The 57,671-nt window shown below is 69.3% G+C and carries 36 protein-coding genes and 2 pseudogenes (2 of these 38 running past the window's edge); 26 read left to right on the top strand and 12 right to left on the bottom strand.

Features of this window, described 5'->3' with window-relative positions:
• Both ABFJ78_RS16575 and ABFJ78_RS16580 read right to left on the bottom strand, forming a co-directional pair.
• Positions 1–132 (bottom strand): annotated as a pseudogene (locus ABFJ78_RS16575) (MFS transporter) (it extends 1,088 nt beyond the left edge of the window).
• Positions 133–136: 4 nt separating this feature from the next.
• Positions 137–1,459: an FAD-dependent oxidoreductase gene (locus ABFJ78_RS16580; protein ID WP_436387230.1), complete on the bottom strand. Its 1,323-nt coding sequence runs from the start codon at positions 1,457–1,459 to the stop codon at positions 137–139.
• 99 nt (positions 1,460–1,558) lie between these two features.
• Here ABFJ78_RS16580 and ABFJ78_RS16585 point away from each other — a divergent pair, with 99 nt between their 5' ends.
• Positions 1,559–2,401 (top strand): helix-turn-helix domain-containing GNAT family N-acetyltransferase, encoded by an 843-nt coding sequence (locus tag ABFJ78_RS16585; protein WP_436387231.1) that lies wholly within the window; start codon positions 1,559–1,561, stop codon positions 2,399–2,401.
• A gap of 39 nt (positions 2,402–2,440) precedes the next feature.
• Here ABFJ78_RS16585 and ABFJ78_RS16590 read toward each other — a convergent pair whose 3' ends face one another.
• Entirely contained in the window at positions 2,441–4,444 is a 2,004-nt protein-coding gene (locus ABFJ78_RS16590; protein ID WP_436387232.1) for an APC family permease, read from the bottom strand.
• 180 nt (positions 4,445–4,624) lie between these two features.
• On the opposite strand from ABFJ78_RS16590, the gene ABFJ78_RS16595 reads away from it, so the two are divergent.
• Positions 4,625–4,930: a hypothetical protein gene (locus ABFJ78_RS16595; protein WP_436387233.1), complete on the top strand. Its 306-nt coding sequence runs from the start codon at positions 4,625–4,627 to the stop codon at positions 4,928–4,930.
• Between the two features lie 5 nt (positions 4,931–4,935).
• On the opposite strand, the gene ABFJ78_RS16600 is transcribed toward ABFJ78_RS16595, so the two are convergent.
• Positions 4,936–5,160: a hypothetical protein gene (locus tag ABFJ78_RS16600; protein ID WP_436387234.1), complete on the bottom strand. Its 225-nt coding sequence runs from the start codon at positions 5,158–5,160 to the stop codon at positions 4,936–4,938.
• Between the two features lie 416 nt (positions 5,161–5,576).
• Here ABFJ78_RS16600 and kdpF point away from each other — a divergent pair, with 416 nt between their 5' ends.
• From kdpF to ABFJ78_RS16620, 4 genes and pseudogenes are all read left to right on the top strand, one after another.
• Entirely contained in the window at positions 5,577–5,678 is a 102-nt protein-coding gene (gene kdpF / locus ABFJ78_RS16605) for a K(+)-transporting ATPase subunit F (protein ID WP_284740395.1), read from the top strand.
• A pseudogene (locus ABFJ78_RS16610) lies at positions 5,678–6,067 on the top strand (potassium-transporting ATPase subunit KdpA); the annotation flags it as partial. The gene kdpF and the pseudogene ABFJ78_RS16610, both read left to right, overlap by 1 nt.
• 494 nt (positions 6,068–6,561) lie before the next feature.
• Positions 6,562–6,930 (top strand): hypothetical protein, encoded by a 369-nt coding sequence (locus ABFJ78_RS16615; protein WP_436387235.1) that lies wholly within the window; start codon positions 6,562–6,564, stop codon positions 6,928–6,930.
• A gap of 15 nt (positions 6,931–6,945) precedes the next feature.
• A complete protein-coding gene (locus ABFJ78_RS16620) occupies positions 6,946–7,281 on the top strand; it encodes a hypothetical protein (RefSeq protein WP_436387236.1) in 336 nt (111 codons plus the stop codon).
• Between the two features lie 4 nt (positions 7,282–7,285).
• Here ABFJ78_RS16620 and ABFJ78_RS16625 read toward each other — a convergent pair whose 3' ends face one another.
• The gene (locus ABFJ78_RS16625; protein ID WP_436387237.1) at positions 7,286–8,047 is read right to left on the bottom strand and encodes an ABC transporter permease; all 762 of its coding nucleotides are present in this window, start codon (positions 8,045–8,047) and stop codon (positions 7,286–7,288) included.
• Entirely contained in the window at positions 8,044–8,808 is a 765-nt protein-coding gene (locus tag ABFJ78_RS16630) for an ABC transporter ATP-binding protein (RefSeq protein ID WP_436387238.1), read from the bottom strand. The genes ABFJ78_RS16625 and ABFJ78_RS16630 overlap by 4 nt, the downstream gene beginning before the upstream one ends.
• A 92-nt stretch (positions 8,809–8,900) precedes the next feature.
• Here ABFJ78_RS16630 and ABFJ78_RS16635 point away from each other — a divergent pair, with 92 nt between their 5' ends.
• The 3 genes from ABFJ78_RS16635 to ABFJ78_RS16645 are packed head-to-tail and all read left to right on the top strand — an operon-like array spanning position 8,901 to position 9,899.
• Positions 8,901–9,227 (top strand): PadR family transcriptional regulator, encoded by a 327-nt coding sequence (locus ABFJ78_RS16635; RefSeq protein WP_436387239.1) that lies wholly within the window; start codon positions 8,901–8,903, stop codon positions 9,225–9,227.
• A complete protein-coding gene (locus tag ABFJ78_RS16640) occupies positions 9,224–9,580 on the top strand; it encodes a DUF1048 domain-containing protein (RefSeq protein WP_436387240.1) in 357 nt (118 codons plus the stop codon). The genes ABFJ78_RS16635 and ABFJ78_RS16640 overlap by 4 nt, the downstream gene beginning before the upstream one ends.
• A 1-nt stretch (position 9,581) precedes the next feature.
• Entirely contained in the window at positions 9,582–9,899 is a 318-nt protein-coding gene (locus ABFJ78_RS16645) for a DUF1048 domain-containing protein (RefSeq protein WP_436387241.1), read from the top strand.
• Positions 9,900–10,054: 155 nt separating this feature from the next.
• On the opposite strand, the gene ABFJ78_RS16650 is transcribed toward ABFJ78_RS16645, so the two are convergent.
• On the bottom strand, positions 10,055–10,603 hold the full coding sequence (locus ABFJ78_RS16650; RefSeq protein WP_436387242.1) for a helix-turn-helix domain-containing protein: 549 nt from the start codon (positions 10,601–10,603) through the stop codon (positions 10,055–10,057).
• 55 nt (positions 10,604–10,658) lie between these two features.
• Between ABFJ78_RS16650 and ABFJ78_RS16655 the strand changes: the two genes are divergently transcribed.
• The 9 genes from ABFJ78_RS16655 to ABFJ78_RS16695 all read left to right on the top strand — a co-directional run bounded on the left by ABFJ78_RS16655 (position 10,659) and on the right by ABFJ78_RS16695 (position 22,729).
• Positions 10,659–11,837: an alpha/beta hydrolase family protein gene (locus tag ABFJ78_RS16655; RefSeq protein ID WP_436387243.1), complete on the top strand. Its 1,179-nt coding sequence runs from the start codon at positions 10,659–10,661 to the stop codon at positions 11,835–11,837.
• A 57-nt stretch (positions 11,838–11,894) separates the two neighbouring features.
• Entirely contained in the window at positions 11,895–13,451 is a 1,557-nt protein-coding gene (locus ABFJ78_RS16660) for a Na+/H+ antiporter (protein ID WP_436387244.1), read from the top strand.
• A gap of 369 nt (positions 13,452–13,820) precedes the next feature.
• Entirely contained in the window at positions 13,821–15,755 is a 1,935-nt protein-coding gene (locus tag ABFJ78_RS16665) for a potassium transporter Kup (RefSeq protein ID WP_436387245.1), read from the top strand.
• 463 nt (positions 15,756–16,218) lie between these two features.
• The gene (locus ABFJ78_RS16670) at positions 16,219–16,755 is read left to right on the top strand and encodes a hypothetical protein (RefSeq protein WP_436387246.1); all 537 of its coding nucleotides are present in this window, start codon (positions 16,219–16,221) and stop codon (positions 16,753–16,755) included.
• Positions 16,756–16,827: 72 nt separating this feature from the next.
• Positions 16,828–17,676 (top strand): DUF4097 family beta strand repeat-containing protein, encoded by an 849-nt coding sequence (locus tag ABFJ78_RS16675; RefSeq protein ID WP_436387247.1) that lies wholly within the window; start codon positions 16,828–16,830, stop codon positions 17,674–17,676.
• A gap of 657 nt (positions 17,677–18,333) precedes the next feature.
• A complete protein-coding gene (locus ABFJ78_RS16680) occupies positions 18,334–19,053 on the top strand; it encodes an LmbU family transcriptional regulator (protein ID WP_436387248.1) in 720 nt (239 codons plus the stop codon).
• 342 nt (positions 19,054–19,395) lie between these two features.
• A complete protein-coding gene (locus ABFJ78_RS16685; RefSeq protein ID WP_436387249.1) occupies positions 19,396–20,955 on the top strand; it encodes a tryptophan halogenase family protein in 1,560 nt (519 codons plus the stop codon).
• Positions 20,952–22,217, top strand: coding sequence for a cation:proton antiporter (locus ABFJ78_RS16690; RefSeq protein WP_436387250.1), 1,266 nt, complete (start codon positions 20,952–20,954; stop codon positions 22,215–22,217). Before ABFJ78_RS16685 ends, ABFJ78_RS16690 begins: the two co-directional genes overlap by 4 nt.
• On the top strand, positions 22,214–22,729 hold the full coding sequence (locus ABFJ78_RS16695; RefSeq protein WP_436387251.1) for a flavin reductase family protein: 516 nt from the start codon (positions 22,214–22,216) through the stop codon (positions 22,727–22,729). The genes ABFJ78_RS16690 and ABFJ78_RS16695 overlap by 4 nt, the downstream gene beginning before the upstream one ends.
• 17 nt (positions 22,730–22,746) lie before the next feature.
• Here the strand turns inward: ABFJ78_RS16695 and ABFJ78_RS16700 are convergent, their stop codons facing one another.
• The 4 genes from ABFJ78_RS16700 to ABFJ78_RS16715 form a co-directional block, all read right to left on the bottom strand.
• Positions 22,747–23,514, bottom strand: coding sequence for an AfsR/SARP family transcriptional regulator (locus ABFJ78_RS16700; RefSeq protein WP_436387252.1), 768 nt, complete (start codon positions 23,512–23,514; stop codon positions 22,747–22,749).
• A gap of 53 nt (positions 23,515–23,567) precedes the next feature.
• Positions 23,568–24,587: a methyltransferase gene (locus ABFJ78_RS16705; protein ID WP_436387253.1), complete on the bottom strand. Its 1,020-nt coding sequence runs from the start codon at positions 24,585–24,587 to the stop codon at positions 23,568–23,570.
• 37 nt (positions 24,588–24,624) lie between these two features.
• Positions 24,625–25,824 carry a cytochrome P450 gene (locus ABFJ78_RS16710; RefSeq protein WP_436387254.1) on the bottom strand — a complete coding sequence of 400 codons (1,200 nt, stop codon included), beginning with the start codon at positions 25,822–25,824 and terminating at the stop codon, positions 24,625–24,627.
• A 210-nt stretch (positions 25,825–26,034) separates the two neighbouring features.
• Positions 26,035–26,739: an LmbU family transcriptional regulator gene (locus ABFJ78_RS16715; protein WP_436387255.1), complete on the bottom strand. Its 705-nt coding sequence runs from the start codon at positions 26,737–26,739 to the stop codon at positions 26,035–26,037.
• 518 nt (positions 26,740–27,257) lie between these two features.
• Between ABFJ78_RS16715 and ABFJ78_RS16720 the strand changes: the two genes are divergently transcribed.
• Both ABFJ78_RS16720 and ddaH read left to right on the top strand, forming a co-directional pair.
• Positions 27,258–29,246, top strand: a complete 1,989-nt coding sequence (locus ABFJ78_RS16720; RefSeq protein ID WP_436387256.1) for a KedN5 family methylcobalamin-dependent radical SAM C-methyltransferase — start codon at positions 27,258–27,260, stop codon at positions 29,244–29,246.
• Between the two features lie 34 nt (positions 29,247–29,280).
• Positions 29,281–30,099, top strand: a complete 819-nt coding sequence (gene ddaH / locus ABFJ78_RS16725; RefSeq protein WP_436387257.1) for a dimethylargininase — start codon at positions 29,281–29,283, stop codon at positions 30,097–30,099.
• A gap of 51 nt (positions 30,100–30,150) precedes the next feature.
• Here the strand turns inward: ddaH and ABFJ78_RS16730 are convergent, their stop codons facing one another.
• Positions 30,151–30,888, bottom strand: coding sequence for an FMN-binding negative transcriptional regulator (locus ABFJ78_RS16730; RefSeq protein ID WP_436387258.1), 738 nt, complete (start codon positions 30,886–30,888; stop codon positions 30,151–30,153).
• 242 nt (positions 30,889–31,130) lie between these two features.
• On the opposite strand from ABFJ78_RS16730, the gene ABFJ78_RS16735 reads away from it, so the two are divergent.
• The 6 genes in view from ABFJ78_RS16735 to ABFJ78_RS16760 are tightly spaced (at most 42 nt apart) and all read left to right on the top strand, a layout consistent with a single transcriptional unit that may run on beyond the window.
• Entirely contained in the window at positions 31,131–37,565 is a 6,435-nt protein-coding gene (locus tag ABFJ78_RS16735; protein ID WP_436387259.1) for an amino acid adenylation domain-containing protein, read from the top strand.
• Positions 37,562–54,829 carry an amino acid adenylation domain-containing protein gene (locus ABFJ78_RS16740; protein WP_436387260.1) on the top strand — a complete coding sequence of 5,756 codons (17,268 nt, stop codon included), beginning with the start codon at positions 37,562–37,564 and terminating at the stop codon, positions 54,827–54,829. Before ABFJ78_RS16735 ends, ABFJ78_RS16740 begins: the two co-directional genes overlap by 4 nt.
• A gap of 42 nt (positions 54,830–54,871) precedes the next feature.
• On the top strand, positions 54,872–56,161 hold the full coding sequence (locus ABFJ78_RS16745) for a lysine N(6)-hydroxylase/L-ornithine N(5)-oxygenase family protein (protein WP_436387261.1): 1,290 nt from the start codon (positions 54,872–54,874) through the stop codon (positions 56,159–56,161).
• Positions 56,158–56,391, top strand: a complete 234-nt coding sequence (locus ABFJ78_RS16750; protein WP_436387262.1) for an MbtH family protein — start codon at positions 56,158–56,160, stop codon at positions 56,389–56,391. The genes ABFJ78_RS16745 and ABFJ78_RS16750 overlap by 4 nt, the downstream gene beginning before the upstream one ends.
• Positions 56,392–56,410: 19 nt before the next feature.
• Complete coding sequence (locus ABFJ78_RS16755; RefSeq protein ID WP_436387263.1) at positions 56,411–57,604, top strand: cytochrome P450; 1,194 nt, start codon at positions 56,411–56,413, stop codon at positions 57,602–57,604.
• A gap of 5 nt (positions 57,605–57,609) precedes the next feature.
• Positions 57,610–57,671 carry the 5' end (the start) of a cytochrome P450 gene (locus ABFJ78_RS16760; RefSeq protein WP_436387264.1) on the top strand. 1,195 nt of this gene lie beyond the right edge of the window, so only the first 62 of its 1,257 coding nucleotides appear in the window; the start codon lies at positions 57,610–57,612; its stop codon lies off the right edge, out of view.

The raw sequence follows: 57,671 nt of genomic DNA on the forward strand, positions 1-57,671 counted from the left end.
CGGCGCGAGCACCGGAAACGCGTAGTAGAGGATCCCCCAGCTGGTGATCTGCGTGACGCACAAGATCGCGAGCACCCGGCGCGGCCCCGACTTGCTCCGGGACTGCGCCGCGGTGCCCGTGCCCGCCGACACCCGATCAGTTCGTCGCGGCCGACGGCGCTGACAGTGTCAGTTCCTCCGGTTTGGCCGGCCCGCAGCAGCCCGACGCGCCGCTGTCGGGCTCGTCGAACAGGCCGGCGCCGCCGCAGACCCCGGTCTCGGCCATGATCAGCTCGACGCGGGCGGCGGCCTCGTGGTCGCCGGCCAGGGCGGCGGCGATGCTGCGGACCTGCTCGTAGCCGGTCTGGGCGAGGAACGTCGGCGCGCGGCCGTAGCTCTTCATTCCGGCCAAGTAGAAGTTCTGCTCCGGGTGCGAGAGCTCCTTGGCGCCGTGGGGGTAGACGGTGCCGCAGGAGTGCACGTTCGGGTCCACCAGCGGGGCCAGCGCAACCGATGCCTGCAGCGTCGGGTCCAGCTCGAGCCGGATTTCCGACAGCCACGACAGCTCCGGCCGGAAGCCGGTCAGCGCGATCACCTCGTCGACCGCCTCGATCCGGGCGCCGTCCGCCGATACCAGCGCGAGGCGCCCGTCGTCGGAGCGCTCGATGGCCTCGGTGCGGAACCCGGTCACGGGCGTGACCAATCCGGCGTCTACCGCCTCCTTCGCCCGCAGGCCGAGCGCGCCGCGGGCGGGCAGCTGGTCGGATTCGCCGCCGCCGAAGGTGTTGCCGATCCCGCCGCGGCGCAGCACCCAGCTGATCCGCGTCTCACCACCGAGACCGGCGAGCGCGACCAGCGCGGTCAACGCCGAGTGCCCACTGCCCGCCACGACGACGTGCTTGCCCGCGTAGCGCGGCTTCTCGCCGGCCAGGATCGGGACGCGGTAGGAGATCCGGTCCGCGGCGGCGCGTTCGCCGATCGCGGGGAGGCCCTCACCGCCCAGCGGGTTCGGGGTCGACCAGGTGCCGGAGGCGTCGATGACCGCCTGGGCCAGGACCCGCTCCTCGGCGCCGTCGGCGGTGCGGATGTGCACGGAGAACGGCTCGCCGTCGCGGCCGCTGTCGACGATCCGGTCCCGGCCACGCCGCGCCACCCCGACGACCTCGGCGCCGAAGCGCACCTGGTCACCGAGTACGTCGGCCAGCGGCCGCAGGTAGCGCTCCGCCCACTTCGAGCCCGTCGGGTAGGCCTCGGGGTCCGGTCGCGTCCAGCCGGTGGGTTCCAGCAGCCGCGCGGCGGCCGGGTCGACCAGCTCCGCCCACGGCGAGAACAGGCGGACGTGGTTCCACTCCGCCACCGCGGCGCCGGCCTGCGCGCCGCGCTCCAGCACCAGCGGCTCCAGCCCGCGTTCCCGCAGCTGCGCGGCCGCGGCCAGCCCCACCGGCCCCGCGCCGACCACCACGACAGGCAACTCACTCATCCCCAGCACCCTTTCATCGACGACGCTCTATCAATGCCGAGCAATGTATAGACCGTCGTCGATTGACGCAACCATCGGCCGCGGTCAATACTGTCGTCCATGACGACGACGCTCCCGCTCACGGCACCGGTGCTCCCGGATGCCGAGGCCACGACCTACGCGGAGTGGTTCTCCTGCCTGGCCGAGCCGATGCGGGTGAAGATCCTGCACGCCGTCGCCACCGCGGGCCGCGAGCTGACCATCGGCGGGCTGACCGAGATCATGGGAATCAGCCAACCCACGGTGTCCCACCACGTCCGCAAGCTCGCCGACGTCGGCTTCCTGCACCTACGCAAGCGCGCCACCGCCACAGTCATCTCGGTCAACCCGGCCTGCTGCACCGGACTCCCGCACGCCGCTGACGCCGTCATGGGAATGCTGGCTCCTCGTCCGTGCTGCCCGGACAACCTGCCCGAGGACGTCACCGTCCGCGCGCTACGGCGCGGTGATTGGGGTGCGGTCCGCCGGATCTACGGCGAAGGCATGGCTACCGGCATCGCGACCTTCGAGACCGAGGTGCCCGGCCGCGAGGACCTGCACGCGAAGTGGCTGCCCGGGCACCGCTGGGTCGCCGAACTCGACGGCCAGGTGGTCGGCTGGGCCGCCGCCGCACCGGTGTCCAGCCGCGAGTGCTACGCCGGAGTGGCCGAGACCTCGATCTACGTCGCCGACGGCTATCGTGGCCGCGGCGTCGGCAAGGCGCTGATCCACAAGCAGGTCACCGAAGCCGATGCTGCCGGCCTGTGGACCCTGCAAACCTCGATTTTCAACGAGAACCGCGCGTCGATCGCACTGCACCGCACCGCCGGCTACCGCACTCTCGGCGTCCGCGAACGCATCGCCCAGCGCGACGGCGTTTGGCACGACACCGTCTTCTTGGAGCGCCGCAGTCCCGTTAGCTAGCCAGCGGTCCTGGCTCCCAGGCGCGGCCGGGAAACAGCGTCAGGAGCGCCGCTGCGTCGTGACGCCGCGCCGGATGTCGCCGGGTAGCGGGCGGACGCGCTGGAGGTCCCGGCGCTTGGTGGAGCGCAGCTGCCAGGGCACGCTGGTCACCATCACGCCGGGTTCGAACAGCAGCCGGCCCTTCAAGCGCAGGGAGCTCTGGTTGTGGAGGATGTTCTCCCACCAGTGTCCGACTACGTATTCGGGGATGTAGACGCAGACGACGTCGCGGGGGCTGGTGCGGCGGAGGTTCTTGACGTAGGCGACGACCGGGCGGGTGATTTCCCGGTAGGGCGATTCGAGGACCTTGAGCGGGATCTTCCGGTCGCGTTGCTCCCATTGCCGCTGGAGTTCGCGGGTGTCGTGGTCGTCGACGTTGACGGTGATCGCGGTGAGGGTGTCGGGCCGGGTGGCGCGGGCGAACGCGATCGCGCGCTGGCTCGGTTTGTGCAATGTGGACACCAGCACGATGGCGTGGACGCGGCTGGGGAGCAGTTCGCTCTCCTCGTCCGGCTGGAGTTCCTCCCGGACGTGGGTGTAGTGCCGGTGGACCCCTCGCATGAGGACGTACAGCACCGGGATGGCGATGACGACCAGGTAGGCGCCGTGGGTGAACTTGGTGATCAGCACGACGGCGAGGACGACGGCGGTGAGTACTGCGCCGACGGCGTTGATCAGCCGGGAGCGCTGGATCGACAGCCGGGTCCGGGTGTCGGTCGCGGTCGCCAGTTCGCGGTTCCAGTGCCGGACCATGCCGGCCTGGCACAGCGTGAAGGAGGTGAACACGCCGAGGATGTAGAGCTGGATCAGCCGGGTGGTGGAGCCGTCGAAGGCGAAGATCAGGGTCCCGGCGACGACGGCGAGGGCGACGATGCCGTTGGAGAAGGCGAGCCGGTCGCCGCGGGTGTGCAGCTGGCGTGGCAGGTAGCGGTCCTGGGCGAGGATCGAGGCCAGCAGCGGGAAGCCGTTGAACGCGGTGTTGGCGGCGAGGATGAGGATCAGCGCGGTGGCGGCCTGCAGGAAATAGAACATGACCGAGTGATCACCGCCGAAGACTGCGGCGGCGATCTGGCTGATCACGGTGCGCTGCGGGTCGGTGGTGCAGTCGCCGCGGAATCCGGCGAGGTCGCAGGTGTTTTCGGCGATCCGGACGTGGCTGATCATGGCCAGTGCCGTGATGCCGCCGAACATGACGACGGCGATCGCGCCCATGGCGGTCATGGTCTTCGCGGCGTTGGCGCTCTTGGGTTTGCGGAAGGCGGGCACGCCGTTGGAGATCGCTTCGACGCCGGTGAGCGCGGTGCAGCCGGAGGAGAACGACCGCAGCAGCAGGAAGACCAGCGCGAGGCCGGTCAGGCCGACCTGTTCGGGGCGGACGTCGTAGCCGGCGCTCTCGGCGACCGGAGGGTGACCGGCGAACGCCTGCCCGAGACCGAGCGCGATCATCAGCACCACCCCGCCGATGAACAGGTAGGTCGGGATGGCGAAGGTGCGGCCGGACTCGCGGATGCCGCGCAGGTTCATCGCCATCAGCACCAGGACGAAGCCCAGGTTCAGCGCGATGCGGTAGTCGTTGAGCTCCGGGACGGCGGAGATGATGTTGTCCACTCCGGACGCCACCGACACCGCGACGGTCATGATGTAGTCGACCATCAACGCCCCGGCCACGACCAGGCCGGCGGAGCTGCCCAGGTTGCGGGAGGCGACCTCGTAGGAGCCCCCGCCGCTCGGGTAGGCCTTCACGACCTGCCGGTAGGACAGCACCACCACGGTCAGCAGGACCGCGACGGCGAGCCCCATCCACGGCGCCAGGGTGAGGTAGGCCAGCCCGCCGATGCTGAGGATCAGCAGGATTTCCTGCGTCGCGTAGGCGACCGAGGACAACGGGTCGCTGGCGAAGATCGGCAGAGCGAGCCACTTGGGCAGCAGGGTCTCGCCGAGGGTGTCGCTGCGGAACGGCCGTCCGAGTACCAGCCGTTTGAGCCATGAGGTGGGTGCTGGCACGTACAGCAGCGTGCATCGCCGACAGAACGATCGACGTATGGAAACCGTCAAGATCCCGGCCTGCGCGTAGAGAAAACGTATACGTGGTGCGGCTGCTCGTCAGGGTCCCGTCAACGGTCCTTCCCGGTGGCACCCGGATGCCTAAGGTCTCGCGGCACCAAGACCTTTGCGGGAGGTGCCGTGGCCGACGACCGTCTCGCGCGCGTGATCAGCTGTCCCGCCGCGGCCGAGATCCTCGACGAGCTCGTGGTCGGCCCCCGACGGTTCCGTGAACTACGCGGACTGGTCCCGCTGAGCGTGATCCAGCGCGCATTGCGCGTGCTGGCCGCGGAAGGCGCTCTCCGGTGCGACACCGGCGGGAGCTGGGACGGGCGCCTGAACGGTGGTGCGGTCTTCGCGCTTACCGGTCCCGGGCGACAGATCGTTTCCGAATTGTCCGCTTTGGACGTATGGGTGGCGGTGTACGACCGGTACCTGAACGGTTAGCGCGGTCAGGAGCGCGCGGGCGGGTCGAACAGGGCCTGCGCCGAATGGATGAGGTCGAGGATGTCGCGCGCCAGCTGGGCGGCTGGACGCGTGGTGACGGTGTCGGCCAGCTGCAGGTCGCGCACCTGGCCGTCGAGTGTCACCACCACGGAGATCGCGCCGTCGTGACTGCTGTGGCTGACCTGGACCTTGGTGCGGGCGCGAGGACGGGTGTCGGGGTCGGCGGCCAAGGGAAACTCCCGGGGTGAGATCCGGTTCGGGGTACCGGAACCATTGATCGTTCAAGGGTGGCGCGGAATTCCCTCCGATGCGAGCCGTTCGCGTTGCCGAGGCCGAGTTGTGATTTGCTCCGAAAAGGACGGTCGAGTTCGGGGTGGACGCCTCGATCGGGTGGTGGATGTGTCGCTGCGTAGCCGCCGCTGTCACGAACGCGTCAATGGGGTGCTGAGGCGCGTCAAGACTCTGTCAGGTGACATCCGGTCAGGACATCCGGCAGGCACGCTTCCGCCTGGCGGGTCACCATTCGGTCGACCTCGGCTTGTCGTGCGTGAGAAGGGAGCAGTCGTATGGCCGATCTGGCCTATGTGCTGCTGGCGATCGTCCTGTTCGCCGTGCTGGCCTTGACCCTGCGTGGATTGGAGCGGCTGTGAGCGGCACCGGCGTGTTCGCCAACGTCGTGGGCGGCGTGCTGGCGCTGGCTCTGATCGTCTACCTGTTCATCGCGTTGATCAAACCGGAGAAGTTCTGATGTCCTCGACGTGGGCCGGCCTCGGGCAGGTCGGCCTCCTGCTGCTCGCGCTGGCGCTGGTTTACCGGCCACTGGGCGACTACATGCACCGGGTGTTCACGAGCACGAAGCACTGGCGGCTGGAGAAGGCCGTCTACAAGATCGTGCGCGCCGACCCGGAGACCGAACAGCACTGGAAGACCTACGCCTCCGGCGTGCTGGGCTTCTCGTTCGTCTCGGTGCTGTTCCTGTACCTGCTGCAGCGGGTCCAGCCGCTGCAGCCGCTGAACTTCGGCCGCACGGTTGACCCCGGCGTCGCCTTCAACACGGCGATCAGCTTCGTGACCAACACGAACTGGCAGTCCTACGTCCCCGAGGGCGTCATGGGTCACGCCGTGCAGATGGCCGGTGAGCAGGGCAGCGGGCAGCCCCTGCCGGGCGAGTTCGGCTTCGGCCGCGGCCTGTGCGTCGGCGCCGAAAGTCCAGACGACGATGATCGACAACAGGAACGGCAGCACGGTCAGCAACTGGGTCACGGCAACGACGACGATGGCGCGTGGTCTCGTCGGCGGTAGAAGCACAGCGCACCCCCTTTGCCAGATTCACTGATTCTGCCGGGTAGGGGAGCAGGCCTGCAGCAAACTGGTGGGGAATCAGGGAAAAATCAGGGTCCGCAGACGCCGGGCTTTTTGCTCGGGACAAATGGTAATGTGCACTGTGCGCGCCATCATGATCTGGTGCAGCCTGGCAGCGGCAGGCTCTCTGGCGGGAATGATCGACTCGTTCACCATGGGCGCGCCCGATCTCCCTGATGCCGTGTGGGTAATCCCTTTGGTCGGCTTCTTCCCCTGTCACGTTCGTCGCCGTGGCGAAGCTGCTGTTCCGGCATGACGGTGAGTCGCCTGTGCGCGGCCTGGCTGACGGCGTGAAGTCGTTGCCGCTGTGGGGGCGGTGTAGCGCGGCAACCCTGGCCCTGGCCGCGGTGATGGTCGCCGCGGTCGCTGCCGCGGGCCTGCGCAACGGCACGCCCGAGCTGACGGCCACCGGCTACCAGCTCTACACCCGGCTGGGCAGCACGCCGATCACCCACGCCGAGTACCTGCAGGAGCTTGCCGGCAGCGAGCGGCTGTTCGCCGCGCTCGGAGTCGGTCTCGTCGTCCTGCTCGCTGCTGGTGCCGCGGGCAGCCGGACGAAGTCGGTGACCCCTGCCCACCACGGCGTCGAATGCCGTGGTGGGCAGGCCGGGCGGTCAGCCGAGGCGGGCGCGACGTAGCCGAAGCCGAACTCGGTGTCGGGGCCGCCGAAGGCGATCGAACCGCCGGAGCCGGGGTGGCCGAACGAGCCCGGTCCGGCCATCGGCATCGGCGGGCAGGCCCGCCAGAAGCCGAGGGACATGGTGAAGGAGCGGCCGGCGGGGATGTCCAGGCCGGCCGGTACGCCGTACATCGTCGTCTTGTCGGTCCGGATTTCCGTCATGGTGGTGACGGTCGCGGGGGTGAGCAGGCGGACGCTGTCGACGTCGCTGACGGTGGCGGCGTACATCCGGGTCCGGCGAGTGCGCGTCGGAGACCATGTTCGCGGCCGGGAACTCCGCCGCGCGCCAAGCGCGCGTCCGCGGGGTTAGATGCTCAGGAGACCTTGCGGCGGTATGCCGCGGTGGCAAAGACGTAAGCGACGACGAGGATGCCGGCGCACCAGGCCAGGGCGGTCCAGATGTCGGCGCCGACCGGCTCCTGGGCGAACAGGCCGCGGATGGTGTTGACGATGGACGTCACCGGCTGGTGTTCGGCGAACCAGCGCACCGGGCCGGGCATCGTCGCGGTGGGGACGAAGGCCGAGCTGAGGAACGGCAGGAAGATCAGCGGGTAGGAGAACGCGCCGCCGCCTTCCGCCGTTTTCGCCGTGAGCCCGGCGACCACCGCGATCCACGTCAGCGCCAGGGTGAACAGGAGCAGGATGCCGGTGACCGCGAGCCAGTCCAGGACGCCGGCGCTCGAGCGGAAGCCCATGAGCAGGGCGACGCCCACGACCACGACGAGGGAGATCAGGTTCGCGACCAGCGAGGTCAGCACGTGCGCCCACAGCACGGCCGACCGGGTGATCGGCATCGAGTGGAAGCGCTCGAAGATTCCGCTCTTGAGGTCGGTGAAGAGCCGCAGTGCGGTGTAGGCGATGCCCGAGGCGATCGTGATGAGCAGGATTCCGGGCAGCATGTAGTCGATGTAAGCGCCTGATCCGGTGTCGATCGCGCCGCCGAAGACGTAGACGAACATCAGCATCATCGCGACCGGCGTGATGACGGTCGTGATGATCGTGTCCAGGCTGCGGGTGACGTGCCGCAGCGATCGTCCCAAGAGGACAGTGGTGTCGCCGAGTACGTGCGTGGTCATCGTTTCTCGCTTTCCGTGCGTGCGCCGACGACGGCGAAGAAGACGTCCTCGAGGGTCGGCTGCTTCTCGACGTATTCGACCTGGGCGGGCGGGAGCAGCTGCTTGAGTTCGGCGAGGGTGCCGTCGACGATGATGCGGCCCTGGTGCAGGATCGCGATCCGGTCGGCGAGCTGCTCGGCCTCGTCCAGGTACTGGGTGGTGAGCAGCACCGTCGTGCCGCGCTCGGCGAGCGCCTTCACCGCGTCCCACACCTCGACGCGGGCCTCGGGGTCGAGGCCGGTGGTCGGCTCGTCCAGGAAGATCACCGACGGGTCCCCGATGAGGCTCATGGCGATGTCGAGGCGGCGCCGCATGCCGCCGGAGTAGGTCGACGCCCGCCGTGCGCCGGCCTCGGTCAGCGAGAAGCGGTCCAGCAGGTCGTCGGCGATCCTTCCAGGGTGCTTCAGGCGCCGCAGCCGGGCGACGAGCACGAGGTTCTCCCGCCCGCTGAGGATTTCGTCGACGGCGGCGAACTGGCCGGTGAGGCTGATGACCGCTCGCACGTCGTCGGCTTGGGTGACGACGTCGAAGCCGTTGATCGCGGCGGTCCCCGCGTCCGGTTTGAGCAGTGTGGACAGGATCCGCACGGCGGTGGTCTTGCCGGCGCCGTTCGAGCCGAGCAGGGCGAAGATGCTGCCGCGGGCGACGTCGAAGTCCACTCCGCGCAGGACGTGCAGGTCCCGGTACGACTTCTCGAGGCCGCGAACGTGAATCGCTGTCATCGGGGGCTCTCCTTCGTCCGACTATTCAGTGCTGCTGAGTACTGGTATACAGTAGTACTGAGTAGTGACGCCAGGGCGAGTTCGGAGGAGTGATGGACGACCTGACGGAGATGCTGAAGGGCACCCTTGAAGGCTGCGTGCTGCAGATCGTCGGCAATGAGGAGACCTACGGGTACGCCATCACGCGCCGGCTGAACGACCTCGGTTTCGGCGACGTCGTCGAGGGGACGGTCTACACGATCTTGCTGCGGCTGGAGAAGAACAAGCTCGTGCAGGTGACGAAACGGCCGTCCGAGAAGGGACCGCCGCGCAAGTTCTACCGGCTCAACGACGCCGGCCGCGAAGAACTCGGCCGGTTCTGGGCGAAGTGGCAGTACGTCTCGTCGCGCATCGACAAACTGAAGGAGGGCGGGAAGTGAACTTCTGGGAGACCATCACCGGCAGCGACCTCACCCGGGAATACCAGGCGTTCGAAGCCAGAGCCGCGGCCTTGCCGGAGGACTACCGGGCGGCGTGGGAGCAGATCAAGGCGCACCTCTTCCCCTACGGGGACTTCACCGGACGCAACCTGATGCCGATCCTCGACGGCGCACTGGGGCTGCTGGAGGAAACCGCGGCGGAGGGACAGAGCGTCCACGACGTGCTGGGTGGGGACATCGAGGGCTTCTGTGCGGCGCTGGCCGGCGGGGAAGGGGCCCGGACCTTCCGCGACCGGTGGCGGAAACAGTTGAACCGGAATGTGGCGAAAAAGCTGGGCCGGCTGGGAGGCTGACGTGGGCATCCAGGACATCATCGAAGGCAAGAAGCAGTGGCGGGCGCACCTGGCCCGGGTCAAGGCGCTGCCGCCTGATTACCAGATCGTCTACAAGGAGATGCAGAAGTACCTGTTCAAGGTCGGGCCGGTCGACCTGATCGAGGGGAACCTGCTTCCGGGGATCGTCGATTTCTTCGAGGAGGGAGCGGCGACCGGAAGGGGAGTCCTGGAAGTGATCGGCGAGGACGTCGCTGCGTTCTGCGACGAGCTGATCAAGGATTCGCGCACGTACGCCGACCTCTACCAGGAGTCGATCAAGGAGCATCCGGGGAAGTAGCGACCGGATGGAAAAGCGCCCGACGGGCCAGGGTGAGCCGGCAGCCGGACGGTCGTCGGCGAGCAGGGCGAGCAGCCCGCCGGGGCGGGGCTGGTGAGTTCCCGGCCGGGTGCGCCACGGTGGCAGCAGGCCCCCTCGATCGTCATCGCCTCGCGCTAGCCGGGGCCCTGCGCGGTGGGTGGTTCGCTCGGGAACAGGACGGGGCTGAGCAGGTACCGCGTCCGGCCGGGACGCGGCGCGTTCGCCAGCCTCGGCGCGATCGCCGCGCGCAGGTCCCCGATCATGGCTTCCAACTCGGCGGGGTCGAGCCAGACCGCGTGCTGCCGGTAGCCGACGAGGTCGGCCACCGGGTCCGCGGTGTCGCGGTCGAGGTAGGCGTGGAACTCGGCGACCAGCGCGGCGACCGCGCTCGCGAACGCGCGGCGGTGGTCCTCGGGCGTCATCGCCCGGGCCGCTTCGAGGTCGATCACCGCGCGGTCCTGCCGTAGCCGGTAGTGCCGCTCGACCGCGCCGCGGACGCGCCGCTCCTCGGCGACTTCGAGCACGCCGGCCTCGGCGAGGAGGTCGACGTGCCGGTAGACGGTCGCTTTCGACACGTCGGGCAGCCGGGCCGCCAGTTCGGCCGTGGTCAGGATCCGGTCACCGCGCAGCGCGTTCACGATCCGCACCCGGACCGGGTGCGCGAGGAGCTTCAAGGTGTCCACGCCTAACGTTCTCATAGCCTGCTATCGTTCGCAACAATTGAGAAAGGTGGGGGCGATGAACCAGGATCCGGTGGCGACCGCGGCGAAGATCGCGAAGTCGCTGATCGAGGAGCGCTTCGACGAGGTGGCCGGCCGCTTCTCGCCGGACCTGCGTGCGGCGGTTCCGCCGGACGCGTTGCGGAGCGCGTGGGCCGCGGCAGCCGTGGCGCCGGTGGGCGTCACCGGCCCCACCGTGAGCGAGCCGGGGCAGGCCGGGCTCGTCCGCGTGCGCGTCCCGGTCGGCGGCTTCACCGTCGTGATGTCCGTCGACGACGAAGGCGTGCTGCACGGCCTGCGGTTCGCGCCCGCGTCCGATCCATCCTGGACACCACCGTCCTATGCGGACACACGGTCGTTCACCGAACGGGAGATCACGCTCGGATCGGGAACCGGCGCCACCGTCACATCCCCGATGGCCGCCGGGGGAGCGGGCGTGGTGCTGCTCGCCGGCGGCGGCCCGTTCGACCGCGACGAGAGCAGCGGTCCCAACAAGCCGCTCAAGGACCTCGCGTGGGGTCTGGCGAGCCGCGGCGTGACGGTCGTGCGCTTCGACAAGCCCACCGGCGCCAGGACGATGACCGACGAGTACGTGCCGCACGCCGTCGAGGCACTCGCCGTCCTGCGACGGGAACCCGGAGTCGGTCGGCTGTTCGTCGTCGGCCACAGCATGGGCGGCAAGGTCGCGCCGCGCGTCGCCGAAGCGGACCCGTCGGTGGCCGGGCTGGTGATCCTCGCCGGCGACGCCCAGCCGATGCACCACGCCGCCGTCCGCGTCGCGCGTCACCTCGCCCTCGGCGAGTCCACTGTGGAGGCCTTCGAACGGCAGGCCGAGCTGATCGACAGCTCCCGGCTGACCCCGGCGACGTCGTCGGCGGAGCTGCCCTTCGGCTGGCCCGCGTCCTACTGGCTCGACCTGCGCGGCTACGACCCCGTCGCGGCCACGGCGCGGCTGGCGGTGCCGGTGTTCCTCGGCCAGGGCGGCCGCGACTACCAGGTGACCGTCGCCGACGACCTCGCCCGCTGGCAGGCCGGCCTCGAGAACCGTTCCGGCGTCACCGTCAGAGTGTATGGCTCGGTTGATCACCTGTTCTTCCCCGGCGAAGGCCCGTCCACGCCGGCGGACTACGCGCGTCCGGGCCACGTCGATCACGACGTCATTTCGGATGTCGCCGGATGGGTGGCACGCGTAGGCTGAACGCGGCGCGCCGGGAAGTCTGGTCGGCATCCGGATCGGGATGTGGAGGGCCGGCTGATGCGTGGCGTCGAAACCGTGCTGTTCCTCGTGGTCGTGGCGACCGTGGTCGCCACCTTCGCGAAACGCCTGCGTGTCCCGGCGCCGTCGCTGCTGGTCGTCGTCGGCGTGGTCGTGGGCCCGCTGCCCGGTGTCCCGGCGGTGCAGGTGACTCCGGAGGTGATCAGCCTGGTCGTGCTCCCGCCGCTGTTGTTCGCCGCGGGGGAGGAGCTGCCGTGGCGGGACCTGCGCGCGGTCGGGCGGCCGGTCGCGGTGCTGTCGGTCGGGCTGGTGCTGCTGTCGGCCGCGGCGGTGATCGGGATCGCGGTCGCGGTGACGCCGTTGCCGGTCGGGATGGCGTTCGTGCTCGGTGCCGTGCTGGCGAGCACGGACCCGGTCGCGGTGACGGCGCTGGCCCGGCGGCTGGCGCTGCCGCCGCGGGTGCAGGCGCTGATCCAGGCCGAAAGCCTGTTCAACGACGCCACGAGCCTCTTGCTGTTCCGGGTGGCGCTGTTCCTGGCCGTCGCGGGCGGCGCGGCGTCCTGGGGACGGACGCTGGGGGAGTTCGGGCAGTTGGCCGGCGGTGGCGTGGCGGTCGGCGTGCTGACGGCGATCGGGGCGTTCGTCATCCGGCGGCGCACCGAGGACCCCGTGCTGGAGACGGTGATCTCCCTGGTCACGCCCTACGCGGGGTATGTCGTGGCCGAGTCGGTCGGCGGGGCGGGCGTGACGGCGGTCGTCGTGGCGAGCGTGGTCCTCGGAACCCAGGCCGAGCGGCTGACCACGGCGCGGATCCGGCTGCAGGTCGGCGCGGTGTACCAGACCGTCGTGTTCCTGCTGGAAAGCGTCGTGTTCGGCCTCATCGGGCTGCAACTGCCCGCTTTGGTGCGGCGACTGACCGGCGGCGGCGCGTGGTGGCTGCTGCAGGCCCTGGCCATCGCGGCCACACTGGTCCTGGCACGGCTACTCCTCGTGTTCGTGCTTTCGGCCGTCAGGCAACGACGCGAGAACGACCGCGTCTCCTGGCATGTCCCCGCGGTCGTCTCCTGGGCGGGAGCGCGCGGGGTGGTGCCGCTGGCGGCGGCGCTGTCCCTGCCGGTGGCCACGTTGGACGGTTCCGCCCTGCCAGGCCGGGACCTCGTCCTGCTGCTCACGACCGCGGTGATCGTGCTGACGCTCGTGGTCCAGGGCTTCACGCTGGCTCCGCTGGTCCGCCGCGCGGGGATCGCCCTCGATCCAGCCGACCTGCGCACCGAATACGGCACCGCGCGCCGGAAGCTCGCCGAAGCCGGTCTGTCCCATTTGGACCACTTGGCCGAGACCGAGTCCGCGCCGGCGTTCGTGGTCGACCAGCTGCGGGCGGGCTGGCAGGCCCGGCTCGACCGTATCCGCGGCGACACCGGCGAGGACGGGACGGACTGGGTGCGCGGAATCGACTACCGGGCGCTGCGGCGGGAGCTGATCGACGTGGAGGCGGCCGAGCTGACTCGCCTGTTCGAGGCGGGTGAGATCACCGATGGCACCCGACGGCGCATCCAGCGGCTGCTGGACCTGGAGCACGCGGGGCTCGAGGATTGAGTGGGCTCACCGGGCGTCGTCGTCGTGGGTCTCGAGCCACGTGCCGGTGAGCCGCAGGAGGAGGGCCACCAGAGCGAAGCTGCCTATCAGCAGCAACGCTCGCCACAGATCGGTCATGGTGACCAGGATGGACCTGGCGAATCAGCTTGGCGAGTTCCGCAACGGGACCTTGACGGCGGCATCGGTCGCGTTCACGCGCTCTTGGCGCGAATCCTTCACCCGATGCGGTTCGTCGGCGCAAAGAAACCGTAAGTACGCGTAAAGCTTCCCGCGTCCCGCAGCGTCCGACGTAGACCGGCCACAGTGGACCGGTAGTGTCCCGCCTCGATGTGCCAGGCGTACTGCATTGCCTGGCCGAAGGAGGAACGCGTGAGCCAGCAGACGACGACGGCGAGCACACCGTCGTCCACACGCGACGTGGCACGGCTGGGTCTCGTGGTCGGCGCGCTCGGCGTGGTGTTCGGCGACATCGGCACCAGCCCGCTCTACACGCTGCAGACGGTGTTCAACCCGGCCGACCCGCACCCGGTGCCGGTGAGCGCGGAGAACGTGTTCGGCGTGGTGTCGCTGATCTTCTGGTCGGTAATGATCATCGTGACCGTCACGTACGTGCTGCTGGCGATGCGCGCCGACAACGGCGGCGAGGGCGGCATCATGGCCCTGATCACCCTGCTGCGCCGCTGGAGCGGTCCGCGCGGCAAACGCGCCGCCGTCGTGCTGGCCGGGCTCGGCATCTTCGGTGCCGCCCTGTTCTTCGGCGACAGCATGATCACCCCGGCGATGTCGGTGCTGTCCGCCGTCGAGGGCCTCAAGGTCGTCGACGCATCGTTCGAGGGCTGGATCGTGCCGATCACGGCCGTGATCGCGCTGGTGCTGTTCCTCGTGCAGAAGCGCGGCACGGCGGCGGTCGGGCGCGTCTTCGGGCCGGTGATGATCGCCTGGTTCGCGGTGATCGGCATGCTCGGGATCACCGGCATCGCCGGGCATCCGGCGATCCTCAAAGCGCTCTCGCCCACGTACGCACTGAGCTTCATGTTCGGCCACTTCGACATCGCGTTCTTCGCGCTGGCCGCGGTCGTGCTCGCGGTCACCGGCGCCGAAGCCCTCTACGCGGACATGGGCCACTTCGGCCGCAAGGCGATTACGCGGGGCTGGCTCTTCCTGGTGCTGCCCGCCTGCGCACTCAGCTACTTCGGCCAAGGCGCGTTGATCCTCGCGGACCCGGCCAACATCAGCAGCCCATTCTTCCTGCTCGTCCCCGGCTGGGGCCGCCTGCTCATGGTGCTGCTGGCCACGGCCGCGACGGTGATCGCTTCCCAGGCGGTGATCACCGGGGCGTATTCGGTCGCGTCGCAGGCCGCCCAGCTCGGGTACCTGCCGCGGCTGCGGATCGCGCACACGTCGGAGACCGAGCGGGGCCAGATCTACGTGCCGTGGGTCAACTGGCTCCTGCTGGTCTCGGTGCTGACCCTGATCTTTGCGTTCCGCAGCTCGGCGGCGCTCGCGTTCGCGTTCGGGATGGCGGTGACCGGCACGATCACCATCACCACATTGCTGTTCTTCTACGTCGCCCGCGCCAAGTGGGGCACACCGCACTGGCTTGTCGGCGTCGGCGCGAGCGTGCTGCTGGTCGTCGACCTGCTGTTCGTCGGCGCCAACCTGACCAAGCTGGTGCACGGCGCGTGGCTGCCCCTGCTGATCGGCCTCACGGCGTTCACGGTGATGATCACCTGGCAGCGCGGACGGAAGGTCGTCACGGCCGAACGTGAGCGTCGCGAAGGCCCGCTGCGCGAGTTCATCGACGAACTGAGCGACCGCGAGACGCCGACGCAGCGGGTCCCCGGCACGGCCGTCTTCCTCAACCGGGGCGGGCTGACCGCGCCGTTGGCGCTGCGAGCCAACGCCGAGCACAACCACGTCCGCCACGAACAGGTCGTCATCATGTCCCTGGAGACCGAGCCGGTGCCGCGGGTGCCGGCCGAGCAGCGGGTGACCGTCGAAGATCTGGGCCATGCGGACGACGGGATCATCTTCGTCACCGCCCGCTACGGCTACATGGAAACCCCGGACGTGCCGGGTGCGCTGGCGCAGCTCGATCCAGCGGAAACCGAGGGACGCCTGAACCTGGACGAGGCGTCGTATTTCCTGTCCAAGATCGAGCTGCAGCGCGGCCCCGAGCCGACAATGGCGGGTTGGCGCAAGCGTCTCTTCATCGCCACGTCGTACATCACCGCGGACGCCGCCGAATACTTCGGGTTGCCACGCGACCGGACGGTGATCATGGGCTCTCACATCGACGTCTAGTGGCGCGTCGGCGGCCGTCGCAGCGCAGTGCTGTGCACACGCCAAGCCGGCGAAGCGCAAGCCCGGTCGCCGAGCCGGAGGCTGAGCGTGCACATGGCCGCGGCCGTGCCGGGCGTGGCCTACCAGCAGGTTGCGCCGATACGGCCGTCGAGCCGTGCTCGACGACCTCGCGGACTGAGTGCTGCTGGAACAGCAAGTCCGCGCAGAACAACCTCACCATCTCCGAGATTTCGCCGTTGCAACGGACTTGTTCTCGTAAGCGGCGCACCACAGGAACGGCTGCACACCGCCCCTACGCCTGGCCAGACTGGCCCCCGCGCCGCGAACGACGGACTGAATCTGCGTCAGGGTTTGGATTGCCGCACCAGATAACTGTCCTGTCGACGGGACGGACGCCTGCAAGTGGCGCCATTTCGGGCTGTTCCCGTTGTTGCGACCGGGATTTCTGCGCCATAGTGGCGTCATGGACCTGAGGCCGTACGTCGACAACCTCCGCAAGGAGCTGATGGTTGTCGCCGAGGCAGGCGGCGAGGAGTTTCGCGAGTTGGCAGAGCGCATCCTCTCGCCGCTCGATTCGGCCGCCCGTTTGGTCTTGCTGGACGCCTTGTCGGCCGCGGCGGACGAGATGACCCGCGATATCGCCCCGGTGTCGGTGGAAGTGCGTCTGCGTGGCACCGATCCTGGCTTTGTCGTGACGTCACTGTTGGCCGGCCGGTCGTTCGAGGAAGAGCCGTACGAGAACGGACCGGCGGACATCGCGAACGACTGGCCTTCCTCGACGACGAGGGTGTCGGCGGCGCCGAACAACGAGGGGACGACCGCGCGCATCAACTTCCGGCCGCCGGAGCAGCTCAAGGTCCGGATCGAGGAGGCCGCGGGCCAGGAAGGCCTGTCGGTCAACGCCTGGCTCGTCCGAGTGGTCGCGGCGACGCTCGACGGCCGCCGGTCCGAACGGCGAACTATCCGAAGCGAGCAGCAGTACGTCGGCTGGGTGCGGTGACGCCCGATGGCGCACAACCTCACCGTCCCGGTGGCGTCACCCCGATCCGGGACGCCTCAGGATGACACCCGCATGCTGACCTTCGACACTCCCGAACCGATCTGCGTAGCGATCGACCTTGCGGTCGGCGACGTATCGATCGTGGCGTCGGACCGGGCCGACACCAAGGTTGAGGTACGTCCGGGGAGGGCCGCGAAACGAGACGTCGACGTCGCGGAACTCGCCCGCGTCGAATATGCGGGCGGACGACTGCGGATCAAGGCGGTGGAGGAGCGGCATCCCTGGCCCGCAGTCTTCCGGCGGAGCGGTTCGATCGACGTCAAGATCGAACTGCCGGCAGGCTCGCATGTCCGGGCGAGCGCGACGATGGCGGACGTGCGCGGCGAGGGATGGCTCGGCGACTGCCTGATCAAGAACGTCGCCGGCGACATCCGGCTCGACCGGACCGCTTCGCTCCACATCACCACGTCCAGAGGAGACGTCGACGTGGGCCGCGCCGAAGGGACCATCCTCGTGACCGTGGGAAGCGGAGCGGTGCGCATCCAGGAGATCGACGGCACGGCTGTGATCAAGACGTCCAACGGGAACAGCTGGGTAGGCACGGCTGCTGGTGACCTGCGGTTGCGGGCCGCCAACGGCAGCGTGTCGGTCGGTCGTTCGCACGCCGCGCTCGAGGCCAAGGTCGCCCACGGCGACATCCGGGTGGCTGAAGTCGTGCGGGGTTCGGTCGAGCTCGAAACCGGCACCGGCTCGGTAGAGGTCGGTGTTCGGCAAGGTACCGTCGCGCGGCTCGATGTCCGTACCCGCTACGGCAATTTGGTCAACACCCTGGCGTCAGCCGATGGGCCGGACCGGGCCGCCGAAATCGGAGACGTTCGCGCCCGCAGCGCGCATGGTGACATCTTGATCCGCCGAGCCTGACTACGTATCGGGCCTCCGCCGGCTGAAGAGCTCGACCGCACGTGGACTTCGGTCTCCGCTGAAGGCCCCCGGGCCTCTAGCGGTGGCCCTGCCGCGGCCCGGAAACCGTTACCCCCTGGCGGTTTCCGGGCCGCTCCCACGTCGATCGCCGTGGCGACGAGTGGACGATGTCGCGCCATGGGTAGCCGGTTGCTGCTGCGTGCGGCTGGTGTGGCCCTAGCGGTGTGTACCGGTAGCAGATCATCTTTGGAAAGCCAACAGTAATGTGACATATTTACGCTTCCTTGAGGGCCGTGGTCAGTCCTCGACCTGGCTGCTGTCGACCCTTTGACCTGCGGATTACCAGAAACTTGTCGCGTGGCGAAGTGAGAAGGTCACCCGTTTGGGGGTTTCTCGGAAACTTCGCGCTCTGCGAGACTCGCCGTGACTTTAACAAAGTGCGAGGAACTGCGAAGCAGGGGGAGTCGTATGGGACTTGAACGTGCTCGGTGATGGCCGTCGGTAGTCGCGCTGAGCGGTAATCGACATCCTGGGGCGTCCGGAGTGGTTGATACTCGGATGCGCGCAATGTAGTCCGAAAGTGCTCGGACGGTATTGTCGTGGACAAATTCGTCGGCATTTCTGCTGCTGTTGAATTCCTGTGGGCTTGGGGGATTTATGACTGTTGCTGATTTCATGACGTCGTCGGCGGTGGACGCGGCCGTCGACCGGCCGGTTTCGCCGGGGCCGGAAAGAAGAGTGGTGCCAGGTGCGGCCGAGTCGGACCAGGTGCTGATGACCGGGACCGGGCTTTGCATCCCGGCCGGACTGACCTTCGACGGCTGGGAGCGTGCCGGCCGGCAGCTCGCCGGGATCGTCGATTCCTCTTCGTGGTGGCTCGGCGACTGGCTGGTTTACGGCAAGAAGCACTACGCCGACCGCTATCGGCGGGCGATCCGCGCGGCGGGACTGCAGTACCAGACGTTGCGCAACTACGCGTGGGTATCACGCCGGTTCGAACTGGACCGCAGGCGGGCCAAGCTGAGCTTTCAGCACCACGCGGAAGTCGCTTCAATGCCGGTCGAGGAGCAGGATTCCTGGCTCGAACGCGCTGAGCGCGAGGACTGGTCGACCAAGCAACTGAGAACCGAGATCCGCCGGGGGCGTGCGATCGAAGACGGTGCACGCAAGCAGCCCACGGTGATCCCGCGGATCGAAGTCCCCGACAGCCGTCTGGTGCGCTGGCGTAGAGCTGCCACACATTCGGGTGTCGAGTTCGACGATTGGGTCCTGGCCATGCTCGACCGGGCGGCCGATCAGGTGCTCAGTGCGGAAATTCGCGCCGAGGGCTGGCGACTGCCGGTTTCGTCGCGGGCGTTGGTCAAGCGGTCCGCATGAGTTTTTTTGGCTGGGTTTCCGGCTTCGTGTGGCCTGCTGGTAAGTAATCGCTCGTGATGTCAGTATGGCGCCAGGGTGGCGTCATGGCAATACTCCGGGTAGGGGAATCCTGCTGGCCCGTTGTGCCGTGAAGGATCGTTGCCACGTGTTTGTAGCGCATTCGGCGACGGCCCTTCACGGCATTTGCCGTTTTCGGGCCAACTTCAGGTAATCGTGCCGGGAGTCGCCAAAAATAGGTGCTGTGTAGAAGTCGGATAGTGTCGCGGTTCATGGTCGAAGGACGGCGCGCGAGGAACGACCGCGCGAGAAGCCCGTCACGCGAACCGAGGTGCTGATGTGAGTGTGAAGAACCCTGACCAGGTCGTCATCGTCGGCGGTGGTACTGCGGGGTGGATGACTGCTTCGTATCTGAAGGCGGCCTTCGGCGACCGGCTGTCGGTGACGCTCGTGGAGTCGGGAAAGATCGGCACCATCGGGGTCGGCGAGGCGACCTTCAGCGACATCCGGCACTTCTTCGAGTTCCTGGACCTCAAGGAAGAAGACTGGATGCCGGCGTGCAACGCCACCTACAAGCTGGCTGTCCGGTTCCAGGACTGGCGTCGGCCGGGGCACCACTTCTACCACCCGTTCGAGCAGATGCGCTCGGTCGCCGGGTTCCCGCTGACCGACTGGTGGCTCCAAAGCGGAGCCACCGAAAGGTTCGACAAGGACTGCTTCGTGATGGCGTCGCTCTGCGACGCCGGACGAAGCCCGCGATACCTCAACGGTTCGCTGCTCGAGCAGGAGTTCGTCGAGGGCGCCGAGGAGCCGATCGGGCTGACGATGTCCGAGCACCAGGGCAAGACGCAGTTCCCCTACGCCTACCACTTCGAAGCCGCCTTGCTCGCGAAGTACCTCACCGGATACGCGACAGATCGGGGCGTGCGCCACATCGTGGACGAGGTCCAGGACGTCCGGCTGGACGAGCGCGGCTGGATCGACCACGTCGTCACGAAGGAGCACGGTGACATCCATGGCGACCTGTTCGTCGACTGCACGGGTTTCCGGGGACTCCTGCTGAACAAGGCGCTCGAGGTGCCGTTCGAGTCCTACCAGGACACGCTTCCCAACGACAGCGCCGTCGCCCTGCAGGTTCCGCTCGACATGAAGAAGGTCGGTATCCGGCCCTGCACCACCGCCACCGCGCAGAAGGCGGGCTGGATCTGGACGATCCCGCTGTTCGGCCGGATCGGCACCGGCTATGTGTTCGCCAAGGACTACTGCACTCCCGAGGAGGCCGAACGGACACTGCGCGAGTTCGTCGGTCCCGAGGCGGCCGAGGTCGAGGCCAACCACATCCGGATGCGAATCGGACGCAGTGCACAGTCGTGGAAGCACAACTGCGTCGCGATCGGGCTGTCGAGCGGGTTCGTGGAGCCGCTGGAGTCGACCGGGATCTTCTTCATCCACCACGCCATCGAACAGCTCGTCAAGTACTTCCCGGCCGGTGACTGGCACCCGATCTTGCGCGAGCGGTACAACTCCGCCGTCGCGCACGTGATGGACGGAGTGCGAGAGTTCCTGGTGGTGCACTACCGGAGCGCGGCTCGCGACGACACCCAGTACTGGAAGGACACCAAGACCAGGGCGGTGCCCGACGCGCTGGCCGAGCGGATCGAGCGCTGGCAGGTCCAGTTGCCCGACTCGGAGAACGTCTTCCCGTACTACCACGGGCTGCCGCCGTACTCGTACATGTGCATCCTGCTCGGTATGGGTGCGATCCCGTTACGCCCGTCGCCAGCACTGGGTCTCGCGGACGACACCGCCGCGCAGAAGGAGTTCGCGGCGATCCGGGACAAAGCGCGCTTCCTGGTCGACACGCTGCCCACGCAATACGAGTACTTCGCCCAGATGCGCTCATGACCGCGGCGGAAGCCCTGCTCCGGGGCATGCACGTGCTCATCGCCCTGACCGTCGTGTTCGCCATCGGCTGGCTCGGCCGGCTCGTCGCTCGCACGCTGCGGCAGCCCGAGGTGATCGGCGAGATCGCCGCGGGCTTGCTCGCCGGGCCCGCCGCCGTCGCGGTGCTCGGGCCCGCGAACTTCGCCGTGGTGCTCCCTGGCGCGGTCGTCGACGTGCTCAAGCTGATCGCCGAGATAGGGCTGATCCTTTTCCTGGTCGGGCTGGCCCACAAGCTTCGCCCCGGCGAGAAGCGCTTTTCACGCCGAACCACCGGGTGGGTCGTCGCCGGCGGGTTGGTGCCCGCACTGGCTTCCGGCGGGTTGTTCGCGTGCTGGATCATCCTGGTCGAAGGTCCCGACGTGCGGGGGAGCGCACCGCTTCCGGCTTTCGTTCTGATGTGCGCGGTGGCGCTGTCGATCACCGCGGTTCCAGTGCTGGCGAGGATCCTGGCCGATCGCGGCATCAGCGAAACCACAGAAGGCCGATTGTCGATGACGGCGGCGGTCGTCATCGACACCGTCGGCTGGCTGTTGCTCTCGGTCACCGTCGGGCTTGCCTCCGGGCGGTTGAGCGGCTTCGTGCAGGCCGTCCTCGTGCTCGGCGGTGGTGCCTTGGCCGCTCTGGCGGTGCGGTACGCGATGCGCAGCCGCGCGGCAGGTTCTCTTTGTGGCCGGCGGCCAGCAGTCACGGCGATGCTCTTGGGCGCCATCGCGCTCGTGGTGGCTCTGAGCGTGGAACGGCTCGGGCTGACCGCTATCTTCGGTGCCGTCCTGGTCGGGCTCGCCGTGCCACCGGACGGAGCCTGGACGAAGGTCGTCGCCTCGGTGACCAGGTTCGGGCGCGCACTCATTCCCGTCTTCTTCGTGGTGACCGGGCTGACCGTGTTCGCGACCGGTGTGGGCACGCTGCCCTGGTCGCTGATCGTCGTCGCGATTCTGATGGCCGTGCTCGGGAAGGGTGGCGGAAGCTACCTCGGGACCCGGCTGGCCGGTCGGCCCGTCCGGAGCGCCGCCAAGGTGGGGGTCCTGATGAATACCCGCGGTCTCACGGAGCTCATCGTGCTCAAGGTCGGTTACAGCGCACACATCCTCACCGGGCCGATGTTCGTCGCGCTGGTCGTGATGGCCGTGGTGACGACCATGATGACCGGACCGCTGCTGTTGCTGATCGATCGCCGCTCGGCCGCCCGGATCACCGTCGACGCGCAGGATGGGATCTCGTGACCGATTCACTCACCCGATCCGCGGGAGCGGCGACGCCGGAGGGATTCCGCGCGATGATGCGCGGGTTCCCGACCGGCGTGGCCGTGGTCACCGCCCTGGATCTCGCGGGAACGCCCTGGGGCATGACGTGCTCGTCGGTGTGCAGCGTCACGCTCGACCCGCCCACGCTCCTCGTCTCGTTGCGGGCGAAAAGCCCGACGCTGGCGGCCGTCCTGGTTCGCGGCCGGTTCGCAGTGAACCTCCTGAACGAGGACGCACGCGAAACCGCCGAGCTGTTTTCTTCGGGCAACCCCGACCGCTTCGACCTGGTGGACTGGACCCTGGGCAGGCACGCGGCGGGCCCGCACCTGACCGAGGACGCCCATGCCGTCGCGGACTGCGGGATCGTGAAGACGATGCCGGTCGGCGACCACGTAGTGGTCTTCGGCGTTCCGTTCGGTGTCACCTGGGAAGACGACTGCCGGCCCCTGATCTACGGCATGCGCAGCTACCGGGGCTGGTCGGAGACATGAACGGGGACCCGTCCGGCTCAGCCGACCAGCCGGCGGTCGAGCGGGCGGTGCATGGCGGGATCCGCGGTGAGGATGGCTTGGTGCACTTCCCGCAGGAGCGTCCCGGGTTCGACGCCGAGCTCGTCGGCGAGCATCAGCCTGCCCTGGTCGTACAACGCCAGCGCCTCGGCCTGCCGGTCGCACCGGTAAAGCGTGGTCATCAGCTGGGCGCGGAACCGCTCTCGCAGCGGGTACTGCCCGACGAGCCTGGTCAGCTCCGGCAGCACCTCCGTGTGGCGTCCGGTCGCGAGATCCGCTTCGACCCGGTTCTGCAGGACGGAAATCCGGGTCTCCTCGATCCGCGGCCCCTCGACGCCGGCGAGGTGCTCCGACACGTTCGCGAGGGCGGGACCGCGCCAGAGCTGCAGTGCGGCGCGCAGGAGGTGCCTCGCTTCCTCGAACCGGCCGGTCAGCAGCGCCGACTGGCCGCGCGCGGCCAGGTTCTCGAACTCGACGAGGTCGAACGAGGCGGCACCGATGTGCAGCAGGTAGCCGGGCGAGCGACGGACGATGCTCGCCCGGCTACCAAGGGTTTTCCGCAGCCGCGAGATGTTGTTGTAGATCTGGGCGTTGAGCGTCGCCGGTGGCCGGTCGCCCCACAGCAGGTCGCTGAGCCTGGCTGCGGAGACCAGCGAACCGTCGGCGATGAGCAGGGCTGCCAGCACCGTGCGCTGCTTCGCCCCATCCAGCGGGACTTCGGTGCCGCCGTCCCGCACGTCAACGGGTCCCAGGATGCGGTACTCCATCGAACGACCTCACAGATCTTCAGTGGACTCTCGTCGTGCCGGCCCGTTCCGGGTTACGCGGCGGGGGCCGCCTCGATGACCTGGAGACCCGACGGCTCCGTGCCGAGCAGGACATCCTTGACCCCGGCGAGCGTGAAGCCGCCGGCTTCGAGCAGCGCCTCGTACTCGTCCTCGGTGCGTTCGGCGCCGCCACATCCGACCAGGACGCCGAGATCGGCCACGGCGATCGGGTTGTCCGCGGTCATGATCGGGGGAACCACGGTCTCCACGATGAACAGCCGGCCCTCTCCGAGCATGACCGCCCGGCAGTTGCGCAGGATGGTGGTCACCTGGTCGTCGTTCCAGTCGTGAACCACGTACTTCAGCACGTACGCATCGGCGCCGGCCGGCACGGACTCGAAGAAGTCGCCACCGACGACCTGGCACCGGTCGGCGACGCCCGCCTCGCTCAAGGTCGGCGCGGCGGTTTCCACCGCGGTGGGCAGGTCGTAGAGGATGCCGTGCAGGCCCGGCACCGCGGCCAGGATCCCGGCGATCAGCGTGCCGTCGCCGCCGCCGATGTCGGCGACCCGGTCGAACCGCGTGAAGTCGGCCGCCCTGGCGATGCCCGGCGCGAGTGCGCGGGTGCTCTGTCCCGAGAGCTCGTGCAGCTTGACCGATCCTTCGGGGTCCTGCAGCAGCCATTCCAACGGCGTCCACCCGGTGCCGGGCTGGCGCGACGGTTCGCCGGTGCGCACGATGGTCGCCAGGTCGCCCCAAGCGCGCCACAGTTCCGGCGCGGTCGTGAGCATGATCTGCTCCCGCACGGAGCCCGGTGCGCCGGTGCGAAGCTGGCCACCGAGCTCGGTCAGCGCGAACTGGTCAGTGTCGACCTGGGTCGCCACGCCCTGCCCGACCAGCGCCCGGAGCAAGCTGCGCAGCGTGCGCGGATGGGTGCCGGTCTTCTCGGCGACTTCGGTGTAGCTGAGCGGGCCGTCGGCGAGCAGGTCGGCGATGCCCAGTTCCACGGTGACGTAGAGAATCTGCGCGGGGATGTATCCGCTGGCCACCTGAGGCAGCGAAGGCTGGTCCATCGGAGTCGTTCCTCTCGTTGCTGTGGTCGGTGGGGCGCTACACGGTGCGGACGGGCAGCACGCAGGCGCCGGCGAGGTCCATGGCCGGGAAGAACACCGGCGACTCGTCCGGGTCGACGCCGAGGGACGGCAAGCGGTCCAACAGGACGTTGAGCGCGACCCGGCCTTCGAGACGGGCCAGTGGTGCGCCGACGCAGTAGTGGCTGCTGCGGCTGAACCCGATGTGCGGGTTGGGATCCCGGGACGGGTCGAACACGTCGGGCCGCTCGAACTGGCGCTCGTCCCGGTTCGCCGCGCCGAGCCACACGACCAGCATCTGGTCGGCGGGTACCTTCTGCCCGCCCAGGTCCACCGTCTCCGTGGTGGCCCGCGAGGTCGCCGGGAAGGGGGAGAGGAAACGCAACGTCTCCTCGATCACCGCCGGCACCCGCGAACGGTCGTCCCGCACGAGTACGGCCTCGTCCGGCGTGGCGTCCAGGCACAGCAGCGTGTTGCCGAGCAACAGGGTGGTCGTGATGTGCCCGGCGAACAGCACGATGCTCGAGAACCCCGCGACCTCGTTGTCGGTCAGCCGTTTGCCGTCCACTTCGGCCTGGACGAGCCGGGTCAGCAGGTCCTCCCGGGGCCGCTTCCGCCGTTCGGTGAGGTGATCGAGCAGGTAGTCGTTGAGCTTCCGGCTCATCTCGTCGAAGACCTGGAGGTTGGTCTTCTCTTCGGCCGCAGTGCTGTCCTTGAGGGTGAACGGGCTCTTGCTCTCCGTGATCTTGTAGGTCCAGTCCTTGAGCAGCTCGCGATCGCTCGCCGGCAGGCCGAGCAGTTCGGCGATCACGATCACCGGCAGCGGGAACGCTAGCGCCTTCACGAACTCGAACCGGTCCTGTCCTTCGACCTCGTCGAGCAGTTCGTGGGTGATGGCCCGGATCCGCGGCTCGAGGTCGGCCACCACCTTCGGCGTGAACGCGCTGCTGATCAGCGTGCGCATCTTGGTGTGTTCCGGGGGATCCATGTGCGTGACATCGCCTTCGTGGAGCGATTCGTCGATGTCGATGGGGAACAGCCGCGCGGTGTCGGACGAATAGACCTTCGGGTCGGAGAGGATTTCGACCGCCTCCGGGTAGCCGTAGACGTGCCACAACCCTCGTTTGTCGTCGAACTGCACTCGCTGCTCCGGTCGGATCCCCCGTAACCAGATGTGGTCCGGGTGGGTGCCCCACCGATCGGGAATGCTGGTGGTCATCGGATTTCTCCTCTGTTCCCATGGGCGATTGGCGTGTTGCCCGCTCGGGTGACGAGGCACATTCGGCCGCTCGTCGGCGATCCCGGGAAAAGCCCGGTCCGATCAGCAGGCTAGCGGCTTGCCCGCCGTGCGGGCGAGATCGCCGTCTGGCGCGGGGCGGCCGCTTCTCGGCGCCTTCCTCGTCCTGTCAACGGGACGCCGTGCCCGACGTCAACCGTCTTGTGCCTCCGGCGCCGCGCCGGCTCCCGGCAGCCGGCGCAGTGCCACGTGGTCAGTCCTGACGTCGTCGAGGGCCTCTTCGGCCGCGCCGTCGAGCGTGGCGCGTACCCAGTCCTCGAACGGCATGCCGGATTGGTCCGCGGCCTCGCGCCACCAGGCGAGCCTGGCGTCCGGCACCTCGATACGGGGAATGATCACCGGATTTACCGTTTCGCTCGCGTGGCCGATTCGTTCGTCGCGAATGCGGGTCCGCAGTTGCTTCGTCGTCCACATTTGCTGTTCCGCCTCGTCGAGAAGGCGTTCTTGGTCGAGTAGGGGCAGCGACGCCACCTCCGCGTGGTGCTGGAAGGTCAGTCTCGGTCGGCGCCGGTGCAGTTCGAAGCGGCGGGAAACCCAAGCGTAGTTGCGTAGCGTTTGGTACTGTAGTCCGGCGGCGTCGATCGCCCTCTTGTAGCGGTCCGCGTAATTCTTCTTCCCGTACACGAGCCAGTCGCCGAGGCACCACGACGACGAATCGACTATTCCCGAGAGCCGGTGGCCTGCCCGCGCCCAGTCGTCGTAGCTCAGTTCGGCGGGGATCTGCAGGCCCACTCGGGTGAGCAGTACCTGTGCGGGGTCGTGACGCGAGCCCGGCTGGGGCGGCACGTCCGGCATCCGGCTGGTGACCGGATCGAGAACTTCGTCGTTCGTGGTCAACGATTCGACTCCCAAGCAGAAGTGTGGCGAAATCCGGATGATCGAGAACTTGCCGCATGCCAACCGGTTGGGAAGTCGATGGATCCTCCGGTGAATCGCGGCTGTTCCGTGGTCATCGCGGCGGTGAATCTCAGTGTAGGTGGGGATAAGCGGCTTCGTCTTGGTCGCGTTGGCGAGTGCGCGCCGGACGCCGACAAGGTGTGCAGAGGTGGGCCGGTTGCCGAGGTGGCGGTGTCCTGTCGACGGGACAGTGGCCTGCTGACGAGCGCCGGATGCCCTTTGTCGGGACGAAATTCCATTCTGTGCTATTCATATCTGGAGTAATTGCGATTGCTTGTCCGTGGCTGTGCGGGCTTGCTAAGGTGGCGGCACGCATTCCGCTATCTGTGGAATTCTCTCCGTGATCGCCAAGGTCTTCCTTGGGAATTGATCTTGTTGCCCGGCTGGTTCCGGCGAGAGAATGCGTCGATTTCTTCGGTGCCGTGAAACGGAACCGCTCTCCTTTCTGGGAGCCTCGCATGCCACGAACCGTGAAAGCAGCCATCTCCCTGGTGCAGCAAGGCGTCTGGGACTCGCCCCTCGAGTCGATGCCGCTGGCCATGGGCTATCTCAAGGCGTCCGCGCTGGCCGACGAGCGCATTCAGCGCGAAACGGACATCACGATCCACAACTACCGGGGTGGCCGCACGCTCTCGAGCCTGGCGAACGACCTGTTCGGGCAAGGGGTCCCCGATGTCCTTGCCTTCTCCGTCCTGGGCTGGAACTACCGGAGCTTCGGCGCGCTCGCCGAGACGTTCAAGCAGCTCAACCCAGACGGCTGGGTGATCTTCGGCGGTACGCACGTCGCGCACCAGGGTGAGCGGGCTTTCCGGATGTTCCCCGAGGTGGACGTGGTGGTCGACGGTGAGGGAGAACTCGTCTTCCCGGACGTACTCCGCGCGTATCTCGACGGTGTGTCGCCGCGTGACCTGGGCGGGATCACCGGGCTGACGTACCTGGATCCGGGCGGTCGCGTGGTCAGCACCGGGGAAAGACCGAGGATCACGAACCTCGACGACATCCCTTCACCGTTCCTGACCGGCGCCGTCGAGCTGACCGACGAGTCCGGCCGATTCCGCTACGACGTCGCGTTGATGGAGACCAACCGCGGCTGCCCGTACAAGTGCGCGTTCTGCTACTGGGGCGGCGCGACGGGGCAGAAGGTCCGGGCCTTCTCACGCGAACGCTTGCGCGCCGAACTCGAGCTCTTCGCGAAGCTTCAGGTGCACACGATCGTTCTGTGTGATGCGAACTTCGGGCTGCTGCCCGGCGACGTGCAGTTCGTCGAGGACCTGATCGAGCTTCGCGATCAGCACGGCTTCCCGCGGGCGCTGGAGACGTCGTGGGCCAAAAACAAGTCCAAGACGTTCTACCGGATCGTGCGGATGATGAAGGACGCCGGCATGCGCAGTTCGTTCACCCTGGCGCTGCAGACCCTCGACGAGGGCACGCTCGACCTGATGAACCGCCGGAACATGAAGGTGAACGACTGGGAGGACCTCGTCGAGTGGCTGACCAAGGAAGGGCTCGACTGCTACGCCGAGCTGATCTGGGGCGCTCCCGGCGAGACGGTCGAGTCCTTCATGGCCGGATACGACCGGCTGTCCAGAAAGGTCTCCCGGATCGCGTGCTACCCGATGCTCATGCTGCCCAACACCGACTACGCGGACAAGAAGGAGCAGCACGGGATCATCTCGGTGCGCGGTGACGCCGACGACTTCGAGTACATGCTGGCCAACCGCACGGTCTCGTTCGCGCAGAACCAGCGGATGGCCCGGTTCCTGTACTGGGCCCGGGTGATCGCCGAGATGTGCGTGCTGCGGCACACCTGGGTCGGGTTGCGCGAGCTCACGGACGTCACGCAGTCGCAGGCGCTCCGGAACTTCGAGGAGTGGATAGAACGCGTCGACGAACCGGCCGCGGAGCCCCTGCGGGCCGCGATGGAGAGCGCGATCGGCGGTGCCGGAGACCTCGAGACGGGGATCGGCTGGCTCTACACCGATCCCGGAGCGAAGCGGCTGCTTCGCCGCTGGTGGGACGAAAGCATCCGGCCGTTGCTGCCCGCGGACGCCGTGCCGCTGCTCGACGAGATCTTCCGTTATGACCTGCTGACCCAGCCGATCTGTGGCGCGGACGGTGCTGAACCCGGCCGGGTTTCGGTACGCGGCGGCGAATACCACTTGATCGAGGGGGTTGCTCTGGACTACGACGTGCCCGCGGTCATCGCCACGCTGCGGGCGGGTGGGCGGCCGGACCTGAAGCCGGCGCCGACCACGGTGGACCTCTACTACCGCACCGGCGCGGAAAGCGCCGTCCGGTCGACCAACCACGAGACGATCATCCACTTCATGGGCATGACCACCGAAGAGGTCATGGCGAACGCGGCTGTCGCGCCCGGGGTCACCAGCGCGGTCAACGCGAAGTCTGCGTTGGCTCCTGACTCGGATCCCGTGGCGCCGTCCCGGTGACGGACGGATCCGACCAAACCGATGAGGAACAGACATGAGGATTGCGAAACAACGGCGTTTCCTGATGTGCCGACCGGCCTACTTCGACGTGCGCTACTCGATCAACCCCTGGATGGATCCGGCGCGACCCACCGCGACCGACGTCGGGCTCGCCCAGTGGAAGTGGCTGCATGACCTGTTCGCCGAGCTCGGGCACCAGGTGGAGCTCATCGAACCGGAGCCCGGCCTGCCGGACATGGTGTTCGCCGCCAACGGAGCGATCACCCTCGACGGGCGCGTGCTGGTCGCCCGGTTCCGGCACCGGTACCGAGTTCCCGAGTCGGCGTCCTACCTCGGCTGGTTCGGCCGGCACGGCTGGCGAGAGGTCCGGCAGGCCGAGCACCTGAACGAAGGCGAGGGGGACTTTCTCCTCGCGGGTGACACGTTTCTGGCCGGCTGCGGCTTTCGCAGTGAACCCCGGGCACATGACGAGGTCCGTGTCTTCTTTGACCGACCGGTGCGGAGCCTGACCTTGGTCGACCCGCGCTTCTACCACCTGGACACGGCGTTGGCCGTCCTCGACGGGAACGAGATCATGTACTATCCGCGCGCCTTCTCCGAGGAGAGTCGCGCATTGCTCGGCGACCTCTTCCCGGACGCGATCCTGGCGGACGACGCCGACGCCGAAGCCTTCGGGCTGAATGCCGTCTCCGACGGCCGGCACGTCATCCTGCCCGGGCAGGCGAAGCGGCTCGCCGACCAGCTGGCAGAACGCGGTTTCGAGCCGATCGGCGTCGAGATGTCGGAGCTGCTCAAGGCCGGCGGCAGCGTGAAGTGCTGCACCCTGGAGCTCCGGGGCGATCCTGCGGAGTGACGGGGCGTGAGTGGTGATCCGGCGTTCTGCCCGACCACCACTCACGACCGGTCACTCGACGGCGGTGAGGCGGTCCATGAGAGCTGCTATCGCGCGGTGGTTACTGGATTCCCGGGCGGCGAAGTGGTTCTTCACCCGGCGGCGGACGTCAGGTTTCTGTTCCTGGCTGAGCTTGAACATGCCGTCGGTATGAGTCACGGCAACGCGGAAAGCGCCGACACCGGGAAGTATGCGGCGGAAATAGTCGAGTGAATCCGACATGGGCCAGCTCGCGCCGAATTCCGCCTCAAAGGCCCGCACGGTGGCCTTTACCGTTTCGAGTGTTTCCTGCCCAGATTCGCCGGACTCGACTTTGTGCAGGCGGCCGCGGACGTGGACCGCGGTGAAGTTCCACGTCGGCGCAGCAGGTGTCATCTCGTAGACGGTCGGCGAAACGTACGCGTGCGGGCCGGTGAAGGTGACCACGACGGGGGTGTTCAGATCGAGCGCGGCCCAGTGCGGGTTGGCCCGGTTCATGTGTCCCCACAAGGTCATCCCGGTCAGGTCGGCCCTGTCCGGCTCGGCGGCCGCCGGGTCGAGGATGACCGGCACGTGTGTCGCATGGGGTCCTTCCGTGGCGGGACCGTTGCTTACGAGCTGGGCGAGCGGATTGCCGCGAACGAGGTCGACCAGCCACGACCCGTCCGGTTCACGGTAGTGGTCAGGAACGAACACAATATGCCCCTTTCGGTGGGAGCCGGGAAACCGGCCGCCGTGACCGAGGTGGTGGATGATCGGATCGTCGCACACGTTAAGCCGTTCACTGTCCTGTCGACGGGACGCGAGAGTGATCCGGTGCTACGGCTCGGCCCGCGCTTGACCCGATAGCTCGCAAGCATGAAGGTGAGAGCAGGACCTCGCGGCGGATCTCGGCGAATAGGCCACGGCGATTTCGGCGACGGACAGCTCGTCATTGTCGGGCGGGAGTCACCGGACGCACCGGTACCGCGAGTTGACCGAATTTCCGATCGACAGTTCGGGTGGGTGATGACGTGCTGGATCCGGCGGAGCGGCACCGGTGGCCGGCCGAAGCCGACGACGGCACCGTACCGGCCTCCGGCCTGACGATTCCGGGGATGTTCGAGCGGCAGGCCGAGACCACCCCCGATGCGACCGCGGTGGTGTGCGGGGACGTTTCGCAGACTTATGCGGAACTCGACGACCGGGCGAACCGGCTGGCCGCGGCGCTCGCCCGCCACGGCGTGCGCCGGGAATCGGTGGTCGGTGTGGCGCTGCCCCGGTCCGCCGACGTCGCGGCCGCGCTGCTCGGCGTGCTGAAAGCCGGCGCGGCCTACCTGCCGATGGATCCGGGCTATCCGGCGGAGCGGATCGAGCTCATGCTGCGCGACGTCCAGCCGGTGCTGGTCTTGACCACCGCCGAAGCCGCGAAGAGCTTGCCGGACGTCTGCCCGATCGTCGTGCTGGACGACCTCGAACCGCGGCCGCGAACACCGGTGACCGGCGGCGGGCATCCCGACCAGCTCGCCTACGTGATCTACACATCCGGCTCGACCGGCCTGCCGAAAGGAACCGGGATCACGCACGAAGACGTAGTGGCCCTCGCCATCGACCGCCGGTGGTGCGGCAGCAGCCAGGAACGCGTCCTGCTGCACTCGCCGCTCGCCTTCGACGCGTCCGTTTACGAACTCTGGGTGCCGTTGCTCAACGGCGGCCGGGTCGTGGTCGACCCGGCCGCGGACCTGACGCCCGGCGGGCTCGCCGAGCTGGTGGCCGGCCACGGGGTCACCGCGGCCTGGCTCACCAGCGCCTTGTTCAACCTCATGGTGGAAGACGACGTCGGCTGCCTCGCGGGGCTGCGGGAGTTGTGGGTCGGTGGAGAGCGCGTCTCGCCGACCTCCGTCGAACGGGCCCTGCAGGCCTGCCCGGACCTCGTGATCGCGAACGGCTACGGACCGACGGAGACGACCGTCTTCGCGGCCAGTCATCTGGTGGACCCGGCCAAGGGCATCGGTCCGGAGATCCCGATCGGCCGGCCCCTCGACACGATGCGTGCCTACGTCCTGGACGGCACGCTACGCCCGGTCGCGGCCGGTGACCCCGGTGAGCTGTACCTCGCGGGCCCGGGCGTGGCCCGCGGCTACCTGAACCGCCCGGCGCAGACCGCGGAGCGGTTCGTCGCGTGCCCATTTTCGGCGGGGGACCGGATGTACCGGACCGGCGACGTGGTCGTCCGGACCCCGGACGGCGAGCTGGTGTACCAGGGCCGCGCGGACGACCAGGTGAAGGTCCGCGGATTCCGCATCGAGCCGGGCGAGATCGAAGCCGTCCTGCTCGCCCACCCGTCGGTGGCGCACGCGGCGGTCATCGCGCGCGAGGACCGCGGTGTGAAGCAACTGGTCGGTTACGTGGTGCCCGTCGCCGCACCGGGGCGTGAATTCGTGCTCGGGGCAGAGCTTTCCCCAGCCGAGCTGCGCGCGTTCACGGCCGAGAGGCTTCCGGAGTTCATGGTGCCGACGGCGTTCACCGTGCTGGATCGCCTGCCGCTGACGCCGAACGGCAAGCTCGACCGCGCCGCACTGCCCGCGCCGCAGCGGGCCGGCCGGGTGTACCGGGCGCCGCGGACGTCGGCCGAGGAACTGCTGACGAAGCTTTTCGCCGAGGTCCTCGGCCTGGACCGGATCGGGGTCGACGACGATTTCTTCACCGCCGGCGGCGACAGCATCCAATCGATCCAGGTCGCAACGCGCGCGCGAGCGCACGGGGTGGAGCTGAGCCCACGTGACATCTTCGACCACCGCACCGTGGCCGAGCTGGCCGATTTCGCGGCGGATCGGCAGGTCGGCCGCGTTCCGGTCCTTGCGGAGCTCGACGGCGGCGGGGTCGGCCGCCTGCCGCTGATGCCGGTGGCGAAGTGGATCCGCGATCTCGGACCGGGTTTCGAGCGGCTCCTGCAGGCGATGGTCCTCGAGCTGCCGGCGGACGTCGACCCGGCCGGGCTGGCCGCGACGCTGACCGCGGTGGTGGACCGGCACGACGTGCTCCGCGCCCGTTTGCTCGAGGACACGCTGGAAGTTGCACCGCCGGGCTCGGTCGACGTGGGTCCGCTGATCCGGCGGCGCTCTTACGGCGGTCCGTGGACCGGTGAGCCGTGGCGCCGAGTACTCGTCGCCGAACTGGACGCGGCTGCCGAACGGCTGGATCCGGCGGCCGGCGTGGTGGCGCAGTTCGTGTGGTTCGACCCGGGCGGCCGCGTGCCGGGACGGCTGTTGGTGGCGGTGCACCACCTGGCCGTCGACGGGGTGTCTTGGCGCATCCTGATGCCCGACTTCGCCGAGGCGTGGCGGCAAGTGCGAGTCGGCGAGGAGCCCGTGCTTCCCGCAGTCGTGACGTCGGTGCGGCGTTGGGCACACGCGCTGGCCGACGACGCCGTCTCGCCGGAACGTGTCGCCGAGTTGCCGCAATGGCTGGCCATCCTGGACGGCCCGGACCCGGTACTCGGGGTACGGCGGCTGGATCCGGACGCGGATGTCATGTCCACGGTGGAGAAGGTGCGGGTGGCGCTCCCGGTACCGGTGACCGAGGGGCTGCTCACCACGCTTCCCGAGGCGTTCCACGGTGGGGTCAACGACGGCTTGCTCGCCGGCCTGGCGCTGGCGGTCGCCCGGTGGCGCCGTGGCCGGGGCGTCGACGAACCTTCGACGTTGCTTCGCCTCGAGGGCCACGGCCGAGAAGAGGGCGCGGTGCCCGGGGCCGACCTCTCCCGCACTGTCGGCTGGTTCACCAGTGTCTTCCCGGTGTGCCTGGACCTGGGCGGGATCGACCTCGACGACGCGTTCGCGGGCGGACCGGCGGCCGGCACCGCGGTCAAGAAAGTCAAGGAGCAACTCCTTGCCGTGCCCGGCCGGGGTCTCGGCTACGGGCTGCTCCGGTATCTCAACGACGAGACCGCGTCTGCGCTGCGGGAGCGCCCGATCGGGCAGATCGGGTTCAACTACCTGGGCCGGTTCTCGGCTACCGCCATGCCGGAGCACCTGAACGGGCTGGGCTGGTCGCAGACTCCGGACCTGACCGAATTCGCCGAACTGGCCGAGCTCGACGCCGGGCACCACGCGGCCATGCCCGCGCTGTCCGAGGTGGACATCAACGCCGTGGTGACCGACACCGTCGACGGCCCGCAGCTCAGCGCGATCTTCGGCGCGCCGGCCGGAGTGCTGTCGCCGGCCGAAGTGCGTGAGCTGGCCGAGCTGTGGTGCGCGGCGCTCGAAGGGCTGGTTCGGCACGTCGCCGAACCCGGAGCCGGTGGGCTCACTCCGGCGGACGTCCCGCTGGTCTCGCCGGATCAGGCCGAAATCGAAGCCTGGGAACGGCGGTATCCGGGGCTGGCCGACGTGTGGCCGTTGACGCCCTTGCAGTCGGGCCTGCTGTTCCAGTCGATGGTGGACGACTCGGCTTTCGACGCCTATCAGGTGCAGTACACCCTGCACCTCACGGGACCGGTCGAGCCCGGACGGCTCCGCGCGGCCGGGCAGGCGTTGCTCGACCGTCACCCGAGCCTGCGGACCGCGTTCGCGCCGGACGCCGCCGGAGACCTCGTCCAGCTGGTGATCGACGGCGTCGCACTGCCCTGGCAGGAGATCGAACCGGCGAACGACGAGGAATTCGAACGCTGGCTGGCCGAGGACCTTCGGACCCGCTTCGACCCCGCCGTGGCGCCCCTGCTGCGGCTGACGCTGGCCCGGCGCGGCCCCGGCCGCTTCGAGCTGGTCCTGACGGCGCACCACGTGTTGTTCGACGGCTGGTCGATTCCGGTCATGATGCGTGACCTCTTGCGGCTCTACGGGTCCGGCGGCGACGCCTCGGCGTTACCGCGGCCACGGACCTACCGCGAATTCCTTGCCTGGCTGTCAAGCCGGGACGTCACCGCGTCGGCACGGGCGTGGTCGGACGAGCTCGACGGATTCGACGAGCCGGCGTTGCTCGCACCCGGTTCCGCACCGGGAGCCGCCGGCATCGGTCAGGTCGACGTTCCGCTGTCCCCTGCCGCGGCGCGCGACCTCTCCCGGTGTGCCGTCGAGCTGGGTGTCACACTCAACACCGTCGTACAAGGCGCTTGGGCGATCGTCCTGGGCCAGCTGACCGGTCGTGCGGACGTCGTGTTCGGCGCGACGGTGTCCGGCCGTCCACCCGCCCTCGCGGGCGTGGACACGATGGTCGGCCTGTTCCTCAACACGGTCCCCGTGCGCGTGCGCTGCGCTCCGGGCGACACCATCGCCGGCCTGCTGACCGGTCTGCAACGGCGGCAGGCCGCGCTGCTGGAACACCACCACCATCCGCTTTCGGAGATCCAGCGAGCGACCGGCCTGCCCGCGTTGTTCGACACCTACGTCGCCTTCGAGTCATTCCCGCTGGACCGCGGCGGCCTCGATGCGGCGGGCAAGGCGGCCGGAGTCGCGTTCACCGGCCTGCGTCCGTTCGCCACCACGCACTATCCACTGACCGTGATGGCCTTTCCGGGAGGGGAATCCCTGCGGCTCGTCGTGCAGTACCAGCGGAACGTCTTCGAGCACGAGGCGGCGAGCGCCATCGCGGAGCGCTTCGGCCGGGTCCTGCGCCGGATCGCGGAGGACCCCGGCCGCCGGGTGGGTTCGGTAGAGCTGCTGAGCTCCGCCGAGCGGCGGTCCCTCGACGACTTCAACGACACCGCGAAGGTGCTGCCCGAGACGACGATCCCGAAGCTGTTCGAACGCCAGGCGACCGCGGCACCGGACGCCGTCGCGGTCGTCTGCGGCGAGGACTCGCTGACCTACCGCGAACTCGACGAGCGGGCGAACCGGCTTGCCTGCGGGCTGGCCGGTCACGGGGTCGGGCCGGAGGACGTGGTGGCGGTGGCGCTGCCGCGCTCGGCGGACCTGGTCGTCGCGCTCCTCGGCGTGCTGAAGTCCGGTGCCGGGTACCTGCCGATCGATCCGGCGTATCCGAGCCGACGCCTCGAGTACGTCCTCGCGGACGCGGCTCCGTCCCTGATCCTCACCGACCTCGCGACCGAAGGGATCCTGCCGGACACGGGCGTTCCCCGGGTGTATCCGGGCGAGCAATCGGACACCGCGACGCCGAAAGAGCCGCGGCCGGACGGCGTCGCGTACCTGATGTACACCTCGGGGTCCACCGGCACGCCGAAGGGGGTGGCCATCACCCATCGCAACGTGACCAACTGCGTGCCGGGGCTGGTGGCCGCCCTCGGCGTGGGACCAGAGGCGCGGGTGCTGGCCGGGGCGTCGGTCAACTTCGACGTGTCAGTGTTCGAGATCTTTTCGACGCTCTGCACCGGGGGCACCGTCGAGGTGATCCGGGACGTGCTGGTGCTGGCCGGACGAGACGGCTGGTCGGCCGACGTGGTCAGTTCGGTCCCGTCCGCGTTCGCCGAGCTGCTTGACCGGCCGGGCGAGATCGACGTCCGTACCGTCGTGGTCGCCGGTGAGGCGTTGGCCGGATCACTGGTGCAGCGGATGCGTGAAGCGATTCCGGGCGTGCGCGTCGTCAACGGTTACGGGCAGAGCGAAACTTTCTACGCCACCACGTTCTCCCTCGCCAGTACGGAAGCGTGGGACGCGACCACGGCCGCCGCGCCGATCGGAGCACCGCTCGACAACGTCCGGGTGCACGTCCTCGGCCCGGGGCTGGCTCCGGTACCGCCGGGTGTGACCGGTGAGCTGTACGTCGCGGGCGCCACGGTGGGGCGCGGCTACCACGATCGTCCGGGTCCGACCGCGGAACGGTTCGTGGCCGACCCGTTCGGCCCGGCGGGCACCCGGATGTACCGCACCGGGGACCTCGCCCGCCGGAACTCCGCGGGACTGCTGGAGTACGTCGGGCGCGTCGACGCGCAGGTGAAGATCCGCGGCGTCCGTGTCGAACCGGCCGAAGTGGAAGCGGCGCTGACCGCGCACCCGGACATCGACCAGGCGGTCGTCATCGCACGGGGTGCGGAGACGGCGAAACAGCTCGTCGCGTACGTCGTTCCGGACCAGCCCGACGATCTGCGGGTCTTCCTGGCGGAGAAGCTGCCCGCGTTCATGGTGCCGTCGGCGTTCGTGCCACTGGCGAAGTTCCCCTTGATGCCGAACGGAAAGCTCGACCGTGCGGCGCTGCCCGAACCCGGGTTCACCGGCGCGGCCTATCGCGCGCCACGCACACCGGTCGAAGAAACGCTCTGCCGCCTGTACGCCGAGCTGCTCGGCTCGGAGCGGGTCGGCATCGACGACGACTTCTTCTTCCTGGGCGGTCATTCGCTGGTGGCGATCCGGCTCGTCGGCCGGATTCGCTCGGTGCTCGGCCGCCAAGTTGCGGTCAGCGCCGTTTTCGAGAGCGCGACGCCGGCCGACCTGGCCCGCGCGCTCGAGACCGGGAGTACCCCGAGCCGGCCCCGGCTGCGCAAGGTGACCGATCGAGGAGTGGACGCGAAATGATCCCCCTGTCCTACGCGCAGCGGCGGTTGTGGTTCATCGACCGGTTCGAAGGGCCGTCGGCGACCTACAACCTGCCATTCGTGCTCCGCCTGACCGGTGCGCTCGACGTGACCGCTCTGACCGCGGCGGTGCGGGACGTGATCGTCCGGCACGAGAGCCTCCGCACGATCTTCGTCGAGGACGGCGACGGTGTACCCACGCAGAAAGTCCTGCCGGCGGCCGATCTCGCGGTGTCGATCCCGGTCGTCGAAGTGCGACCCGGTGACGTCGGTGCGACACTCGCCGAATCGGTGGAGTACCGGTTCGATCTTTCCGCCGAGATCCCGGTGCGCGCCTATGTGTTGCGCTGCGGCCCCCGCGACCACGTGCTGGCCCTGGTGGTGCACCACATCGCCGCGGACGGCGAATCGATGGCGCCGCTGGCGCGCGACCTCGCGACTGCGTACCGGGCACGCTTGGGCTCGGCCGCGCCGGACTGGCCCGACCTGCCGGTCCAGTACTCGGATTACACCCTGTGGCAGCGGGAACTGCTCGGTGACGAGGCTGATCCGGAGAGCGTGCTCGCGACGCAACTGGCCTATTGGCGCGACGAGCTGACCGGCGCGCCCCGGCAGCTGCGGCTGCCCACCGATCGCCCGCGACCGCCGGTGGCAAGCCACCACGGCGACATGGTCGAGTTCACCGTCGATGCGGATCTCCTCGCTGCGGTGACGGAGCTCGCGCGCGCCAACCAGGTCACGACATCGATGGTGATGCAGGCGGCGTTGGCGGTGCTGCTGTCGGCGCACGGTGCGGGAGAGGACGTTCCGATCGGCTCCACGATCGCCGGCCGAACCGAAGAGGACCTGGCGGATCTGGTCGGCTTCTTCGTCAACACCTGGGTGCTGCGTGCCGACCTGTCCGGCAACCCGTCGGTCGAGGAGTTCCTGAAGCGGGTGCGTGACAAGGCGTTGCGTGCCTACGACAACCAGGACGCCCCGTTCGAACGGCTGGTGGAGGCGCTGAACCCGGAGCGTTCCACTGCCTACCACCCGTTGTTCCAGGTGATGTTCACCTGGCAGGGCGCGGCCCGGGTCGAGCTGGAGCTGCCGGGGCTGGAGGCCCGTCTGGAGGCGCTTCCGACGCGGACGTCGAAGTTCGACCTCGAATTCAACTTCGCCGACGGCCCGACCGGATCCGGTGTGCGGTGCACTCTCGAATACGCGACCGACCTCTTCGACCGGGCCACGGTGACCGAGATCGGCGCGCGATTCGTCCGCGTGTTGCGCCACTTCGTCGCTTACCCGGCGGAGCCGGCGGCAACCGCGGACGTCCTGTCGGCCGCGGAACGTGAACTGCTTACCAGGTTCGTCGCGACGGCGAAGCCGACGCCCGCGATCACGGTTCCGGAGCTGATCGAACGGCAGGTCGCGCAGACCCCCGACGCGGTCGCCGTGGTCTTCGGTGGTGAGGAGATCACCTACCGTGAGCTCGATGCTCGCGCCGAGTCGCTGGCAGGGGTGTTGCGCCGACGGGGCGCGGGTCCGGAAGCCTTGGTGGCCCTGGCCTTGCCGCGCTCGGCGGATCTCGTCGTCGCCCTGCTGGGGACGTGGAAGTCCGGCGCCGCCTACGTGCCGATCGATCCGCGGTACCCGAGCCGGCGCCTCGACCTCATCCTCGCCGAGGCCCGGCCCCAGCTGCTCCTCACGGACCGGGGCACGGAGGAGGTGCTGCCGCGCACGGACATCCCGCGGCTCTACATCGACGAAGCCGAAGGCGCCGCGCCGGTTCCGGTTCGGCTGCGGCCGGAGAACGCGGCCTACGTGATGTACACCTCGGGGTCCACCGGCACGCCCAAAGGCGTGGCGATCACGCACCACGGGGTGGTCAACGGCGTGCTCCGCCTCGCCGAGGTGGTCGGTGTCGAGCGCGGCTCCCGGATGCTGGCCGGGACGTCGGTCAGCTTCGACGTCTCGGTGTTCGAGATCGTCACCACGTTGAGCGTCGGCGGCACGGTCGAGGTGGTCCGGGACGTCGTGGAGCTGGCCGAGCGCGAGACGTGGACGGGGAGCGTCATCCACTCCGTCCCCTCGGTCTTCGCCGAGCTGGCGGACCGGGTCGCGGACAAGATCACCGTGGACACCTTGGTCTTCGCCGGGGAGATGCTTCCGGCTTCACTGGTGGAGCACGTCCGAGGTGTGTTCCCGGGTGTGCGGGTGATCAACGCCTACGGGCAGAGCGAAAGCTTCTACGCCACCACCTTCACCGTTCCCGACGAGGGGACGGCGGAAGCCGTGCGCAGCGCGCCGATCGGCGTCCCGCTGGGCAACATGCGCGCGTACGTGCTGGGCCCGGGCCTGGTGCCGGTTCCGCCCGGCGTGGAAGGCGAGCTTTACGTCGCGGGCGCGATCGGCCGCGGTTATCACGGGCGGGCCGAGCTGACCGCCGAACGCTTCGTCGCGGACCCGTTCGGGCCTGCGGGGCAGCGGATGTACCGCACCGGCGACCTCGCCCGCGTCGGCCCCGACGGGCAGCTGGAGTACACGGGCCGGGCCGATGCCCAGGTGAAGGTGCACGGCGTCCGGATCGAACCGGCCGAGGTCGAGGCCGTGCTGACCGCGCATCCCGGGGTGGCGCAAGCCGTCGTGACGGTCCGGCCGGGACCGGCCGGCCTGGGCCTGGCCGGTTACGTGGTCCCGTCGAGCGCGGCGGGGATCGGCACCGTGGAGAGCCTCGGCGGCCTCAACGTCGATCTCACGGCCGGTGTCTCCGCGGCCGAACTGCGCCGGTTCTGCACGGACCGGTTGCCAGAGTTCATGATCCCGTCGGCCTTCGTGCTCGTTGACCGGCTTCCGCTCACGCCGAACGGGAAGCTGGATCCCGCCGCGCTGCCGGAGCCCGAGTTCGCCGGTGCCGTGTACCGGGCGCCGGGGACGCGGGAGGAAGAGATCCTGGCCGCGGTGTACGCCGAGGTCCTCGGACTTGACCGGGTCGGGGTCGACGACGACTTCTTCGCCGTCGGCGGCGACAGTATCCGGTCGATCCAGGTGGTGGCCCGTGCGCGGGCGCGGGGAGTCGAGGTCAGCCCGCGCGAGATTTTCGAATGCCGCACGGTGGCCGAGCTGGCGGCGCTGGTGACCGGCCGCGCCGGCGCCGAGGTCGTGCTCGAGGAACTCGACGGCGGCGGCGTCGGCTGGATGCCGCTGCTCCCGGTGGGAAGGTACCTGGTCGAGCTCGGCGGCGGGATCCGCCGGTTCTCGATGTCGATGGTGCTCGACCTGCCGGGTGACGTCGACGAAGCGGGCCTCGTCGCCACGCTGCGCGCCGTGGTGGACCGTCACGATGTCCTGCGTGCGCGGCTCGTTTCCGGTGGCTTGCAGGTCGCCGCGGCGGGCTCGGTGGACGTTTCGACGCTGATCCACCGGGTCGCCTGCGACGGCTGGGACGACGCCGTGGCCGCTACCGAGCTGGACGCGGCCACGGGCCGGTTGGACCCCGAGGCCGGGGTGATGGCCCAGTTCGTGTGGTTCGATCCCGGGCGGATCCTGGTCGTGCTGCACCACTTCGCCGTCGACGGCGTTTCGTGGCGGATCTTGCTGCCGGACCTCGCCGACGCCTGGCAGCAGGTGCGCGCCGGGAAGAAACCGGTTCTGCCGGCTGTCACCACCTCGGCCCGGCGGTGGGCGCACGCGCTGCGCGGCGCGGCGGCCGCGCGAGCGGCGGAGCTGCCGCTCTGGCGCTCCATCGTGGACGGGCCGGATCCGGTCCTGGGTGCCCGGCCGCTGGATCCCGCCGTGGACGTCCAGTCCACCGTGGACCACGTCTGGGTGCGGCTGCCCGCGCCGGTGACCGAGGCACTGCTGACCGCGGTGCCGAAGGCGTTCCACTGCGGCGTCAACGACGGCCTTTTGGCCGGGCTCGCGCTCGCGGTCGCGAGCTGGCGCCGAGCGCGCGGAGTGGACGAGCCGTCACTGCTGGTCCGGCTGGAAGGGCACGGCCGGGAAGAGAGCGTGGTGCCGGGAGCGGACCTGTCGCGCACGGTCGGCTGGTTCACCAGCATGTTCCCGGTACGCCTCGAGATCGCCGGTACCGACCTCGACGAGGCCTTCGCGGGCGGCCCCGCGGCAGGCGGCGCGGTCAAGGCGGTCAAGGAGCAGCTCCTGCGGATCCCGGACAAAGGTGTCGGCTACGGCTTGCTGCGGTACCTGGACGACGAGTCCGCCGCCGTGCTGCGCCGCCATCCGACCGGCCAGATCGCGTTCAACTACCTCGGCCGGTTCTCGGCGACGGACATGCCGGAGCACCTGCGCGGCCTGGGCTGGACCCAGGTGCCCGGGACGGCGGAGCTCGTCGCCGAGCCGGACCCGGACATGCCCGCGCTGTCGTCGCTCGACCTGAACGCGTTGGTGACCGAGACCGCCGACGGGCCGCGGCTCGACGCGCGGTTCAGCTTTCCCGCCGGGGTGCTCTCCCGCGCCGAGGTGGAGGAACTCGCCGGACGGTGGACGTCATCCCTGGAAGCGCTTGCGCGGCACGCCGCCGATCCGGACGCCGGTGGCCTGACGCCGTCGGACGTGCCACTGGTTTCGGTGCGGCAAGGTGAACTCGAGGACTGGGAGAAGCGCTACCCAGGGCTGACCGACGTGTGGCCGTTGACCGCCCTGCAGTCCGGCCTGCTGTTCCACGCGATGCTGGCCGACGCCGCGTTCGACGCCTATCACATGCAGCTGGTCTACCACCTGGCCGGCCGGGTCGACCCCGACCGGATGCGCGCGGCCGGGGCAGCCCTGCTCGATCGCTACCCCAACCTGCGGGCCGGTTTCGTGACCGACGCGTCCGGAGACCACGTGCAAGTGGTGCCCGGCCGCGTCGAACTGCCGTGGCGGCACCTCGACCTCGCCGGTCGCGACGAGGGGGAGCTGGAGCGGTTCCTGCTCGAGGACCGCAACGCGCACTTCGACCTCGCTTCGCCACCATTGCTGAGGCTGTCCCTGGTCACCCTCGGCCCCGAGCGGGCCGAACTGGTCTTCACGGCGCACCATGTGCTGTTCGATGGCTGGTCCGTGCCTCTGCTGATGCAGGATCTGCTGCGGCTCTACGGGTCCGCCGGAGACGCCGCGGCGCTTCCACGAGTACGGAGCTACCGGGACTTCCTGGCCTGGCTGGCCCGGCAGGACCAGGAGGCTTCGGCGCGCGCCTGGGCGGCCGAACTCGACGGTGTCGACGAGCCGACCCTGCTCGCTTCCGGGCGGGACGCCGGCTCGGACTCGGGCGACATCGGACAGGTCGACGTCCCTCTACCGGCCTACGTCGCACACACTTTGTCGCGGCGAGCGGCCGAGCTGGGCGTCACACTGAACACCCTGGTACAGGGAACGTGGGCCGTCTTGCTGGGACAGCTGACCGGCCGGGACGACGTCGTCTTCGGGGCCACGGTGTCCGGCCGCCCACCCGCGGTGGCCGGAATCGACGCGATGGTGGGGCTGTTCATCAACACCCTGCCGGTGCGCGTGCGCTGCCGCCCCGGCGAACCGTTGGCGCGGCTGCTGACCGAGCTGCAGGACCGGCAGGCGGCGCTGCTGGACCACCACCACCACAGCCTGACCGAAATCCACCAGGCCACCGAGCTGAACGTGCTGTTCGACACGGTCGTCGTGTTCGAGTCCTTCCCCATCGATCACGTCGGCCTGAGCGAGGCCAACGACGCGGCCGGAGTGACGATCACCGGCTTGACCCCGTTCAGCGGCACCCACTACCCGCTCACCGTGACCGCCGACGCGGACCCCACCCTGCGCCTGGCGTTGCAGTACCAGCACCACGTGTTCGACCACGAGACGGTCCAAGCCATCGCCGCCCGGTTCCGGCGGGTGCTGGAGCAGTTCGCGGCGAACCCCGGCCTGCGGGTCGACGATGTGGACATCTTGGCGCCGGCCGAGCGCGACCAGGTCGTGGCCGGATGGAACGCCACCGACCACGACGTCCCCGCCCGGACGCTGCACGGTGCGTTCGAGCACCAGGTCCGGCGCACGCCCGACCGCCCTGCCCTGATCTTCGAAGGCGAGACGCTCCACTACGCCGAATTCAACGCACGCGCCAACCGGCTCGCGCACTGGCTGATCGCGCACGGCGCCGGGCCGGAGCGGATCGTCGCCCTGCGCGTGCCCCGGTCGTTCGACCTGCTCGTCGCGATCTACGCCGTGCTCAAGGCGGGCGCCGCGTACCTGCCGATCGAAGCCGATCTGCCGCCGGATCGGGTGGCCGCGATGGTCGCGGACGCCGAGCCGGTGCTGGTGCTCGCCGAGCTCCCCGACGTTTCCGATCAGCCGGCCGCGAATCCAGACGTCCCCGTGTCCCCGGCGAACGCCGCGTACGTGATCTACACGTCCGGCTCGACCGGGCAGCCCAAGGGCGTAGTGGTGTCGCACCGTTCGATCACCAACCGGATCGCGTGGGGCCACGGCGTCTACGGCATGGGTGCCGACGGCCGGATGCTGCTCAAGACACCGATCGGGTTCGACGTGTCGGTGCCGGAACTGTTCTGGCCGCTGCAGGTCGGCGCCGCGCTGGTGATCGCCCGGCCGGACGGCCACCGCGACCCCGGATACCTGGCCCGGCTGATCCAGGAGCACCAGGTCACGGACGTCGATTTCGTGCCGTCGATGCTGACGGCGTTCCTCGCCGAGCCGGCTGCCGCCGGGTGCACGAGCCTCCGGCGGGTCGAGGCCGCCGGTGAGGCGCTCATGGCCGACCTGGCCGGCCGGTTCGCCGAAGTGCTGCCCGGTTGCGAGCTGCACAACGTCTACGGCCCCACCGAGGCCGCGGTCGAGGTGACCGCTTGGCGGTACCGGCCGGAACCCGGCGCCGTAGCCGTCCCGATCGGGGCACCGGTGTGGAACACCCAGGTCTACGTCCTGGACTCGGCGTTGCGGCCCGTTCCGCCCGGTGTGCGCGGGGAGCTCTACCTCGCCGGGGTCCAACTGGCACGCGGCTACCTGAACCGGCCCGGCCTGACCGCGGAACGGTTCGTGGCCAGCCCGTTCGCGCCGGGGGAGCGCCTGTATCGCACCGGTGACCTGGTCACCTGGCGGCCGGACGGGGCGATCGTCTACCTCGGCCGCGTCGACTTCCAGGTCAAAGTCCGCGGTTTCCGGATCGAACCGGGGGAGATCGAGGCCGCGCTGGTGACGCACCCGGGGGTCGCCCAGGCGGTCGCGGTGACCCGCGAAGACCAGCCGGGCGACCGGCGGCTGGTGGCCTACGTCGTGCCCGACGTGGCCGGGTCCCCGGCCGGGGCGGGCGAACAGGTCGAAGAGTGGCAGCAGGTCTACGACCAGGCCTACACGGCTTCGAAGAACGCGGAATGGGGCCAGGACTTCACCGGCTGGAACTCCAGCTACACCGGCGAGCCGATCCCGCTGCGCGAGATGCGCGCCTGGCGGGACGCCGCCGTCGAGCGGATCACCTGCTGGTCTCCCCGGCGCGTGCTGGAACTCGGCGTCGGCTCGGGGCTGCTGCTGTCCCAGATCGTGTCGGAAGTGGACGAATACTGGGGCACCGACTTCTCGGCGCCGGTCCTCGATGACCTGCGCGCCCAGATCGACCAGACCGGCTGGGCCGATCGCGTACGGCTGCGCTGTCAGCCCGCGGACGACGTGTCCGGCCTGCCCCGCGGGCATTTCGACACCGTGGTGCTGAACTCCGTCGTCCAGTACTTCCCCGACGCCGGATACCTCGACCGGGTGCTCACGCAAGCCATTGAGCTGCTCTCGCCCGGGGGCCGGATCGTCGTCGGCGACGTCCGCTACGGGGGTTCCCTGCGGGTGCTGCGGGCCGCGGTGCACCGCGCGCAGCACCCGGCCGCGCCGCCCGCGCTGACCCGGGCCGCGGTTGAACAGGCCGTCCTGATGGAGAAGGAACTGGTGCTCGACCCGGAGTGGTTTACGCGCTGGGCGTCGCGGCACGACGGCGTCGCGGTCGACGTCCGGCTGAAGCCGGGACGGGCGCACAACGAGCTGACCCGGCACCGATACGAGGTGGTGCTGCACAAGGCACCAGCGGGCACGCTGACGCTGGACGGCCTCCCCACGCTGGTGTGGGGCCACCAGGTGGCAGACCTCGGCGGACTGGCGGAGTTCTGCCGCACCGAGGGCAGCGGACCGGTGCGCGTCACGCGGTTCCCCAACGCTCGGCTGTCCGGGGAGATCGAGACCGCTGCCGCGGTGGGCGTGCTGGCGCAACCCGCTCACGCCGGTCACCCGGTGGATCCGCAGGACCTGCGCGACTGGGCGGCACAGCTCGGCTGGGGTGTGCTCCCGACGTGGTCCGCCGGCCTGGTCGAGTGCTTCGACGCGATCGTGTTCCCCGGCGGCCTGGCCCCCGGTCAGGTGGTTTCCGGCGGCTTCGTCTCCACCGACCGGCCGGATCGTGCGCTCGTCAACGACCCGGCGAGCGCGAGGGAGATCGGCTCCCTGGTCACGAGCCTGCGCGGCTACCTGCAGGAGCGGTTGCCCGAGTACATGATGCCGTCGGCCGTGGTCGCCGTCGGCGAGGTGCCGTTGACCCCGAGCGGAAAACTGGACCGGCGTGCGCTGCCGGTGCCCGACTACGCCGCGGCGTCGACCGGCCGCGCGCCGCGAACCCAGCAGGAGCAGGTCCTCTGCGCGCTGTTCGCCGAGGTGCTCGGCGTGGACCGGGTCGGCGTCGATGACGACTTCTTCGCCATGGGCGGACATTCGCTGCTGGCCACCCGGCTGATCAGCCGGATCCGCACCACGCTCGACGTCGAGATTCCGATCCGCGTGGTGTTCGAGTCACCGACGATCGCGGAGCTGGCCGGGCACCTGGCGGCGGGTGCCCGGGTGCGGCCGGAACTCCGGCGGGTGCCACGCCGGCCGGACCGGATGCCGGTTTCCTTCGCCCAGCGCCGCTTATGGTTCATCGACCGCTTCGAAGGACCGTCGGCCACGTACAACCTCCCATTCGTCCTGCGCCTGGCCGGAAGACTCGACGTGGTGGCGCTGGCGTCGGCGGTGCGGGACGTCGTCGGCAGGCACGAGATCCTGCGCACCGTGCTGGGCGAGGACGGCGAAGGCGTGCCGTACCAGCAGGTCCTGTCGGTGGACGACGTGCGTCTGGACATGTCGGTCGTCGAGGTGGTTCCGGCGGAACTGCCCGAGGCCCTGATGGCCGCGGCGGCTCGGCCGTTCGACCTGGTAGCGGAGATTCCGGTGCGTGCGCACGTGTTCCGGTCCGCTCCCGAGGAACACATCCTGCTGCTGCTGATCCACCACATCGCCGGCGACGGCGAGTCGATGGCCCCCCTGGCACGAGACCTCGCGAATGCCTACGCGGCTCGCCTGGACGGCGAGGAGCCGGCCTGGCGGGAACTGCCGGTGCAATACGCCGACTACACGCTGTGGCAACAGGAACTGCTCGGTGCCGAGAGCGATCCCGCGAGCGTGCTCGCCACGCAGTTCTCCTACTGGCGCAAGGAACTGGCGGGTGTCCCGGAACCGCTGCAGCTGCCGACCGACCGCCCGCGGCCGTCGGTGGCGACCCACCGGGGCGACTTCGTCGAGTTCACACTCCAGCCCGAGGTCATGACCGCGGTCGAGCGGTTGGCCCAGGTCCGTGGCGCGACCGCGTCCATGGTGCTGCAGGCGGCGCTCGCGGTCCTGCTGTACCAGCTCGGCGCGGGTGAGGACATCCCGATCGGGGCGCCGATCGCGGGCCGGACCGACGACGATCTCGCGGACCTCGTGGGATTCTTCGTCAACACCTGGGTGCTCCGTGCCGACCTGTCCGGGGACCCGTCGTTCGACGAGGTGCTCGTGCGGGTCCGCGAGAAGGCGCTGGCCGCGTACGACAACCAGGACGCGCCGTTCGAACGGCTGGTGGAGCTGCTCAACCCGGTGCGCTCCACCGCGTACCACCCGCTGTTCCAGGTGATGTTCGCCTGGCAGAACATCCTCCGCGAAGACTTCCGGTTGCGCGGCCTGAGCGTCCGGCTCGAATCGGCGTCGACCCGCACGGCGAAGTTCGACCTGTTCTTCAACATGGCCGACCTCCCGGGGCTCGGCGTCGTCGGCCATCTCGAGTACGCCACCGACTTGTTCGACCGCGACACGGTCGAGAAGCTGGCCGCGCGGTTCGTCCGCGTGGTGCACCAAGTGGTGACCGAGCCGGGACTGCGGATCGGGCTCGTGGACGCGCTGGTGCCGGGCGAGCGGGAGTTGCTGCTGACCGAGCTCAACGACACGGCACGAGCCGTCCCGGATGAGACCCTGCCCGAGCTGTTCGAGCGCCAGGTCGCCGCGACGCCGGACGCGGTCGCCGTGGTCTCCGGCCCGGTGTCGCTCACCTACGGCGATCTGAACGCGCGGGTGAACCGCCTGGCGCGCGAGCTGGCCCGGCGCGGAGTGGGACCGGAGTCGCTGGTGGGCTTAGCGATGCCGCGGACGGCCGACCTGGTCGTGGCGATGCTGGGGATCCTCAAGGCGGGCGCGGGATACCTGCCGATCGATCCGCGCTATCCGAGCGCGCGGCTGGAGTTCATCCTCGCCGAAGCTCGCCCGCAGCTGATCGTCACCGATGCCGAAGCGGCGAAGGTGCTGCCGGACAACGGGATTCCCCAGCTCTTCCTCGATGGTGTCGAGGACGGTGCCGCGGAGATCTCCCGGCCGCTGCCCGGCCATGTCGCGTTCGTGATGTACACCTCCGGATCCACCGGTAACCCGAAGGGCGTGACGCTCTCGCACCGCAACGTGGTGAACGGCGTGCTGTGGCTGATTTCCGTCGTCGGAGTCGGCCCGGACACGCGGATGCTGGCCGGGACGTCGATCAACTTCGACGTCTCGGTGTTCGAGATCTTCACCACGCTCCTCACCGGCGGCTGCGTCGAGGTCGTCCGGGACGTGCTCGTGCTCGACGAGCGGGGCGGCTGGTCAGGCGGTGTGCTCAGCGGCGTGCCTTCGGTCTTCGCGGAGCTGATGGACCGGGCGCCCGACGAGATCAGGGCGCACACCGTCGTATTCGGCGGCGACGCGTTGTCCGCGTCGCTGGTGCGGCGGGTGCGGGAGGCGATCCCCGGAGTGCGGGTGGTCAATCCCTACGGGCAGACGGAAAGCTTCTACGCCACGGCTTTCCCCATGCCGGCCGACTGGGCCGGGACCGGGAGCGCACCGATCGGCCGGCCGGTCGGGAACATGCGGGCCTACGTCCTGGGCCCGGGCCTGGTCCCGGTGCCGCCCGGCGTGGTCGGCGAGCTGTACGTCGCGGGTGCCGTCGCGAGGGGCTACCACGGCCGGACCGCGCTGACTGCGGAGCGGTTCGTGGCGGACCCGTTCGGCCCGGCGGGCGACCGGATGTACCGGACCGGCGACCTGGTGCGCTGGAATGCCGATCACCAGCTCGAGTACGTCGGCCGTGGTGACTCGCAGGTGAAGGTCCGCGGCTTCCGGATCGAGCCGGGCGAAGTCGAGGCCGTCCTGCTGGCCCACCCGGCAGTCGCGCAAGCCGTCGTCGTCGCACGGACCGGTCGAGGCACCGCCAAGCACCTCGTCGGTTACGTCGTCCCCGCCGAGCGTGGCGATGACGTCGAGCGGGACCTGCGCCGGTTCGCGGCCGGCCGGCTGCCGGAGTTCATGGTGCCTTCGGTGTTCGTGCTGCTGGACCGGCTCCCGGTGGACCCCAACGGGAAGCTCGACCGGGCCGCATTGCCGGAGCCATCCTTCACCGGCGCGGTCTACCGCTCGCCACGCACGTCGGAGGAACTGGTCCTCGCCGCGGTTTACGCGGACGTACTGGGCCTGGAGCGAGTCGGGATCGACGACGACTTCTTCGCCGTGGGCGGCGACAGCATCCGCTCGATCCAGGTGGTGTCGCGGGCCCGGGTGCGGGGCGTCGAGGTTTCGCCCCGCGAGATCTTCGAGTGCCGGACGGTGGCCGAACTGGCCGTGCGAGCGGCCGGGCGACGCGCCACAGGTGCCGTCCTGGAGGAGCTCGACGGCGGTGGCACCGGCTGGCTGCCCTTACCGCCGATGGGCAAGTACCTCATCGAGCTCGGTGGCGGAATCGACCGGTTCTCGATGTCCACCGTGGTGGATCTGCCGAACGGCATCGAGCACGCGGGGCTCGTCGCGACGCTGGGTGCGGTGCTTGAGCGGCACGACGTCCTCCGGGCCCGTCTCGTGGCCGACGGGCTCGAGATCGGTCCGCCGGACGCGGTGGACGTCGCCGCGCTGATCCACCAGGTCGCCTGCGACGGTGACTGGACGAGTGAGGCCGGGCGAGCGCTGCTGGCCACAGAGCTCGACGCGGCGACGGATCGGCTGGACCCGCGCGCCGGGGTGATGGCGCAGTTCGTGTGGTTCGACGCGGGCCGGCTGCTGATCGTGCTGCACCACCTGGTGGTGGACGGCGTGTCCTGGCGCGTTCTGCTCCCGGATCTCGCGATGGCGTGGGAGCAGGTCCGGGACGGCCGGGAGCCGGTTCTGCCACCGGCCGGGACGACCGCGCGCCGCTGGGCGCACGCGCTGGCCGAGGAAGCCTCCGCGCCCGCGCGGGTCGCCGAGCTGCCTCGCTGGCTGGCCATCGTGGACGGTCCGGACCCGACCCTGGGCTCACGCCGCCTGGTTCCCGCCGTCGACGTCGCGTCCACTGTGGACCACACATGGGTGCGGCTGCCGGTCCCGGTGACCGAGTCGTTGATGACCGCGGTGCCGGCCGCGTTCCACGCTGGCGTCAACGACGGGCTCCTCGCCGGGCTGGCGTTGGCCGTGGCCGCGTGGCGGCGCGCGCGGGGCGTCGACGAGCCCTCGACGCTGGTCCGGCTCGAAGGGCACGGCCGCGAAGAGGACATCGCGCCCGGTGCGGACCTGTCCCGGACCATCGGCTGGCTCACCAGCATGTTCCCGGTGCGCCTGAACCTCGGGGACATCGACCTCGACGACGCGTTCGGCGGGGGTGGCGCCGCGGCGACCGCCGTCAAGTCGATCAAGGAACAGCTCCTCGCCGTACCCGGCAAGGGACTCGGCTACGGGCTGTTGCGGTTCCTCAACGACGAGACGGCCGCGGAGCTGGCGCCGTACCCGGACGGCCAGATCGCCTTCAACTACCTCGGCCGGTTCTCCGACGCCGACATGCCCGAACACTTGCGCGGGCTGGGCTGGACGCAGGCAGAAGACACGGCCGAACTCGCCGCGACGCCGGACGCCGACATGCCCGCGATGTCCGCCGTCGAAATCAACGCCGTCGTGACCGACACCGCTGACGGGCCGCGGCTGACGGCTCAGTTCGGTGCGCCGGTGGGTGTGCTGTCCCCGGCTGAGGTCCGGGAGCTGGCCGAGCTGTGGTGTGCCGCGCTGGAGGGCCTGGCCCGGCACGTCGCGCGGCCGGGCGCGGGTGGCTTGACGCCGTCGGACGTGCCCCTGGTTTCGGTCCGGCAGAGCGAGCTGGAGACGTGGGAGAAGCGCTATCCGAGGTTGGCCGACGTCTGGCCGCTGACCGCGTTGCAGTCAGGCTTGCTCTTCCAGTCGATGCTGGCCGACGCGGGCGCCGACGCCTACCACGTCCAGCTCGTCTACCACGTCTCCGGGGAAGTGGACCCGGTCCGGATGCGGGCTGCGGGGCAAGCCCTGCTCGACCGGTACGCCAACCTGCGCACGGCGTTCGTCGGCGACCTCTCCGGTGATTTCGTGCAGCTCGTCGTCGACGGTCTCGAACTGCCCTGGGCCGAACACGACCTGCGTGCTCTCGGCGCGGCAGAGCGTGCGGCCGAGTTCGAGCGGCTGCTGGACGAGGACCGGGCGAGCCGGTTCGACCCGGCCACGCCGCCGCTGCTGCGGCTGGCTCTGGTGCGGACCGGTCCCGAGCGCGCCGAGCTGGTGTTCACCGCGCACCACGCGCTCTTCGACGGCTGGTCGCTGCCCTTGCTGATCCACGACCTGGTGCGGTTCTACACGTCCGGCGTGTCCGCGCCGCCGCCGGCGCCGGGCTATCGGCGGTTCCTGGAGTGGCTGTCCGCACAGGACAAGGCGGCCGCCGCGAAGGCGTGGACCGCCGAACTCGAAGGCGTGGACCAGCCCACTCTGCTCGCCGGCGCCGCCGAGGGCCGAGGGAGCCTCGGCACCCTCGAAGTTCCGTTGACCGCGGAGGTCGCCGGCGAACTCTCCCGGCGCGCCGCTGACCTCGGCGTCACCCTGAACACCTTGGTCCAGGGCACGTGGGCACTCGTGCTGGGCGGGCTCACGGGCCGGACGGACGTCGTGTTCGGCACCACGGTGTCCGGCCGCCCACCCGCCGTGCCCGGGGTCGATTCGATGGTCGGGATGTTCATCAACACCCTGCCGGTGCGGGTGCGGTACATCCCGTGGGACACCTTCCACCAGGTGTTCACCACGTTGCAGGCCCGTCAGGCCGCGCTCCTGGACCACCACCACCACGGGCTGGCCGAGATCCAGCGCGCGACGGGGCTGCACGCACTTTTCGACACCGTCGTCGTCTTCGAGTCCTACCCGGCAGACGTTGCCGAAGACGTCGAGACCGAAATCGCGATCACCGGAGTCGACTCGGCGAACGGCACCCACTACCCGTTCGGTGTGGTGGCCACGGCCGACCCGCACCTGCGCCTCGTCGTGCAGTTCCAGGATGACCTGTTCGAGCCGGCGACGGCGGAGGCGATCGCCGCGCGGTTCTCCCGGCTGCTGCAGCAGGTGGCCACGGACCCGGACGTGCCGGTCGGGCTGGTGGACGCCGCGGATCCGGTGGAGCGAAACCGGCTGCTCACCGAGCTCGGCGACGCCGCGGATCCGGCGGTGGAGGGTACCGTCGCCGAACTGTTCGAGCGTCAGGCCGCCCGCACGCCGGACGCGGTCGCGGTCGTCTTCGAAGGCGACGAGCTGACCTATCACGAGCTGGACGCACGCTCGAACCACCTGGCGCGCGAGCTGAGACGACGCGGTGTAGGCCCGGAGACGGTGGTGACCGTGTCCTTGCGGCGTACGCCGGAGCTGGTGACCGCATTGCTGGCCGTCGCGAAGGCGGGTGGCGCCTACCTGCCGGTCGACTACGGCTACCCCGCCGAGCGGATCGCCTTCATGGTGGCGGATTCCGGTTCAGGTCTGGCCATCGTGGACGGCACGTCCGTGGAAGCGCTCGGAGAACTCCCGATTCCCGTGGTGCGCATGGACCGGCCGGTCGCCGATTTCGATGACGGCTCGTTCGAATGCCCTGCCGTGCTCGACAACACCGCCTACGTCATCTACACATCCGGTTCCACCGGACGGCCCAAAGGTGTCGCGGTCACCCACCGCGGAATCGCCGGGCTGGCCGCGGCACACGTGGCGCGTCTTCAGGTGAAGCCGGGCAGCCGGATGCTGCAGCTGGCCTCGCCCAGTTTCGACGTCTCGCTCTGCGAGCTGTTCACGGCGCTGTTCTCCGGTGCGATCGTCGTGCTGGCCGGCCCGGACGAGCTGGCGGCCGGCCGACCACTGGCCGATACCATCGAGGCGCACCAGGTCACCCACGCGATGATCCCGCCCGCAATGCTGGCCGTTCTTCCCGGAGGCTCGCTGTCCACAGTGGAGTCACTGGTGGTCGGTGGGGAAGTGACCCCGCCCGAGCTGGTGGCCGCCTGGTCGCCGGGCAGGCGGATGGTGAACATCTACGGACCGACCGAGACCACCGCGTGCGCCACCATGAGCGCGCCCCTTGCCGCTGACGGCAGGGTGCCGCCGATCGGGCGGCCGATACCCGACACCCAAGGATACGTGCTGGACGCCGCATTGCGGCCGGTGCCGGAGGGCGTGCCGGGCGAGCTGTACATCGCGGGTTCCGGCGTGGCACGCGGCTACGTCGGGCGGCCAGGGCTGACGGCCGGGCGGTTCGTGCCCTGTCCGTTCGGCAAGCCGGGTGAGCGGATGTACCGCACCGGAGACGTCGTGACCTGGGCGCCGGACGGTGAGCTGATCTTCCACGGCCGAGCGGACGACCAGGTGAAGATCCGCGGATTCCGGATCGAGCTCGGGGAAATCGAGGCGGCGCTGCTGGCGCACCCCCGGGTCGCCCGGGCCGTTGTCGTGGTCGACGACCGGACGGGGGATCGGCGGCTGGCCGGCTACGCGGTCCCGGACGGCGACCCCGACCGGGATCTCGTCACCGAACTCCAAACGCACCTGCGGGAGCGGTTGCCGGGGTACATGGTGCCGTCGGCGCTGACACTCCTCGACGAGATCCCGCTGACCCCGAGCGCCAAGCTCGACCGGCGTGCGCTTCCCGCACCGGACTACGCCCCGGCGTCGGCCTCTCGAGCGCCGCGGACCACCCGGGAAGAGATCCTTTGCGGTCTGTTCGCCGAGGTCCTCGGGTTGCCGCGGGTCGGCATCGACGACAACTTCTTCGTTCTCGGCGGGCATTCTCTCCTCGTCACCAAGCTGATTACCCGCATCCGGGTCGTGCTCGGCGTCGACTTGCCGATCCGGCTCGTCTTCCAGGCGCCCACCGTGGCGGAACTGGCCGCGCGACTGGACGAGGATTGCGGGACGACGCTTTCGGCCGACCCGCTCGCACCCGTGCTGCCGATCAAGACCGATGGTGACGCCGAGCCTTTGTGGTGGATCCATCCCGGTGGTGGTCTGTGCTGGGTCTATCTGGGATTCGCCGGACAGCTGCCGGAAGACCGCCCGGTCTACGGGATTCAGGCGAAGGGCTTCGACAGTGTCACACAGCGGCCGGATTCGATCGAGGCGATGGTCGCGGACTACGTCGCGGAAGTCGTGAAGGTCCAGCCCGAAGGACCGTACCACCTGATGGGCCTGTCCATCGGCGGCACGCTCGCCCAGGCGATGGCGGCGGAGCTGCGGCGGCAAGGCCGTGAAGTGGGGCTGCTGGCCTTGCTGGACAGCGTTCCGGGCGGCTACTTGGCGAACCACGCGCCGCCGACACCGGCCGAAATCCGAGAATACTTCCACGAGCACCTCGCCGGTGTCGCCGGTGATGCGGACTACGAGTCATTCCTGGACAACGCCGTCTCGGTCATCGTCAATCACACGAATTTGATTCCGGAATTCACGTCGCCGACCTATGATGGCGATGCGCTCTACTTCGCCGCGGTGCCCAACGAGGACGTCGACCAAGACGGACTGTGGCGCCCGCACATTCTCGGCGCCATCGAGCGATACGACATCGTGAGCGCTCACGAGGACATGTACCTGCCCGGTCCGGCGGCCGAAATCTGCCGGATCATCAGCCACAGGCTCGCCGCAGACCGAGGAGGCCGCGATCACTAGCAGTGTCATGTCCGCCCGGCCGTCGCAAAGGGGATAACTGTCGTGGACAAGCGTGAACTCCAGACCTATGACGTCGTGGGAATCGGGTTCGGGCCCTCCAACCTCTCGCTCGCCATCGCGCTGGAGGAAAGCCCGGAGCCGGTCTCGGCGGCGTTCTTCGAACGGCAGGCGTCGCTGTCCTGGCACCGGGCGATGCTCGTCCCGACGGCGAAGATGCAGGTCTCCTTCCTCAAGGACCTGGTCACCTTCCGCAACCCGGTGTCGCGGTTCAGCTTCGTGTCCTACCTGCACGAGGTCGGGCGGCTGCCGCGGTTCGTCAACAATTCCGACTTCTTCCCGACGCGCCGTGAGTTCCACGACTACCTCGAATGGGCCGAATCAAAGCTCACCCGGCGGGTGAACTACGGCTCCGAGGTGACGGGAATGCGCTTGCTCCGTTCCGGACCGGAAGACCACGTGGAGCTCGAAATCCGCGATCCGGGCGGCCCGCGGCTGGTCACCGCGCGGAACGTGGTGATCTCGACGGGTCTCGTGCCCCGGATGCCGGCCGGCATCGAGCGGGACGGCTTCACCTGGCACAGCTCGGAGTTCCTCCACCGCTTCCGCGCGTTCGACCGCCGGAAGCTGAGGCGGGTCGCCGTCGTCGGGGCCGGGCAGAGCGCCGCCGAAATCGTCCGCTTCCTCTACGACGCGCTGCCGGAAGCGAGCATCTCCGCGATCATGCCGTCGTACGGCTATTCCATCGCCGACAACACCCCGTTCGCGAACCAGGTCTTCGACCCCGCCGCGGTCGACGACTTCTACCAGGGGTCGAGCCGGTCGAAGGACGCGATCTGGCACTACCACCGGAACACGAACTACTCGGTCGTCGACGACGAGGTGATCCGGGGGCTTTACCAGCGCGCTTACGACGACGAGGTGAGCAAGTGCGAACGGCTCAGCTTCGTCAACCTCGCGCGGGTGGTCGACGTCAAGCGCGTCGACGACGACACCCGGGTCACCGTGCACTCGCTGGCCACCGAGACGTCCTGCGACCTGGACGTCGACGTGCTGGTCTGCGCCACCGGCTACGACCCGATGGAGCCGGCGGACGTGCTGGGTGAGCTCGCCGAATACGTCGTTCACGACGGCGACGGCCGATACCGCGTGGAGCGTGACTACCGGCTCGTCACGCCGGATCTGGACTGCGGGATCTACCTGCAGGGCGGCATCGAGCACACGCACGGGCTGACTTCCTCGCTGCTGTCGAACATCGCGGTCCGAAGCGGGGAGATCGCGAGCTCGATCCTCGCCCGCCGAGTCCCTGTCCCAGGAAATGGAGTGCACGTATGAGCACCAACCCGTTCGACGACGAGAACGGCCGGTTCTACATCCTCGTCAACGACGAGGACCAGCATTCGCTCTGGCCGTCCTTCGCCGCCGTCCCCGACGGCTGGAAGATCGTGTTCGGCGAGGAGAGCAGGGCGGAATGCCTGAAGTACGTCGAGGAGAACTGGACCGACATCCGGCCGAAGAGCCTGCGCGAGGCGATGGCCGCCGACGCCCGGGTCGCGGCGCGATGAGCAGAGAAGGAGGCCTCCGATGACCACGGTCGTCGATCGGTGGGACATCCACCCGGTGCACGCCTGGCTGCGGGGTGTCCGGCCGGAGAAGCCGGTGGGGTTCGACGAGCAGATGGGCCTGTGGGGAGTCTACGGTTACCCCGAAGCACTCGAAATGCTCAACGATCCCAAGACGTTCTCCTCGCGGACCGCGCATCTGGCGCCAATCACCTACGACGAGTCGCTGAGCGAAGGTGACATGTCGCAGATGGATCCACCGGAGCACACCAAGTACCGCAAGCTGCTGAGTCACGGGTTCACCCCGAAGGTGGTGGCCGACCTCGAGCCGCGGATCGCGGAGATCACCGGGGAGCTGCTCGACGGGATCACCGGCAAGGACCGGTTCGACCTGGTGGCCGAGCTGGCCTACCCCCTGCCGGTCATCGTCATCGCCGAACTGCTGGGTGTGCCGAGCAGCGATCGGCACCTGTTCAAGCAGTGGGCCTTCAACATCATCGAAGAGCTGAACGGGATGGCGTACCTCAGCGGCGGCGAGGAGGCGCAGGCGAGCGTCGACGCGGCCAACGACAGCGTGAAGCCGATGCTGGACTACCTGCTCGAGCACGTTCTCGAGCGGCGTCGGCGCCCGCGCGAAGACCTCCTCACCCAGCTGTCCGCCGCGGAGGTCGACGGCCAGCGGCTGACCGACAACGAGATCGTGAACATCGCCAACATCCTCCTGGTCACCGGGCACATCACCACCACCATGCTGCTGGGCAACACGATGCTCTGCCTGGACTCCTACCCCGACCAGGCGAGGCGCGTGCGCGAGGACCGGTCGCTCGTGCCGACCGCGATCGAGGAGTCCCTGCGCCTGCTCACGCCGTCCGCCGCCATGTCCCGGTCGACGACGCGCGACGTCGAGGTCGGCGGAGTCACCATCCCGAAGGACAAGATGATCCTGATCTGGTTGGGCGCGGCCAACCGGGACCCGCACCAGTTCATCGCGCCCGCGGAGTTCGACCCGGCTCGCGATCCCAACCCGCACCTGGGGTTCGGCCGCGGTGTCCACTTCTGCATCGGCGCGCCGCTGGCCCGGCTGGAGGGCCGGATCGCGCTCAACGGCCTGTTCGATCGCTTTGCCGAGCTGCGCACGGATCCGGAGGACGCGCCGGCTTTCTTCCCGTCGCCGGACATGATCGGTGTCCGCGCGCTGCCCCTCCGGGCGAGGTGACGCCCGTGGAAAGCCAGTGCAACAACGCGTCGGGCCTGCTGGCCATGACCCGGAAGGGACGAGCCGT

The organism is Amycolatopsis sp. MEPSY49, assembly GCF_051337345.1.
Classification (GTDB): Bacteria; Actinomycetota; Actinomycetes; order Mycobacteriales; family Pseudonocardiaceae; genus Amycolatopsis.

What these genes read in the sequence shown, in the direction of transcription:
- ABFJ78_RS16700 (WP_436387252.1), bottom strand. Translation starts at nt 23,514, where the DNA reads ATGGAGTACCGCATCCTGGGACCCGTTGACGTGCGGGACGGCGGCACC.
- ABFJ78_RS16675 (WP_436387247.1), top strand. Translation starts at nt 16,828, where the DNA reads ATGCTGACCTTCGACACTCCCGAACCGATCTGCGTAGCGATCGACCTT.
- ABFJ78_RS16580 (WP_436387230.1), bottom strand. Translation starts at nt 1,459, where the DNA reads ATGAGTGAGTTGCCTGTCGTGGTGGTCGGCGCGGGGCCGGTGGGGCTG.
- ddaH (WP_436387257.1), top strand. Translation starts at nt 29,281, where the DNA reads ATGAGGATTGCGAAACAACGGCGTTTCCTGATGTGCCGACCGGCCTAC.
- ABFJ78_RS16630 (WP_436387238.1), bottom strand. Translation starts at nt 8,808, where the DNA reads ATGACAGCGATTCACGTTCGCGGCCTCGAGAAGTCGTACCGGGACCTG.
- ABFJ78_RS16625 (WP_436387237.1), bottom strand. Translation starts at nt 8,047, where the DNA reads ATGACCACGCACGTACTCGGCGACACCACTGTCCTCTTGGGACGATCG.
- ABFJ78_RS16690 (WP_436387250.1), top strand. Translation starts at nt 20,952, where the DNA reads ATGACCGCGGCGGAAGCCCTGCTCCGGGGCATGCACGTGCTCATCGCC.
- ABFJ78_RS16585 (WP_436387231.1), top strand. Translation starts at nt 1,559, where the DNA reads ATGACGACGACGCTCCCGCTCACGGCACCGGTGCTCCCGGATGCCGAG.
- ABFJ78_RS16635 (WP_436387239.1), top strand. Translation starts at nt 8,901, where the DNA reads ATGGACGACCTGACGGAGATGCTGAAGGGCACCCTTGAAGGCTGCGTG.
- ABFJ78_RS16655 (WP_436387243.1), top strand. Translation starts at nt 10,659, where the DNA reads ATGAACCAGGATCCGGTGGCGACCGCGGCGAAGATCGCGAAGTCGCTG.
- ABFJ78_RS16710 (WP_436387254.1), bottom strand. Translation starts at nt 25,824, where the DNA reads ATGACCACCAGCATTCCCGATCGGTGGGGCACCCACCCGGACCACATC.
- ABFJ78_RS16660 (WP_436387244.1), top strand. Translation starts at nt 11,895, where the DNA reads ATGCGTGGCGTCGAAACCGTGCTGTTCCTCGTGGTCGTGGCGACCGTG.
- ABFJ78_RS16680 (WP_436387248.1), top strand. Translation starts at nt 18,334, where the DNA reads ATGACTGTTGCTGATTTCATGACGTCGTCGGCGGTGGACGCGGCCGTC.
- ABFJ78_RS16755 (WP_436387263.1), top strand. Translation starts at nt 56,411, where the DNA reads ATGACCACGGTCGTCGATCGGTGGGACATCCACCCGGTGCACGCCTGG.
- ABFJ78_RS16705 (WP_436387253.1), bottom strand. Translation starts at nt 24,587, where the DNA reads ATGGACCAGCCTTCGCTGCCTCAGGTGGCCAGCGGATACATCCCCGCG.
- ABFJ78_RS16750 (WP_436387262.1), top strand. Translation starts at nt 56,158, where the DNA reads ATGAGCACCAACCCGTTCGACGACGAGAACGGCCGGTTCTACATCCTC.
- ABFJ78_RS16670 (WP_436387246.1), top strand. Translation starts at nt 16,219, where the DNA reads ATGGACCTGAGGCCGTACGTCGACAACCTCCGCAAGGAGCTGATGGTT.
- ABFJ78_RS16740 (WP_436387260.1), top strand. Translation starts at nt 37,562, where the DNA reads ATGATCCCCCTGTCCTACGCGCAGCGGCGGTTGTGGTTCATCGACCGG.
- ABFJ78_RS16720 (WP_436387256.1), top strand. Translation starts at nt 27,258, where the DNA reads ATGCCACGAACCGTGAAAGCAGCCATCTCCCTGGTGCAGCAAGGCGTC.